The 52,659-nt window shown below is 59.6% G+C and carries 54 protein-coding genes, 1 tRNA gene and 8 pseudogenes; 42 read left to right on the top strand and 21 right to left on the bottom strand.

The window, feature by feature from the left end; all coding sequences use genetic code 11:
- Together ACTJKE_RS33710 and ACTJKE_RS33705 are read right to left on the bottom strand one after the other, a co-directional pair.
- Positions 1-90, bottom strand: a pseudogene (locus ACTJKE_RS33710) (heat-shock protein Hsp20); the annotation flags it as partial.
- 198 nt (positions 91-288) lie between these two features.
- Positions 289-471, bottom strand: a complete 183-nt coding sequence (locus tag ACTJKE_RS33705) for a hypothetical protein (protein WP_156436956.1) — start codon at positions 469-471, stop codon at positions 289-291.
- Here ACTJKE_RS33705 and ACTJKE_RS33700 point away from each other — a divergent pair.
- The 4 genes and pseudogenes from ACTJKE_RS33700 (at position 451) to petA (ending at position 3,721) form a co-directional block, all read left to right on the top strand.
- Positions 451-764 (top strand): annotated as a pseudogene (locus tag ACTJKE_RS33700) (co-chaperone GroES). The gene ACTJKE_RS33705 and the pseudogene ACTJKE_RS33700 sit on opposite strands and share 21 nt — an antisense overlap.
- Positions 765-818: 54 nt before the next feature.
- Positions 819-2,447, top strand: a complete 1,629-nt coding sequence (gene groL, locus ACTJKE_RS33695; RefSeq protein ID WP_113514194.1) for a chaperonin GroEL — start codon at positions 819-821, stop codon at positions 2,445-2,447.
- Between the two features lie 193 nt (positions 2,448-2,640).
- Positions 2,641-3,060, top strand: a pseudogene (locus ACTJKE_RS33690) (hypothetical protein).
- Between the two features lie 97 nt (positions 3,061-3,157).
- Positions 3,158-3,721 carry a ubiquinol-cytochrome c reductase iron-sulfur subunit gene (gene petA / locus ACTJKE_RS33685; protein WP_440639337.1) on the top strand — a complete coding sequence of 188 codons (564 nt, stop codon included), beginning with the start codon at positions 3,158-3,160 and terminating at the stop codon, positions 3,719-3,721.
- A gap of 1,294 nt (positions 3,722-5,015) precedes the next feature.
- Here petA and ACTJKE_RS33680 read toward each other — a convergent pair.
- Positions 5,016-5,174: a hypothetical protein gene (locus ACTJKE_RS33680; protein ID WP_197423542.1), complete on the bottom strand. Its 159-nt coding sequence runs from the start codon at positions 5,172-5,174 to the stop codon at positions 5,016-5,018.
- A gap of 518 nt (positions 5,175-5,692) precedes the next feature.
- Here ACTJKE_RS33680 and ACTJKE_RS33675 point away from each other — a divergent pair.
- Positions 5,693-5,914 (top strand): hypothetical protein, encoded by a 222-nt coding sequence (locus ACTJKE_RS33675; RefSeq protein WP_057252211.1) that lies wholly within the window; start codon positions 5,693-5,695, stop codon positions 5,912-5,914.
- Positions 5,915-6,932: 1,018 nt separating this feature from the next.
- Here ACTJKE_RS33675 and ACTJKE_RS33670 read toward each other — a convergent pair.
- Complete coding sequence (locus tag ACTJKE_RS33670) at positions 6,933-7,427, bottom strand: YciE/YciF ferroxidase family protein (RefSeq protein ID WP_440639342.1); 495 nt, start codon at positions 7,425-7,427, stop codon at positions 6,933-6,935.
- 396 nt (positions 7,428-7,823) lie between these two features.
- Between ACTJKE_RS33670 and ACTJKE_RS33665 the strand changes: the two genes are divergently transcribed.
- Complete coding sequence (locus ACTJKE_RS33665; protein WP_058329640.1) at positions 7,824-8,222, top strand: hypothetical protein; 399 nt, start codon at positions 7,824-7,826, stop codon at positions 8,220-8,222.
- 246 nt (positions 8,223-8,468) lie between these two features.
- On the opposite strand, the pseudogene ACTJKE_RS33660 reads toward ACTJKE_RS33665, so the two are convergent.
- A pseudogene (locus ACTJKE_RS33660) lies at positions 8,469-8,799 on the bottom strand (helix-turn-helix domain-containing protein); the annotation flags it as partial.
- A 237-nt stretch (positions 8,800-9,036) separates the two neighbouring features.
- On the opposite strand from ACTJKE_RS33660, the gene ACTJKE_RS33655 reads away from it, so the two are divergent.
- Entirely contained in the window at positions 9,037-10,050 is a 1,014-nt protein-coding gene (locus ACTJKE_RS33655) for a methyltransferase (protein ID WP_440639334.1), read from the top strand.
- Between the two features lie 38 nt (positions 10,051-10,088).
- Here ACTJKE_RS33655 and ACTJKE_RS33650 read toward each other — a convergent pair whose 3' ends face one another.
- On the bottom strand, positions 10,089-10,427 hold the full coding sequence (locus ACTJKE_RS33650) for a hypothetical protein (RefSeq protein WP_440639332.1): 339 nt from the start codon (positions 10,425-10,427) through the stop codon (positions 10,089-10,091).
- A 436-nt stretch (positions 10,428-10,863) separates the two neighbouring features.
- Between ACTJKE_RS33650 and ACTJKE_RS33645 the strand changes: the two genes are divergently transcribed.
- The 13 genes and pseudogenes from ACTJKE_RS33645 (at position 10,864) to ACTJKE_RS33585 (ending at position 19,361) form a co-directional block, all read left to right on the top strand.
- Positions 10,864-11,235 (top strand): hypothetical protein, encoded by a 372-nt coding sequence (locus ACTJKE_RS33645; RefSeq protein ID WP_156437238.1) that lies wholly within the window; start codon positions 10,864-10,866, stop codon positions 11,233-11,235.
- Between the two features lie 135 nt (positions 11,236-11,370).
- Positions 11,371-12,120 carry a DNA polymerase III subunit epsilon gene (locus ACTJKE_RS33640; protein WP_113515373.1) on the top strand — a complete coding sequence of 250 codons (750 nt, stop codon included), beginning with the start codon at positions 11,371-11,373 and terminating at the stop codon, positions 12,118-12,120.
- Complete coding sequence (locus tag ACTJKE_RS33635) at positions 12,117-12,275, top strand: hypothetical protein (RefSeq protein WP_197423559.1); 159 nt, start codon at positions 12,117-12,119, stop codon at positions 12,273-12,275. The genes ACTJKE_RS33640 and ACTJKE_RS33635 overlap by 4 nt, the downstream gene beginning before the upstream one ends.
- 160 nt (positions 12,276-12,435) lie before the next feature.
- Positions 12,436-12,912, top strand: a complete 477-nt coding sequence (locus tag ACTJKE_RS33630; RefSeq protein ID WP_058330223.1) for a 2'-5' RNA ligase family protein — start codon at positions 12,436-12,438, stop codon at positions 12,910-12,912.
- Positions 12,913-13,175: 263 nt separating this feature from the next.
- On the top strand, positions 13,176-14,684 hold the full coding sequence (locus ACTJKE_RS33625) for a PAS domain S-box protein (protein WP_440693682.1): 1,509 nt from the start codon (positions 13,176-13,178) through the stop codon (positions 14,682-14,684).
- The gene (fixJ, locus tag ACTJKE_RS33620) at positions 14,680-15,291 is read left to right on the top strand and encodes a response regulator FixJ (protein ID WP_058330225.1); all 612 of its coding nucleotides are present in this window, start codon (positions 14,680-14,682) and stop codon (positions 15,289-15,291) included. Before ACTJKE_RS33625 ends, fixJ begins: the two co-directional genes overlap by 5 nt.
- Before the next feature lie 91 nt (positions 15,292-15,382).
- The gene (locus ACTJKE_RS33615; RefSeq protein ID WP_058330221.1) at positions 15,383-15,724 is read left to right on the top strand and encodes a hypothetical protein; all 342 of its coding nucleotides are present in this window, start codon (positions 15,383-15,385) and stop codon (positions 15,722-15,724) included.
- Between the two features lie 68 nt (positions 15,725-15,792).
- Positions 15,793-16,434, top strand: coding sequence for a helix-turn-helix domain-containing protein (locus ACTJKE_RS33610; protein WP_440639329.1), 642 nt, complete (start codon positions 15,793-15,795; stop codon positions 16,432-16,434).
- Positions 16,435-16,862: 428 nt separating this feature from the next.
- Positions 16,863-17,207, top strand: a complete 345-nt coding sequence (locus ACTJKE_RS33605; protein WP_440639327.1) for a hypothetical protein — start codon at positions 16,863-16,865, stop codon at positions 17,205-17,207.
- Between the two features lie 206 nt (positions 17,208-17,413).
- The gene (locus ACTJKE_RS33600; protein ID WP_440639325.1) at positions 17,414-17,596 is read left to right on the top strand and encodes an ATP-binding protein; all 183 of its coding nucleotides are present in this window, start codon (positions 17,414-17,416) and stop codon (positions 17,594-17,596) included.
- Between the two features lie 389 nt (positions 17,597-17,985).
- On the top strand, positions 17,986-18,354 hold the full coding sequence (locus tag ACTJKE_RS33595; protein WP_058330217.1) for a hypothetical protein: 369 nt from the start codon (positions 17,986-17,988) through the stop codon (positions 18,352-18,354).
- A gap of 53 nt (positions 18,355-18,407) precedes the next feature.
- Positions 18,408-18,990: pseudogene (locus ACTJKE_RS33590) on the top strand (alcohol dehydrogenase catalytic domain-containing protein); the annotation flags it as partial.
- Between the two features lie 257 nt (positions 18,991-19,247).
- Complete coding sequence (locus tag ACTJKE_RS33585) at positions 19,248-19,361, top strand: BTAD domain-containing putative transcriptional regulator (RefSeq protein WP_280938130.1); 114 nt, start codon at positions 19,248-19,250, stop codon at positions 19,359-19,361.
- Between the two features lie 120 nt (positions 19,362-19,481).
- On the opposite strand, the gene ACTJKE_RS33580 is transcribed toward ACTJKE_RS33585, so the two are convergent.
- Positions 19,482-19,772: a DUF6894 family protein gene (locus ACTJKE_RS33580; RefSeq protein ID WP_058330216.1), complete on the bottom strand. Its 291-nt coding sequence runs from the start codon at positions 19,770-19,772 to the stop codon at positions 19,482-19,484.
- A gap of 283 nt (positions 19,773-20,055) precedes the next feature.
- The gene (locus ACTJKE_RS33575; RefSeq protein WP_440639322.1) at positions 20,056-20,358 is read right to left on the bottom strand and encodes an alkylphosphonate utilization protein; all 303 of its coding nucleotides are present in this window, start codon (positions 20,356-20,358) and stop codon (positions 20,056-20,058) included.
- Positions 20,359-20,432: 74 nt separating this feature from the next.
- On the opposite strand from ACTJKE_RS33575, the gene ACTJKE_RS33570 reads away from it, so the two are divergent.
- The gene (locus tag ACTJKE_RS33570) at positions 20,433-21,143 is read left to right on the top strand and encodes a nitrilase-related carbon-nitrogen hydrolase (RefSeq protein WP_440639320.1); all 711 of its coding nucleotides are present in this window, start codon (positions 20,433-20,435) and stop codon (positions 21,141-21,143) included.
- 388 nt (positions 21,144-21,531) lie between these two features.
- Here ACTJKE_RS33570 and ACTJKE_RS33565 read toward each other — a convergent pair whose 3' ends face one another.
- The 4 genes from ACTJKE_RS33565 to ACTJKE_RS33550 form a co-directional block, all read right to left on the bottom strand.
- Positions 21,532-22,329 (bottom strand): inositol monophosphatase family protein, encoded by a 798-nt coding sequence (locus ACTJKE_RS33565; RefSeq protein ID WP_058329227.1) that lies wholly within the window; start codon positions 22,327-22,329, stop codon positions 21,532-21,534.
- A 337-nt stretch (positions 22,330-22,666) separates the two neighbouring features.
- Positions 22,667-24,184: a sulfatase gene (locus ACTJKE_RS33560; protein ID WP_058329226.1), complete on the bottom strand. Its 1,518-nt coding sequence runs from the start codon at positions 24,182-24,184 to the stop codon at positions 22,667-22,669.
- A gap of 253 nt (positions 24,185-24,437) precedes the next feature.
- On the bottom strand, positions 24,438-25,262 hold the full coding sequence (locus tag ACTJKE_RS33555; protein WP_440661789.1) for a glycerophosphodiester phosphodiesterase: 825 nt from the start codon (positions 25,260-25,262) through the stop codon (positions 24,438-24,440).
- Between the two features lie 35 nt (positions 25,263-25,297).
- Entirely contained in the window at positions 25,298-26,251 is a 954-nt protein-coding gene (locus ACTJKE_RS33550) for a LacI family DNA-binding transcriptional regulator (protein WP_440693680.1), read from the bottom strand.
- Between the two features lie 183 nt (positions 26,252-26,434).
- Here ACTJKE_RS33550 and ACTJKE_RS33545 point away from each other — a divergent pair, with 183 nt between their 5' ends.
- The 5 genes from ACTJKE_RS33545 (at position 26,435) to ACTJKE_RS33525 (ending at position 31,932) form a co-directional block, all read left to right on the top strand.
- A complete protein-coding gene (locus tag ACTJKE_RS33545) occupies positions 26,435-27,808 on the top strand; it encodes an ABC transporter substrate-binding protein (RefSeq protein WP_065375125.1) in 1,374 nt (457 codons plus the stop codon).
- A 73-nt stretch (positions 27,809-27,881) separates the two neighbouring features.
- On the top strand, positions 27,882-28,835 hold the full coding sequence (locus tag ACTJKE_RS33540; RefSeq protein ID WP_440693678.1) for a carbohydrate ABC transporter permease: 954 nt from the start codon (positions 27,882-27,884) through the stop codon (positions 28,833-28,835).
- Position 28,836: 1 nt separating this feature from the next.
- A complete protein-coding gene (locus ACTJKE_RS33535) occupies positions 28,837-29,937 on the top strand; it encodes a carbohydrate ABC transporter permease (protein ID WP_057251588.1) in 1,101 nt (366 codons plus the stop codon).
- A 4-nt stretch (positions 29,938-29,941) separates the two neighbouring features.
- The gene (locus ACTJKE_RS33530) at positions 29,942-31,006 is read left to right on the top strand and encodes an ABC transporter ATP-binding protein (RefSeq protein ID WP_440693676.1); all 1,065 of its coding nucleotides are present in this window, start codon (positions 29,942-29,944) and stop codon (positions 31,004-31,006) included.
- A gap of 56 nt (positions 31,007-31,062) precedes the next feature.
- Positions 31,063-31,932, top strand: coding sequence for a glycerophosphodiester phosphodiesterase (locus tag ACTJKE_RS33525; protein WP_440693674.1), 870 nt, complete (start codon positions 31,063-31,065; stop codon positions 31,930-31,932).
- Between the two features lie 310 nt (positions 31,933-32,242).
- Here ACTJKE_RS33525 and ACTJKE_RS33520 read toward each other — a convergent pair whose 3' ends face one another.
- A complete protein-coding gene (locus ACTJKE_RS33520; RefSeq protein WP_440639308.1) occupies positions 32,243-32,485 on the bottom strand; it encodes a CopG family ribbon-helix-helix protein in 243 nt (80 codons plus the stop codon).
- A gap of 134 nt (positions 32,486-32,619) precedes the next feature.
- On the opposite strand from ACTJKE_RS33520, the gene ACTJKE_RS33515 reads away from it, so the two are divergent.
- A tRNA-Ile gene (locus ACTJKE_RS33515) sits at positions 32,620-32,694 on the top strand.
- A 341-nt stretch (positions 32,695-33,035) separates the two neighbouring features.
- On the opposite strand, the pseudogene ACTJKE_RS33510 reads toward ACTJKE_RS33515, so the two are convergent.
- Positions 33,036-33,161 (bottom strand): annotated as a pseudogene (locus tag ACTJKE_RS33510) (type II toxin-antitoxin system mRNA interferase toxin, RelE/StbE family); the annotation flags it as partial.
- A gap of 238 nt (positions 33,162-33,399) precedes the next feature.
- Between ACTJKE_RS33510 and ACTJKE_RS33505 the strand changes: the two are divergent.
- From ACTJKE_RS33505 to ACTJKE_RS33475, 7 genes are all read left to right on the top strand, one after another.
- On the top strand, positions 33,400-33,702 hold the full coding sequence (locus ACTJKE_RS33505; RefSeq protein WP_440639306.1) for a DUF982 domain-containing protein: 303 nt from the start codon (positions 33,400-33,402) through the stop codon (positions 33,700-33,702).
- 517 nt (positions 33,703-34,219) lie between these two features.
- Positions 34,220-35,242 (top strand): LacI family DNA-binding transcriptional regulator, encoded by a 1,023-nt coding sequence (locus ACTJKE_RS33500; protein WP_058329217.1) that lies wholly within the window; start codon positions 34,220-34,222, stop codon positions 35,240-35,242.
- A gap of 34 nt (positions 35,243-35,276) precedes the next feature.
- Complete coding sequence (locus ACTJKE_RS33495) at positions 35,277-36,233, top strand: substrate-binding domain-containing protein (protein WP_440639304.1); 957 nt, start codon at positions 35,277-35,279, stop codon at positions 36,231-36,233.
- Positions 36,233-37,036, top strand: coding sequence for an ATP-binding cassette domain-containing protein (locus ACTJKE_RS33490; protein ID WP_058329234.1), 804 nt, complete (start codon positions 36,233-36,235; stop codon positions 37,034-37,036). Before ACTJKE_RS33495 ends, ACTJKE_RS33490 begins: the two co-directional genes overlap by 1 nt.
- On the top strand, positions 37,033-38,034 hold the full coding sequence (locus ACTJKE_RS33485; protein WP_440639302.1) for an ABC transporter permease: 1,002 nt from the start codon (positions 37,033-37,035) through the stop codon (positions 38,032-38,034). The genes ACTJKE_RS33490 and ACTJKE_RS33485 overlap by 4 nt, the downstream gene beginning before the upstream one ends.
- Before the next feature lie 5 nt (positions 38,035-38,039).
- Positions 38,040-39,107 (top strand): phosphotriesterase family protein, encoded by a 1,068-nt coding sequence (locus ACTJKE_RS33480; protein ID WP_440639300.1) that lies wholly within the window; start codon positions 38,040-38,042, stop codon positions 39,105-39,107.
- Positions 39,108-39,147: 40 nt separating this feature from the next.
- Positions 39,148-39,915 (top strand): glutamine amidotransferase, encoded by a 768-nt coding sequence (locus tag ACTJKE_RS33475; RefSeq protein ID WP_440639298.1) that lies wholly within the window; start codon positions 39,148-39,150, stop codon positions 39,913-39,915.
- A gap of 29 nt (positions 39,916-39,944) precedes the next feature.
- Here ACTJKE_RS33475 and ACTJKE_RS33470 read toward each other — a convergent pair whose 3' ends face one another.
- Positions 39,945-40,844, bottom strand: a complete 900-nt coding sequence (locus ACTJKE_RS33470; protein ID WP_440639296.1) for a ribokinase — start codon at positions 40,842-40,844, stop codon at positions 39,945-39,947.
- A 25-nt stretch (positions 40,845-40,869) separates the two neighbouring features.
- Between ACTJKE_RS33470 and ACTJKE_RS33465 the strand changes: the two genes are divergently transcribed.
- Genes ACTJKE_RS33465 through ACTJKE_RS33455 form a run of 3 tightly spaced genes read left to right on the top strand, consistent with a single transcriptional unit; the run spans position 40,870 to position 43,654 of the window.
- Entirely contained in the window at positions 40,870-41,712 is an 843-nt protein-coding gene (locus tag ACTJKE_RS33465) for a BtpA/SgcQ family protein (RefSeq protein ID WP_440639294.1), read from the top strand.
- 2 nt (positions 41,713-41,714) lie between these two features.
- Positions 41,715-42,362, top strand: coding sequence for a TenA family protein (locus ACTJKE_RS33460; protein WP_440693672.1), 648 nt, complete (start codon positions 41,715-41,717; stop codon positions 42,360-42,362).
- Positions 42,363-42,388: 26 nt separating this feature from the next.
- The gene (locus tag ACTJKE_RS33455; RefSeq protein WP_440693670.1) at positions 42,389-43,654 is read left to right on the top strand and encodes a Zn-dependent hydrolase; all 1,266 of its coding nucleotides are present in this window, start codon (positions 42,389-42,391) and stop codon (positions 43,652-43,654) included.
- A gap of 337 nt (positions 43,655-43,991) precedes the next feature.
- On the opposite strand, the gene ACTJKE_RS33450 is transcribed toward ACTJKE_RS33455, so the two are convergent.
- From ACTJKE_RS33450 to ACTJKE_RS33440, 3 genes are all read right to left on the bottom strand, one after another.
- Positions 43,992-44,483 (bottom strand): ion channel, encoded by a 492-nt coding sequence (locus tag ACTJKE_RS33450; RefSeq protein ID WP_440639288.1) that lies wholly within the window; start codon positions 44,481-44,483, stop codon positions 43,992-43,994.
- A 96-nt stretch (positions 44,484-44,579) separates the two neighbouring features.
- Positions 44,580-45,263: a hypothetical protein gene (locus ACTJKE_RS33445; RefSeq protein ID WP_058329231.1), complete on the bottom strand. Its 684-nt coding sequence runs from the start codon at positions 45,261-45,263 to the stop codon at positions 44,580-44,582.
- Positions 45,264-45,734: 471 nt separating this feature from the next.
- Entirely contained in the window at positions 45,735-45,995 is a 261-nt protein-coding gene (locus tag ACTJKE_RS33440) for a hypothetical protein (protein ID WP_113514693.1), read from the bottom strand.
- Positions 45,996-46,944: 949 nt separating this feature from the next.
- On the opposite strand from ACTJKE_RS33440, the gene ACTJKE_RS33435 reads away from it, so the two are divergent.
- Together ACTJKE_RS33435 and ACTJKE_RS33430 are read left to right on the top strand one after the other, a co-directional pair.
- Positions 46,945-47,733 (top strand): hypothetical protein, encoded by a 789-nt coding sequence (locus tag ACTJKE_RS33435; protein WP_058329230.1) that lies wholly within the window; start codon positions 46,945-46,947, stop codon positions 47,731-47,733.
- A 42-nt stretch (positions 47,734-47,775) separates the two neighbouring features.
- Positions 47,776-48,573: a transporter gene (locus ACTJKE_RS33430; protein WP_440639286.1), complete on the top strand. Its 798-nt coding sequence runs from the start codon at positions 47,776-47,778 to the stop codon at positions 48,571-48,573.
- A 302-nt stretch (positions 48,574-48,875) separates the two neighbouring features.
- Here the strand turns inward: ACTJKE_RS33430 and ACTJKE_RS33425 are convergent, their stop codons facing one another.
- A complete protein-coding gene (locus ACTJKE_RS33425; protein ID WP_440639284.1) occupies positions 48,876-49,448 on the bottom strand; it encodes an Rrf2 family transcriptional regulator in 573 nt (190 codons plus the stop codon).
- Positions 49,449-49,497: 49 nt separating this feature from the next.
- On the opposite strand from ACTJKE_RS33425, the gene ACTJKE_RS33420 reads away from it, so the two are divergent.
- Together ACTJKE_RS33420 and hmpA are read left to right on the top strand one after the other, a co-directional pair.
- A complete protein-coding gene (locus ACTJKE_RS33420) occupies positions 49,498-50,082 on the top strand; it encodes a DUF1971 domain-containing protein (RefSeq protein WP_440639282.1) in 585 nt (194 codons plus the stop codon).
- Positions 50,083-50,106: 24 nt separating this feature from the next.
- A complete protein-coding gene (hmpA, locus tag ACTJKE_RS33415; protein ID WP_058329207.1) occupies positions 50,107-51,321 on the top strand; it encodes an NO-inducible flavohemoprotein in 1,215 nt (404 codons plus the stop codon).
- A 69-nt stretch (positions 51,322-51,390) separates the two neighbouring features.
- Here the strand turns inward: hmpA and ACTJKE_RS33410 are convergent.
- Positions 51,391-51,621: pseudogene (locus tag ACTJKE_RS33410) on the bottom strand (head morphogenesis protein); the annotation flags it as partial.
- Between the two features lie 149 nt (positions 51,622-51,770).
- Positions 51,771-52,015, bottom strand: a pseudogene (locus tag ACTJKE_RS33405) (hypothetical protein); the annotation flags it as partial.
- 303 nt (positions 52,016-52,318) lie between these two features.
- On the opposite strand from ACTJKE_RS33405, the gene ACTJKE_RS33400 reads away from it, so the two are divergent.
- The coding region (locus ACTJKE_RS33400; protein ID WP_440693461.1) for an RrF2 family transcriptional regulator at positions 52,319-52,659 on the top strand (341 nt) is incomplete at its 3' end.

Genomic DNA, 52,659 nt, shown 5'->3' with positions numbered 1-52,659 from the left:
GTTGAGGCTGGCGTTTTCGAGCAGGTCGAAGAGGCGATCGAAGCCGACGCTCGACCTGTAGAAGGGGGAAAAGTCGGGGTTTGTTCTCATAGCTATATCCTCCGTAGAGCAACATAGGTACGAGGGAGCGCCAAGAAGCTTGGGCTCCCTGACTGGTGTCAACCCACTTGGGCATCGACAAGAATAAGGTGGGGATCATGATGCCTTGCGTCAAGAGGCAGCCCTACCCTCCAAACCGCCCGCGACGTGAAATACTCTCATGAATTCATGCCGGTAGCACTCAACAGGCTAGAGTGCTAAAAAATTTTTGACCCTCTCTTGAAACTCAAAAAACAGGAACCAGATCGAAATGCGCGCGATGCCGAAAGGCTCGGCGTCCCGCGTCGGTTTCGCTCCGAATGCGGCGCGGAACACTTGTTGAAAAATCTGGTTGTCGATGAGGCGAGCGAAATGACGTTCCGTCCCTTGCATGACCGTATCCTGGTTCGCCGCATCGGGGCCGAGGAAAAAACGGCCGGCGGTATCATCATCCCAGATACGGCAAAGGAAAAGCCAAAGGAAGGTGAGGTCGTTGCCGCTGGCTCTGGTGCGCGCGATGAAAGCGGGCAGCTGCGACCACTCGAAGTGAAAGTGGGTGATTGCGTCCTGTTCGGCAAATGGTCGGGCACCGAGATCAAGCTCAATGGCGAGGATGTCTGATCATGAAGGAATCTGAGGTGATGGGCGTAATGGAGGTCGACGCCGCAGCGAGCAATGCGGCGTAGTGCCAATTCGGACCTATGCCAACAAGGAATGCTGACTGAGGAAGGAGTAGAAAAATGGCTGCCAAGGAAGTGAAATTCCATTCCGACGCCCGCGAAAGGATGCTGCGCGGCGTCGACATCCTCGCCAATGCTGTCAAGGTTACGCTCGGTCCGAAGGGCCGTAACGTGGTGATCGACAAGTCATACGGCGCGCCCCGCATCACCAAGGACGGCGTCACTGTCGCCAAGGAGATCGAGCTTGAGGACAAGTTCGAGAACATGGGTGCACAGATGGTGCGGGAAGTGGCGTCGAAGACCAGCGATATCGCTGGTGACGGCACCACCACCGCAACCGTTCTCGCCCAGGCGATCGTCAAGGAAGGCGCGAAGGCCGTGGCTTCGGGCATGAACCCGATGGACCTCAAGCGCGGTATCGACAAAGCTGTCGAAGCTGTGGTCGAGGAACTGCGGCGGAACGCCCGCAAAGTCACCAGGAACGACGAGATCGCCCAGGTTGGCACCATCTCGGCCAATGGGGACATCGAGATTGGCCGCTTCCTCGCAGAAGCGATGGAAAAGGTCGGTAACGAGGGGGTGATCACCGTCGAGGAAGCCAAGACCGCGGTGACGGAGCTGGAGGTCGTCGAAGGCATGCAATTCGACCGCGGTTATCTCTCGCCATATTTTATCACCAACCCGGACAAGATGCGGGTTGAGCTCGAGGAACCCTACATCCTGATCCACGAGAAGAAGCTCTCGAACCTGCAGACATTACTGCCGGTTCTTGAAGCGGGTGTTCAATCTGGAAAGCCGCTGCTGATTATCGCCGAGGATGTCGAAGGCGAGGCGCTCGCAACCCTCGTCGTCAACAAGCTGCGCGGCGGCCTCAAGATCGCTGCTGTCAAAGCGCCAGGCTTCGGCGACCGCCGCAAGGCCATACTGGAGGACATCGCAATCCTGACCGGCGGCACCGCAGTCTCTGAAGATCTGGGCATCAAGCTCGAAAACGTGACCCTCAATATGCTCGGCCGTGCCAAGAAGGTTGTTGTCGAGAAGGAAAATACGACGATCGTCGACGGCGCTGGCTCGAAGACGGAGATTCAGGGCCGCGTTTCGCAGATCAAGGCGCAGATCGAGGAAACCACATCGGACTACGATCGCGAGAAGTTGCAGGAGCGGCTGGCCAAGCTTGCTGGCGGCGTTGCCGTCATCCGCGTCGGCGGCTCGACCGAGGTCGAGGTGAAGGAACGCAAGGACCGCGTCGACGACGCCATGCATGCCACGCGGGCGGCCGTCGAGGAGGGCGTGTTGCCCGGCGGAGGCGTCGCTTTGCTGAGAGCCGTCAAGGCACTGGACAACACGCAGACCGAGAATGCCGACCAGAGGCACGGCATCGACCTTGTTCGCCGCGCGATCGAGGCGCCGGTGCGCCAGATCGCCGAGAACGCGGGTGCCGAAGGCTCGATCATTGTCGGCAAGCTGCGCGAGAGGACCGAATTTGGCTATGGCTGGAACGCGCAAACGAACGAGTTCGGTGATCTTTACGATCAAGGCGTGATCGACCCGGTCAAGGTCGTTCGCACCGCGCTGCAGGACGCCGCCTCGGTCGCCGGCCTGCTGATCACCACCGAGGCCATGGTCGCCGAGAAGCCGAAGAAGGATGTACCGCTCCCGCCGATGCCGGCAGCCGGCATGGACTTCTGACTGCAATGATAGGTCCGCGCCCCCACGGGGCGTGGGCTTTGGATAGACTTGCGAAGTAAGAGATGCATTGCGCTTGAATCGGCGCGGCGTTTGTCGAACTGGTGCTGGTTTGGCAGGAGCCAAAATCGTGACTCCGGGGGGCTTTACCCAAGCCTCGCCCGTGCACCGAAGGAGGAACAGTTCGGCCCCAAAAATGACCACGCGTTCGTCGAATATGCTGGCGTATTCGCCGCACTCCGTCCTCATACTGGTTCCAGCGCCGCTTCCCGCGGCGCGGCCGCAGTCGGCGATGTCGACCGGCACTCAACCCTCGCTCGCTGATGTCTTGGAGGACGTCACGCCGGCGGTCGTCAACATTGCAGTGAGGTCTCGCGCTTCCGCCGAAACCAATCCTCTTTACAACGATCCCTTCTTCCGTTGCTATTTCGACCTGCCTGAGCAGCAATAGCGGCTGAGCGCGGGCTCCGGCCTCATTGTTGATGCCAACAGAGGCTATATCCTCACCAATCATCACGTCGTCGCGGACGCCGGCGAGATTGCGGTAACCTTGAAGGACCGCCTGGGTCACGAGTTCCGACGTTCCAATACTCACGATGGCGATGTAAAATTGTGAGCCATTCTTACATCTGGGCACCTCGGAGGTTGCCGGGAGAACCGCTTGTCTCCCCCTATCCCCCAGGGCGAGCAAGGCTTGGCAGGGCCGCAGCATGATGACTATGGATGAGACGCGAGAACCCACCCGACGCGATTTTCTCTATCTGGTGACAGCCATGGCAGGGGTAGTGGGTGTTGGGGCCGCCTCCTGGCCATTCATCGATCAGATGCGTCCTGACGCGTCGACGCGCGCGATGGCCTCTATCGAGGTGGACGTATCCTCGCTCGTCGAGGGTATGTCACTGACCGTCAAATGGCGCGGTCGCCCGGTTTTCATTCGCAACCGCACCCAGAGGGAGATCGAGGCGGCAAGGGCGACCGCGCTTGACGATCTCAAGGACCCCTTGGCTCGGAATGCCAACCTTGCCGATGACCAGCACGCGACCGATGTTGCCCGCTCTGCCGGGAAAGGGAAGGAGAAGTGGATCGTGATGATCGGGGTTTGCACGCATCTCGGCTGCGTGCCTCTAGGGCAGGCGGGTGATTTCGGAGGCTGGTTCTGCCCGTGCCACGGATCGCACTATGATACTGCCGGTCGCGTCCGCAAGGGGCCCGCACCGGAGAACCTCGCGATCCCCCGCTTCGAGTTCATATCCGAATCTGTTGTCCGGATCGGATAAGCCGCGCAAGTGCAACAATCGCGAGCACCACGTGCCGTGTCGCCGATCGGGTTATCCGCGACGTCGCGACGGTTCGGTTGCCCCGAAATCGCTGCACATCACGGACAGGTTCGGGAAGGTCACTCAATAAGGGCGGCTAATACGTGATCGAACCACCAAGGGCAACGCCATTTCACGAAGGCTGGTTGGCTGCCCTTTGCGACCGGCCTCACGTCGGTATTCCTTCCTTGTTCACTCGACTTTTTGTTGTGGCCGAAGTTGGCGTCGTTATCGGCATGGTTGCGCCTTCGTTCTGGACTCTGACTATCTTTGTTCCCTCTAATTTTAGGGGTTTCTCATTGATCGACGTTGAAAAACCAAGCGTGGCTTAGGACTGCGAGGTCAACGGCTCGATACAGTCGGCTCTCACCTTGACGGGCAGCAGATGTCCGTCCTTGTCGATTTCCGGGGAGCCCATCCGAGCCTCCGTTCACCACCGATGACGAGCGATATGGCAGATGGACGGCGTACACCGACAATGAGATCTCGCGACGACGGCCAACACTTATTTAGCCATATCCGACCGCCCGTCCAGCGGGCTGAAATCACAAATCTCTCATGTACCGGGGATATGAGTGTTGCACGTCAACACATGGGGTACCGATGCGAGAGACGAAGCTTCGCGAGACCGAAACCATCTCCGAAACGATCAGGGAACTGGCAGTCCCGGGTATGAAGCCAAAGGCCCTGATTGAGGCCGTCAAGGCCAGGCACCCAAGTGCTTCGAAAAAAGACATTGCCCGAGCTGCGTTTCTCACCATCATTCTGTCTGCCGAGTATGCCTCAGAGGAGGCCCAAGCCCTCCACGATCTTGCTAGCGGGACCTCGGATGGAGAAAGCGCTGGATGAGCGGGCGTCACCGGAAGCAAGAGAGCAACTTCCCTAGCTGGTGACTTGACTTGCGTGATCGGCAACATCCGCATTGACCGAAGGGCGCAACCTCGCATCAGGCGATGGTGAAATATCCCTTTTGGACGGCTGTTGTCGCATCCATGCTGGCGCCGCGTTCATCTCCGATGAAACCGCGGACCGCTTTAAGGTCGCGGGCGTTCAGATGGAGCTCATACGTGGTCTCCGGCGCTTTCTTCCGGTGCTGGCAGGAACGAGACGTTCTCACCGTCGCCGAGTAGAACCCCGGAGGTATACTCAGTCCGTCGATGTGAACGTCAGTCTCCGCTATGAGACCTATAATCCTTCCTCGGCTCGGCATTATTTAAGACCCCTGGCGGTTCCTTCAGAACGGAGCGATCCTGCCTTATTCTACGGCGCACCAGTCGCGGATATGGGAGATTGCGAACCGCACCTGAAGCCCGCGGTAGTCTACGACCAACTTGTCCGCTTCCCGACGCATGAACTTGGCGACGTAGTTGCGAACCGCACCCGCTTCGTCGACCACTTCAAACACGTATATCATCGCCTGCCCCCCCTAAAGATTGAGGGGTTATATTCCATTCTGCTTGAGTGAGACTTACGCCTACTGATTTCGCCGCTCATCTGGGCAGTTTGGCTCCGACGACCGCCGTTGCCTCGGATCTCACCACCTTCTCGAGCTCCTCCCGGTTGTCTCTCAACGCGCGTTTCGGCGGACGCCTGATCCACGCGGCTGTCCAGAGTAGCCCCAATTGATTAGTTACTGTTCATAAAATCTTATTGATTTCGGGACGAGCAATTGCAATCATATACTTGAAATTGCGCACCAAAAAAGCACACGTTAAAGATGAGATCGTGCTGGTTTTATTGCCGCGCAATTCCTCCATTTTCATTCGCGCGCATGGCTTGGACCTCCGTACAGGTGCGGAGGTCCAAGCGCATCGAGGACGGTGAGTAGCAGCATCTTCGGGCCGTGGCCCAGCATTAGAAAACTCTTGATTTCACAACTTGTGAGTCCGGCCAGAGTCCGCATAGGGTTCGCTATTCAGAGGGGCGGTGGCAATGTGGAAGACCGATTGGCCAAAATCGGCGGTGACCTCAGAAACGATTGTCGTGCTTCGCCGGATCCTGCGCGACTGGTGCGACGAGCGCGGTCATCGCGCCGATAGTCAGGAAGGTGGTCGAACTGCCAAATCCCTGATCGACTGGTATGAATTCGGCGTGACCGACGAAGACGAGCTGGCGAGGCTGATCCGCGACGACATCATTATTGCTGAAGCCTAGATCGTGGCTGCCATGCGGAGCACTGTTCAGGACCCTGTAATGGAAGTACTTGGCTGGACCGGATGGCATTAAGCCAGCAGGGACGCGAAGTTCCACTGGCGACGCTGGCGCAAAGGTGACTGGGAAATCACGAGACAGCGGACGAGCAGGACGACGCCCTACGCGGCATCCAGCCATGAGATCAAACAACACGTCGGCCCCTACAGAGGAGCCTCTGCCATTCACGAGCAGAGGCTTAGTTAGGACTTCGGATCGCCCTCACGATAGCCGCATTCGACAGTTCTGCGGCTGACGATCCGTTGTCCACCATACGCTCATATGGACCCGAGACAAGGATCAGCGCGAGCGACTAAAGTGCCTGATCGGGAATAGAAGTTACTGGGCGCTAAAAGAAAAGGTCCCAGATCCGAAACGGGTAGAATCCAGGGCCCTCCATCTGAGCGTTCGACTTCACAGACGGCGCCATCTACGGCTGGACCGTCGCCGGTTTCAAGCTCTAACACGTCAGAATTTTGCCGCTGCGAGCCACGGGCTCTCGATCCGAGTCCGATCTCGGATCTTTGGGCGGCCATTGCCAACGCTTCGCAGCTACATCGGGGTGGCGGCCGTTTTTTAGGATCACTCGCCGGCCCCGGACGCGTCTATGTCAATTTCCCTACCAATTCCGCATATTCGGAAAAGGAAAGTTTACGTCCGCTTTGGCTTGCCTGGTTCGCAAGCAGCAAGACGCGAATGGGGAAAATCGTAGGAGATGCTTACGGTCAATACTGTTCTCGATCCTGTTTTCGGCTTCACCGAGTGCCGCCGAAAGGTCGCTATGCGACAAAATACCCTTCTGCACCAGCGTATCGGCAAGACACGCGGACCGCCATGATCAAACCTTGAAGCTGTAGATTTGCGGTGTTCACGCCACGCTCCCGTACGCGCTAAGCACGACATCAAGTTGCCGTGCGAAGTCCCAAAGTTCGCGGTCCATAAGCGGTCCAAAAAAAAGGCGGCCGGAGCCGCCCGCGTTTACTCAGGCTGCCTTAGACCGCGCCGAGGTTTTGTTGATCGACGTTACAGCCAGGTTGGTGAGCTTGTTGTTCGTCGCCTTTTCCTGATCGAGGATTTCGCTCAGAAGCTTGTGAGCCTCTTCGTGCCCGAGGTCCTTGGCCCATTCACGCAGCGAGCCATAGCGGGAGATCTCGTAGTGCTCAACAGCTTGACAAGCGGCCAGAAGACCGGCGTCCAATGCGGTCCCTTTAGCCTCTTTCATCAAACCGTCCGCTTCCTTGATCAACCCTTCGATGGCGTCGCATTTTTCGCCAGAGGCCGTCTTGCCGATTGACCTGAAGACCTGCTCGAGTTTCTTGATCTGGTCCTTCGTTTCCGAGAGGTGTTCCTCGGCCGCCTTCTTCAGTTCAGTGCTATTTGCTGCCTTGGCGACCTTTGGAAGCGCCTTTGTGATGGCGTTTTCAGCGAAATAGAGATCCTGCAGCGTATGCTCGAAAATTTCAGCCAGCGTTTTCATGAATTCTCTCCTCGGCAGATGAAATGCAGGGGAGAAAGCATCCAGCGGCCAAATCGTTCCCGCTCGGATGTTTAAAAGCCGGGCAGTCGGGACAATGGGCGGCGCGGCATGCCCTGGGCACGCGAGCAAAACTGGAGAGTGCGCCATGCGACTGGGGCCACAAGAACGGCGAAGCCGTCAAATGCCAGTTGGCCGAAGATTGGGACCGCTTCATTCGCTGATCCTTGTGGCACGCGATCGGGCCAAACTCGATGCTTTAGCGATGACGCTTGGTGGAAGGCACCGTGCGTGGGCAACCGACATGGGCCACGATCCCGCCATCCAATGCTTTCACACCGGACGCCGACATGAACGAAGCATCGGCGCGCCTGAAACCTACTCAAGCACGGGGAGCAATTGGCGACCCAGTCGCTGCAGATAGCCAACCCAAGCACCGCCAACGTCCTGTTGCTGTTCCGAGCGTTATTGAACAGATCGGTCGGCTTTGACATGAGGATGGTCGCGGAAGCCAACGCTGATGCTGTGTCGTACGGAAGCCCGGAGGTTTCCATGCTTGACGTTGCAGGCCAGCCGCCTTGTCAGCTGAGCCCCGATGACATTGATGTACCTACAACGAACGTTCGACCGCGTGTGCGTTTGGTGCGGAATTCCCCTTACGGAAAACGCGCCGAGCGGCTAGCCCGCTACATCATGGAGCAGTTCTCGAAGGGGCTGGATGACGAAGAAGCGCTGTTTGAGAGCGCCATTTGGCAGGAGCAGCACTTCGACGCTGTTCGGTACCCGCCGGACGCATAGGGAACATTCCGGATCAGTGGCCGTTCTAGCTTTGCCGGTGATCCACGACGCCGGATCATCGGCTGAGCTCCGCGAGCTTTATGCTCTTCTCTAACGGAGCCCATCGAGGCAGACTCGCTTGGCCCCGTTGTCGTCCTTCGGGGCCATTTCTTTTCATGGTGGGAACGCGATGCGCGATGGTCTCATTTGGCGGAAGCTTGTGAACGATCCAGAGTACTCCAATCTTATCGAACGCTGTCAAACCCGTTAGGTGATGTATGCCGACGCGTTGCTGGAAGAGAAGCGCAGATGAATTTTGCTGGGACATTTCATTCCGATAGCCAGGCAAGCCCCTATCTGCACGTCCCAGGCGCGAAATCTCCCCCTCCCCGTCACTCGCGAATACCGAGCTCGCCAACAATCCCCCGCGCTGCCTGTGTCGTGACCTCGAGCGTCTTCAGGACTATACCGGCCTCAACCCCACCTCGGCGGCCCGAGCGGTGGCGAACAGCGGGGTCTTGCGACCTCTCTGCCGGCGTCGATCGACGGGAATGAATTTAAGGCCAAGATTGAAGGCGACGACGTGTGCTGCGGTGCTCCTCCGCTGTCCGACGTGAAGTCGCTTGGAAGTTCGGCGTCGGAATTACCGCTTAGTGGTTGGGCTCTTAGCTAGTGATTCTTGATTAATTGCACCCCATCGCGAAACGCTCTATTTTCCTGGCAGGGTGTCCTCGACGAGACGGAACGTCCTCGGCTTCGCAGCGCCGCGGACCGCTTCGGTTTCCGCACCAATCCCAGGCGCAGTTCGACGACCCGATCCACGAGGAGACGAGCGATGGGCGCAACGACGCCGGACAACATCATGCAGCTCGGTATGGGGTTTTGGGCCTCCAAAGCCTTGCTCAGCGCCGTCGAGCTCGGCGTCTTCACCGAGCTCGCAGCCGGACCGGCCGACCTGCCGGACCTGCAGGCCAGGCTGAAACTGCATCCCCGCTCGGCCCGCGACTTCCTCGACACCCTGGTGGCCCTGAAGCTGCTCGAACGCGAGGATGGCCGCTATCGCAATGCCCCGGATACCGACCTCTTCCTCGACAAGGGGAAGCCGTCCTATATCGGCGGCATCCTCGAAATGGCCAATGCCCGGCTCTACGGTTTCTGGGGCTCGCTGACCGAAGCCCTGCACTCCGGAGAGCCGCAGAACGAAGCCAAGCACAGCGAGGACTTCTTCGCCGCGATCTATGCGGAGCCGGCACGGCTGCGCGGGTTCCTCGAAGCGATGAGCGGGATCAGCGCCGGTGCGGCGCAGGCGATCGCAGCCAGGTTCGACTGGTCGAAGTACACGACCTTCGCCGATGTCGGCGCAGCGCAGGGCATGGTGCCGATGGTCATCGCGCGAGCCCATCCGCATCTCCAGGCTATCGGCTTCGACCTGCCCGCCGTGCAGCCGATATTCGACGAGTTTATCGCCCGGCAGGGCCTCGCTGACCGCGTCCGCTTCCAAAGTGGCAACTTTTTCAATGGCCCGATGCCGCATGCGGATGTGATCGTGATGGGGCACATCCTGCACGACTGGGATCTTGCCGAAAAGAGGATGCTGCTGGAAAAGGCCTTCGCCGCGCTGCCCAAAGGCGGGGCCGTCATCATCTACGACGCTGTCATCGACGACGAGCGCCGCAGTAACGCCTTCGGCCTGCTGATGAGCCTGAACATGCTGATCGAGACTCGCGGAGGTTTCGACTACACCGGCGCCGACTGCCAGGCCTGGATGCGCGACGCCGGTTTCGTGTCCACACGCGTCGAGCCGTTGCTGGGGCCCGACTCAATGGTGGTCGGATTTAAGCCCGACTGAGCGGAAACCGGACCCCGGCTGTTCTGATTGTCTGAAACCTATTTCTGCCTGAACGCCTTGTTGAACGTCATGGTCAACGGGCCGACGAGATATTCGAACGCAGTGCGCTCGACGGTCGGGATGATGACATTCGCCGGCATGCCCGGATATAATTTGACCTGCGGAAGTTCGGAAAGCTGGTTCTGGTCTATTCTGATCTCCGCCACATAGTATGGCGCGTTTGTTCGGTTATCCACCAGCCTGTCGGCCGAAACATTGACGACGCGGCCCTGCACCATAGGCGTTATACGCTGCTTGTAGGCCGTCAGGTGAACCTCGGCCAACATATCAGGATGGACATCGCTGATTTCGTCAACGGCGATCTGGGCGTCGATCACCAGCGAATCCCGGTCCGGTACCAGATCGAGGATCTTCGAGTGGAGCAAGGACGCACGGGGAAATCTTCGAGTATCAACCGTCAGCGATTGGAAGGCCGAAGCCGTCACCGCAGACGGCAGTGGTGACGTCGTCCTGAGGGTCGAATTCAGTGTTGACCCGGAGCGAACGGATGTGTCGTCACTGCAGTTTAGATTGACCGAGCAGCAGGCAAAAAGCATGGGTGCGGCGTTGAGTTCAGCCTCGAACCAACCACCGCAATCGTCGGATCTGATCTACCGTAGCGCCCGACAGCGCGTGCGTACATAGGCGCGGAGCAACAAATGTAGCGCGGCGCCTATGCCAATTGGCATCCCGCGGTTCAATCCGTTCAAACCCATCGCAAACGAGTACCGTTCGCTGTAGCGCCAAGCATCACGAGCCTGCCAGAGGTGCGCAATGAAAACTGACGAAATGTCGCTCAAGTATCCCACTCTCCGGCCTGATGGGGCTGTTGTGGAGATTAAGTTGGATCAGGATATCGCTGCCACGCTCGCGCGGCTTCCGGACGATCCTTCGCTTTACTTCGATCTTGGCGAACCACACCTCCTTATTCCGCTCGAACAGTTGGTCAACGCGCGTGCGCGCGAAAGAGGCATCGTCAATGCCAACCGCCATATGTTGACCGCGGCGAAAGGCAATCAGGAGAAACGCAAACCCCTGACGGTTCAGTCCTTGGACAACGCGCTGCGGCTCGTGGTGGATGGCAATTCGACTTTGCTCAACGCTCGTCATTCGAAGTGGCGGGCGATACCTTGCTGCACTAGATAGTTAGATCCCACTGTCTCGATCACCGGAATCGGCCTCAAGGGACGAAACAAAACCCACGATGAGCAGGCGGAGAGAAACCCGTGGCGGCCGGATCGCACTAGAAACGGGGCGACCGCACTAGGACGAGAGAAAGCAGTGTCGACATCCCGCGTTCGCGTCATCGATCTGGAAACGGCCGGCAATGGACCGAACGACGTTTGCGAGATCGGGTGGCAGGATGTGGTCCTTGAAGACCATGGACGTTGGGCCGTCAACGATGAACGTGGCGCGCTGATGGTCAATCCAGGACGGCCGATTTCGCCCGACACGATGGCCATCCATCACATTCTCGACGAACAAGTCGCCGGCGCGCCCTACTGGAAAGATGTCGCCCCAGGAGTGTTGCGTCCGCCCGGCAGGATCGACGCTCTTGCTGCACATCGTGCGGCCTCCGAGCAGCGGTACTGCACGCCTCGCCTGACCGGCGGCTCACGCTGGATTTGTACCTGGAAGTGCGCCCTACGGGTCTGGCCCGAGCTCCCGCGGTTTTCCAACCAGATGCTCCGCTACCTGCGTATGCCGGAAGGGCTCGTTCACGAGTTAGGGCTGCCGGCCCATCGAGGCATGCCGGATGCCTATGTCACCGCCCATCATCTGCGCGACCTGCTGAACGCGACATCGCTCGATCAGTTGCTGGCGTGGAGCGCCGAACCGGGGCTCCTGCCGCGCGTGCCCTCCGGGCCAGATCGTGGAAAAAGTTGGGATCGCCTTAGTACGGAGACGCTCACGGAATTTCTTCACGATAGAGATAGCGATATCCGTTTCAGCGCCCAGACCGAGTTGGCAAGGCGGGGTGAACTCGAGCCGCCCGCTGTTATCGAGCCAGTGCAGCGAACCTTGCTATGAAAGCGACCGACGCGTCGCGCACGCGCCGGAGGATGGGCGATGCCAAGGCGGCGCTTGGTGAAGATGGCCCTATCTGGTGGGACTACGACGATCCGGATCTTAGCCGGCGTCTGGTGAAGAACACGCAGCCTGCGCTTGCACATCTGCCGTCGTAAGGCACATTGCCCCCACCCAGCATCGACAGGACTTTGGCTTGAAGACCCGCAAACCACTCATCCTCACCGCCCGGATCGCGGAGACAGACCTTGAACCCTTCGATCGCCTTCGAAAGGCGCATTTCCGTCGGATCGAAACTTCCTTCGGGCTCACCTGACGATGTTTCATCGGCTGCCGGGTGAACACCTCGAGCGGATCGTCGGAGAATTGCAGTCTGCTGCCACCAAGCGTGGCCAGATCCGAGCGGAGGTAGCCAGTGTTCGCCATCTCGGCGCGGGTGTCGCATTCAGGATCAAAAGCCTTGCACTTGAGCAGCTTTACGCAGAGCTTAGGTCCGCTTTCATGCCATGGTTGGGTGGCCAGGACATGCAGGGGTGGCAGCCGCATATCACCGTCCAAAACAGAGTTTCGAGGTCAGCCGCAGACACCTTGCACCAACAACTGACACACCATTTCAAACCGCGCTCGGTGATTGTGGAAGGCCTGAACCTCTGGAGATATCTAGGCGGGCCTTGGCAGCCCGAACGGACGGTCAGTTTCGCAGTGGTGCCCGCTCGCCGTCCAGGGCCAAACGCCGGTTCAGCGACCCTCTTTGATGACCGTCGATATCGAACCATCTATTCGACAGATGTCTAAGAAAACGAACGCAAATTATGGAATGATTGAAACCTGGACACTTCCATCTGCGGCCACCCTTGGGTCGTCGGTGCGAGCGAAAGGTATCCTGCTAGAATTGCGTGCTCGCTTGCCCCTGGTTTCCCGCAACAATATGAAGTCCGAGCTCGGAAGCGCAAACTGTCATAAAGTGCCTGGCCGTCAAAACGGCCCGGCTGAGTGGGTGGCAGAGGTGTGACCTTCATGATAAATGTCAATTCTAGGTAGAAGAATGTTTAGACATGATGCCAACTGGTAACCCCGGCTTCACGCGCACCATCTCGAATTTCGTCCTCCGCTGCAACTGGCCCGCCTCTCAAGGTTACGGCTTTGCCGCGACCGCTGTTCTGATTGCCTTTCTCCTTCGTTATTTCCTCATGGGTGTTCTGGATGATCGGGCAATCTACATTCTTTTCGTACCCCCCGTTCTCCTTGCAGCCGTTATCGGGGGTATTGGTCCAGGAATGCTTGCTGTTATCGCCTCCATCGGTTCAGCAGCCTATCTGAGGTCACTTACTCCCGGCGGGATCCAAATACCTGAATTGGTCGTGTTCACCGCCGTGGGGGTTGCAATTTCCTTCTTGGGAGAATCGCTCCGTCGGGCTCAACATGACTTAACAACTGTTGACGAGGCCTTGAGTACAAGAGAGGCGCACCTCCGGTCGATCCTGGACACTGTTCTCGACGCCACCATCGTCAGCGAACAGGACGGAACAATCGTATCATTCAACGCCGCGGCTGTCAGGCAGTTCGGCTATGCCGAAAATGAGGTGATCGGCCAGAACCTGCGGATGCTGATGCCGCAACCCTATCGCAAGGAACACGGCGGCTATCTCGAGCGGTACCTCTCTACGGGCGAGAAGCGAATTATCGGAACCGACCGTGTTGTCGTCGGTCAACGAAAGGACGGATCGACCTTTCCCATGAAACTTGCCGTCGGGGAGATGAGATCGGGTAGTCGAAGGTTTTTCACGGGTTTTATACGCGACCTGACCGAGCGTGAAGAATCGGCCGCTCGCCTGCAAGAGGTTCAGACCGAGCTGGCGCGACTGGCCCGCCTCAACGAAATGGGCGAAATGGCCTCGACGCTCGCCCACGAATTGAACCAGCCGCTCTCCGCTATAGCCAACTATGTCCACGGTTGCGGACGGCTGCTTCAGTCAGCCGAAAGTCCGCGCGACGTCCAGATTCGCGATGCCCTCAAGGAAGCCGGAGAACAGAGCCTACGTGCGGGGCAGATTATCAAACATTTGCGGGAATTCGTCACAAAGGGCGAGACCGAGAAGTCACCTCACAATCTGCGGCAACTGGTCGAAGAGGCCGGCGCGCTTGCACTGGTCGGATCGCGCGAGAAAGGGGTGCGCACTGTATTCGACTTTGAATCCGGCGCCGACCAAGTCATGGTCGACCGAATACAGATACAGCAAGTGCTGACAAACCTCATGCGCAACGCCGTAGAGGCGATGAAAAATTCGCCCAGGAAGGAACTTTTGGTCACCATTCAGCGCTTGGGCCCTGCAGAGGTGATGATAGCTGTCGAAGACTCCGGCCCTGGCATACCTGAGGAAATTGCGGCTGACTTGTTTAAGCCGTTCACAACGACCAAAGCCGGAGGAATGGGCATTGGCTTGTCGATCTCCAAGCGTATTGTCGAGGCGCATGGTGGGGACCTAACCGTGTCCACCGGGGGCTTGGGTGGCGCATGCTTCCGTTTTACCCTGCCGCAATACAACGAGGAAGAAAATGCCGATTGACGACTTCACCGTGCATATTGTCGACGACGAAGAGGCGGTCAGGAAATCGCTTGCCTTTATGCTGACGATGAACGGATTGGGCGTCCGAGTGCACGAGTCCGCCACTGCGTTCCTTTCCGTTGCTCCAAATCTGCGGCAGGCCGTGCTCATTACCGACATGCGCATGCCCGACCTTAGCGGACTGGATCTAATTCGCCGTCTGGCAGCCCTCAAGACAACGATCCCGTCAATCATGATAACTGGGCATGGGGATGTGCCGATGGCCGTGGAAGCGATGAAAGCAGGAGCCGTCGACTTCATTGAAAAGCCCTTCGACGACAACACCATTGTTGATGCAATCCGACGCGCCTCTGAGCGCCTGAGCGATGCATCGTCGCCGATTGAAAGTGGTGAAGACATTCGGGCGCGCATCAGCACTCTAAGCGACCGCGAGCGTCAGGTTCTGACCGCGGTCGTCGCCGGACAGCCGAACAAGGCGATTGCGTTTGCCCTAGACATTAGCCCGCGCACCGTTGAAGTTCACCGGGCTAACGTCATGGCGAAGATGCAGGCCCGCAGCCTCCCAGAACTTGTAAGGATGTCACTCGCAGCAGAAGCCGCAGACTAATCGCGGCATCGTCTTGATCTGGAACAAAGCCCAGCCTGCCCGTCTGTGCGAAGTTTGAGGAACCATCGCGCCTCGAACCCACGGAACCGCAGTGTCCAGCCCGCCCCCTGTCGTCACGATTGTGAAAGACGAAGCCTTGCTCCGATCCCTGGTCTTCGCGATGGAGGCGCATGGATACCAGGTCGAGCAGTTCGGGTCATGGATAGCAGCAAAAGAGCGAAGCTCCGTCGCCGAAATCCTGGTCCTTGACGGATCTCTGCCGGCGATGGACATCGAAGAGTGTTTGGTGTTGGCGGCCGGCAAGAGAGTGGTATTGCTTGCAGATGAAGACATCGACCGGGTGAGGCCGCGCCAGAACATTCTCGTCCTTCACAAGCCTCTCTCCGGTTCTGATGTAATCGCCGCCTTGGCCGCACTACGTAGTAACGCGTAGTGGAACGAACGAATTTCGCACGCGGCCATGCTTCGTCATGATCTGACCGTCAACAAAGGGTCGGTCATATGCACACTTCTACCGCTGCCATCGCCTCCTTCAGCTTCAACGCCGCCGCCGGCCCTGATGGTCGTTCGTTCGCTCGGCCTCGCGCGATCTCATTCTACGAAGCAGAAACCGAAATCTACGCCCAAGGCGAACTGGCCGGCGCGCTCTATCGCATCGAGTATGGAGCTGTTCGGATCTTCCGCCTGCTCGCCGACGGCCGCAGGCAGGTGGTTGCGTTTCACATTGCAGGAGAAACCTTCGGCTTCGAAGCGCGGACCATGCGCAGCTTCTTCGCTGAAAGCATCGTACCTACGGGTCTGACAACCGTCCCCATCGAAGAAAAAGGCCGCAGTTCTTCGGAGTTAATGGCGCTGGCGCTGGAGAGCATGGTGCGGGCGCAGGAACATCTTCTGGTCGTTGGAAAGCAGAGCGCGCTCGAAAAAGTGGCCGTCTTCCTCGTTGACCTTTACGAGCGTCAAGGTGCAGACGGCACACTCGACCTTTCAATGACCAGAACAGATATCGGCGACTATCTTGGCATGACGATCGAAACGGTCTCGCGGAGCTTTTCTAAGCTTCGCTCCATCGGGGTCATTCGACTCAAAAGCGCACGCACGGTCGAGGTGTTGAACGTGACAAAGCTACGGCTGATGAGTGAATAGGCGGTTTGCTGGACGCCCGCGGCCGCGATACAACCGGCTATTGCGGCGAGTTCCGCACGAGACGCTGTTTGGTTGCGGGTTTGACCAACGGCAAGGGGGATCAAGGCCGCCAAAAGACGAGCATCAACACATCGCGGAGCAGATCTGAGTCCCGATGGACGCCGCTTCCTTGATGTCGCGGGTATAGATGGTCAGTTGGGCCCGTCGTGGAGCGTGCCCGTGCGTAGCGGAATCGGCTCGTCTAAATTTCCACTTGGGGACAGCCGAGAGGACTGGGTGCCGCTCGAGCGCGATGAGCGAAGGCGTTAGGGACGCGCAGCGCCCGACCTCGGTGGCGGTTTGAGAGTCTCGTGACCTCTGTTACGGAGATTTAAGATCGTGTTCAGCTACATTAGCTAAGAGACACGAAGGGGAACTGGGGGCGACACATGAGTGAATTTCAAAACAAAGCCGTTCGTTTGACGGCAGCGTGCGATGGTACGGCTGCCGCCGGCGATATCGTGGAGCGTCGAAAAAAATTCTTGGGAGCCGCTCTGGAGCTTAATCAGGCATTAGAAGCCGCGGTGATTGCTGGCAAGAGCTTACCCGTTGGCGAAAATACCATTCGATCCCCAGACCTGATTATTGGCGACCTGATGAAAGAACTGGCAGTCATTGGCCACCTCTTGGATATCGACGTTATGCAAGCCGGTCATAATACCCTTGACCGTCGGATGAGAGAAATTAGGAAGGCTTTCAAGGCGGCGTCGGTGAGAACAAGACAATCCGCGTGAAGGCTACCTGGCAATGAACGTTCGAAACCTTGTCGCCGGAAGGCGATACGCCGTACGGCCGCTCGGCCGATCGATAACAAAACGCATACGTTCCAGGACCTCTCGTGGGTCGGAGTTCTCCGGGTGGATGTCCAGCGGCGAGTGAAAAATGGCGACCGCTCCGTCGATATCGTCGTCGAGGACAAGGGGCCGGGGATCCGGAGGCGATGCACGAGAAAGTCTTCGCTCCCTTCTTTCGCCTTGAGGCTTCGCGAAACCGCGAGACCGGCGGTGTCGGTCTGGGCCTCGCAATCGCAAGAACGATCGTTCGCTACCATGGCCGCGATATCGCGTTCTCGCAGGGCGATCCCGGTTTTAGGGTTACGATCGACCTGCCGAAAAAGGTGTAGGTCTATAGCCGACAACTGGCAACTCCCCGGGCAACGGCATCAGGCTTCCAAAGTCGCGATGGGTATCGAGCACATCTGCCGGCTTATCGGTCGTAGTTCTGATCGAGCAGGCGGCAACACGCAGCCGTCAGAACCAGCGAGTTCATCCAGCCGGAGAAAATCGCATGCGCTAAAGAGGAGGATTCATCTATGGTCCATCGGCTCTTTGACGGCGCATTCATGAGCAGCGCTCATAGCCGCATGCGCTGCTCACTCCTGCATTGCCACGTTTGCAGTCCTCACAAGATGTCTTTAGATCGCCTGGTCTGTCCGTTGCGGCTTTAAGGGAACTCCCGTCTGTCCCGTGAGTTTCATTACGATCGAGTGGCATCGGATGGAGAGAAAGCGCAATGACAAATATCAAAGCCAGGGGGTTTGAGAGCCCATCGCATTTGCGGGAACACCTGGACGAACTTGAGCAGGACAGTCCCGCTGAAGATCCATCGCTGGCAGAAGCCGTTCTTCCCCCTGAGGAAGAGATCGCTGAGCTGCGCCGTGCGGTCGCCGACCTGCAGGCTCGGCTGATGACAATTCGTGAGCAGACGGAGGAGATAGATGCGCCTCCATCGCGAGGGGATCTTCACCCATGGCTTAGGATTGTTGTCACAGCTGCGACCACCTTTGTCCTCGCACGGCTCGTACAGCAGTTTCGTCTCGGCGCGCCGGGAGCCGCGGCTGTACCGATGCTCACCGCTCAACTAGACCGCAGGTTATGGTGAGGCCGTTATCAAGCTAGCCTTCATCATCGACGGCTTCGAGCGTGAGATCATCCATGCGGCGCCGTGGCCTGCACGGCAAAGGCGACATCCGTTGTGAGGAGGTCGCAGGAGCCGAAAATCCTCAAACCCACCGACGCTATCATCAAGCTAGCGGCGTCCTGTGTTTGTGGTTCCGATCTCTGGCCCTACCGCGGGCTCCAGCCGATGGGCGGGCCGGCTCATATGGGTCATGAATATTGCGGCGTGGTCGTCGAAGTCGGCGACCAGGTCAAGACGGTGAAGCCTGGCAAGTTTGTCGTGGGATCATTCTGCATCTCCGACAATAATGCCCCCATTGCCGCTTCGGGTTTCCATCCTCCGCGAACAGCGCGAGTTCATGTCCGGAGCGCAGGCGCCGTTTGCTCGAATTCCACTTGCTGACGGTACTCTGGTCGCAACGCCGGAGATGCCGTCCGAGGATCTTATTCCAAGTCTCTTGGCCGTCTCGGATGTTCTTGGTACCGGCTGGTAGCAGCAGATGCGGCACGCGTCCAGCCGGGTTCGACGGCGGTCGTCGTGGGCGACAGGGCCGTCGGGCTGATGGGTGTGCTTTCCGCCAAGCAGATGGGGGCCGAGAAGATTATCGCCATGAGCAAAAGGATGGCTGGCACGAGGCCGCCACCAAGGGCAGCTATGTTCTGTTGAAGGGGAACGATTTTCGGGAGCTCTCACTTAGGCGGGCGTGCCTGTAAGGCGAACAGGCCACGCCCATCCTCCGAGACTTTTTAACTCGAATATTTGCACCACTCGCAACGCTTCACCCGCCACATCGTGGGAAACGAGCCGGGTGCCTTCGTTCCCACGGCAAAACGCCTGCTCAGCCTCGATCCACTGCGAGAGGACACCGCGCGCTGATGCGCGTCTATGCGACGAAGGGGCAGTTCAACCTCGCCCTCGTACAATACCAGCGTCGCGCCGATACGCTGCGCAAGCAGCTCGGTGTGCAGCCCGAGAACATCGCCTACTAGGTGATAGGCGACGGCCTCTTCGACCTTGTCTACGTGCAAGGCTGGGTTTCTAATCTGGACTACGCCTGGCAGTCGCCGAGACTGTCGCGCGTTCTGCACCGTCTCGGTTCCTTCTGCCGCCTAATCCCCATTGACAAACGCGGCTCCGGTCAGTTCCCGCCAAGCGTGCTCGAACTTCGAGCTTGCAGACTGCCAGGGGGGCATGGCCTTCGTCGCAGTTACGCGCGCCAAAACCGGACCACCTGCCCTTTCAACTGTTACGATCACGCTCCGGTGCCTGTCGTCTTCTGCGATCCCGTCCGCAACCGATCTCCCGCGCGCCACTGCCTGGCTGTCGCTAGCATGAAACGATCCGGTGTGGTCGCGATTGACTGTCCCAAGAAGATGAATGTGAAAGAGGTATCGGCGCATCTTCGTACTCGAACACCGGCATGGCTTTCCACTTCTTAGCAGTTTCTAAAGTTCTTTGCGCGTGACAGTTGCGTGACGCACCCCTTGCCGCCCGGTTGCCCTGTTAGGGCGCGATCATTCTTTCATCCGTCGTGTTGAATTACGAGGCCGCCCTTGCCGTCTGATGCGGCGCCCTCAGGGGCGTGACAGTCAGAGTGGATCGAGGAACGTGTCGCCCACACCATCTACGTCCCCGCGGATCCCCGCCCGTCCGACTTCCCGACAACATCGCTGATGTTCTTGGTTACCGCTTGCGAACGAACTCGGTGCGCAGGACCAAGCCCTTGATCGCGTCGTGGCGGCAATCGATCTCTTCCGGGTTATCGGTGAGCCGAATCGACCTGATGACTGTGCCCTGCTTTAGGGTTTGGCCGGCACCCTTCACCTTTAAGTCTTTGATCAGGACCACGGAGTCTCCGTCGGCAAGAAGATTACCGGAGGCATCGCGAACCTCCGCGACCTTCGCAGCTTCCGCGGCGATTTCCGAGGCCGGCCGCCATTCGCCGGTCGCCTCGTCGTAAGTGTAGTCATCGCTCTGGTCACTCATGTTCACTCCGCTCTAGTACCCAATTTGTCTTATCGGATCACCGAGATGTTTTCGGCATCGGCTGCTAAACTCATATGTGCCTGTATCCCCGTTGCCGCGCGAAATCAAACCGCAGTTCAGCGCCGATCCACAAGCGATGCGCGAGAGCGGCGAGCAGATTCCGGGGGGAGAAATCTACGCGTTTCTCTCACAGACTGGCCGCCAAACACGCCATCACACTTCATGCGGGGTCAATCGTCGAAAAGGATGGGAGCAACTTCTACAACACGACGCTCGTATGTGGGCCGGATGGCCGACAGATTACCCGCTACCGCAAGATACATCTGTTCGATGTCGATACGCCGAACGGAACGAGCTATCGGGAATCCGATTACGTTACGCGCGGCAACGACCTCGTGACCTATAGGATTGGCGTCGCAGTCGTTGGGTGTGCGATTTGCGACGACCTGTGCTTTCCCGAACTTTTTCGGGCGCTCAGAGATCAGGGTGTGAATGTTATCGTCCTGCCTGCAGCATTCACTGAGGCAACCGGCCGGGACCACTGGGAAGTCTTGCTTCGCGCGCGCAACATCGAAACGCAGACTTATCTTCTGGCCGTCGGCCAAACCGGCTCCCACGCTCAGGGAAGAAAGCTCTGCTTGAAACACTCCCTAGCCATCGACCCATGGGGTCGTATTTTTGCTCAAAGCCCCGATAGCGTTGGGTCCAACTCTGCTACTTTGGACCTCGACTACACCAAAACTGTTCGCGCGCCATTCCCGTCGCAAATCACCGTGTCCTTTTGAGATGTGGTGAGGACTCGTTCGATCCGTGTCAGGAAATAGGCGCAACGCTTTCATTCGCGGTGCTGCTGTCGTCGAAACCGTCGATATCCGTCAGCCAGATAGTTGCGCTCACGAGAATCTGCCACTGAAGACGATCAAACGGGCGATGTATAGCAGAGCAGGCCCGGAGGGCCCGAGAGCACGCATGCTGCTGCTCAACAACAATAATCACCACACAAATTGAGGAAGACCCTCGGTCGTGTAATGGCGAGCACTTGCCCCCCTCGCGGCACGCTCCTTTTGAGCGCAAAGCGAACTGAAAAGAACTTTACGGGCTAATGCTCCTCAAAACTGCCAGAAGCTCCTGTTCACCAACAACTTGAGTGTCAGGCAATTAATTGCGACAGGCTCAACGGCCATGGATTGCCAACAGATCGGCAAAGGCCGTCGGATTGCTGGCCAGCACTGGGTGGGCCTCCAACAGAGCCTCGCCCTCGGCCGGGAAGGACAGATAGTCGCCGCCGGCTTCCTTCACCAGGCAGTAACCAGCCATGCAGTCCCAGGCGTGCATATGTGGCTCGTAATAACCGACCAGACGGCCCGCCGCGACATAGGCGAGCATCAGTGCGCCGGAGCCGTTGCGGATGAAGTTGCCGCCCATGCGGAGCAGCGCGGCGATGATCTGCCCAACCCGCTCCGGTTCTACATAGGTATTGCAGCCAATGCCGGTGATGGCGTTCTGGATGGTACGAGACGGATCGAGGTTCAATTTCTTTCCGTTGAGGCTAGCGCCTTTGCCAGCGGCCGACGCATAGAGTTCGCCGTCGCACGGCGCATGGATCATGCCGATCACCGGCATGCCGCCATGCAGAACCGCGATCGAGACACACCACGTCGACATACCGTTGACGAATGGCGCGGTACCGTCAATCGGGTCCACAACCCAGATATAGCCTGAAGCACCCTCCATGTGGCCGAATTCCTCGCCGAGGAACCCATCCTCCGGAAGCTCCGCGGCGACGCGCTCCCGGATCAGTATCTCGACGTTTCGGTCGGCAATCGAGACGACATCCTGCGGGTCGCGCTTGGTCTCGATCACCAGGGTATCGCGCTTGTTGAAGTAGTCGAGCGCGAGCGCCCCCGCCTCCTCGGCGATTGATTTCGCAAGTGCAAATCGCCGGTCGAGACCCGCTTCATGCATGCTCATAGGTCTTTCCTTTTCGTAATGAGAGAAGTGTACTTCGTGATCAATGCAATGCCCACGATTCTTCAAGCCCGGTATGACATCAGCGTTGGCCAATAAACATCGGCCGATATTGAAAGCGTGCCGACTTCGGTCTCCACCCCATGTTCGACATGGTCCCCGAGATCGGCCCTTCCGACGAGACGACCTCCGACGCTCGACCTGCTTTATGGGGGAGGTGCTGGCCCTGATCCGGGCAGTTGGCCGAAACAGACCGTGACCATGAGTAGCTAAACGCGTTTCAAGTTGAATCTGATGACCAAGTCGGTGGGCGAACGGCAGTTCTGAAAAGCGTCTTACGTTACTGAGCTTCGATCCCAATACGTGCGAAAGCTTCGCGCGGAGCATCACTGGCGCGCATGAGATCCCGCATGAGACGCGTCATTGCCTCCTCGATCTCCGGGGAACAAAGGGGCGTATTCTGCCCTGGATCATCAGCGAGGTCGTAGAGTCGGGTTTCACTCTCAAGGAGCGCGCCGGGACCGTAGTTATCGAACATGGGCGACCTCTCGATCACCGGGATCTTGAGAACGGGCGCTCCCTTCGTGAAGGACATCGGCTGTGCCAGCGAGGCTCCCGCGAGTTCCTCCGGCGTGAACGGCTGCCAGATGTGAGTCGGCATCAGCGTGTATTGAAAAAGCTCCTGAGAGCGAGGATCGGGCGGGAAGCGATGATAGGTATAGCGTCCATTCGTCACGTTGATCGCACCGCCGAAATAGCCGAACAGTGCGCCGCGCCGCAGCGAACGATCGGCGCCGAGCAGCGGCAGGAGGGAGTGCCCCTGCACCTCGGCAACAGTGTCCACGTCGAACAGATCGAGGAATGTCGGAGCGAGATCGATGGTCTGGGTCAGAGCGGACCGGCGGGTGCCGGCTCTTCCCGGCCGGCGCGGATCGTGCAGGAAGAGCGGGATGTGCACGATCTCCTCATACATATTCATCCGGTTCTTCGCCCAGAAATCGTGCTCCCCTAGCAGAAAGCCGTGATCGGTGGTGACAACGAGCGCGGTGTCGCGCCAAAGATCGTGCGCATCGAAATAGTCGAGAAGCTGTCCGATGAGGAAGTCGCAAAGCGCGATGACGGCGTAGTAGTTGGCGCGGAGTTCTTCGCATTCCTCCGGCAGCTCGTCGACCCGGCCGTAGCGCGGCCAGTCGCGAACCGGACCGTTCCAGCCCGTTCTGAATGCCTCGCGAAACCGCTCGGGCGCGGTAAAGGGTTCATGCGGGTCGAACGTCTCGATCTGCAGGAACCAGTGGTCGGCGGTTCGGTTCCGCTCGAGGAACTCCAACCCGGCGGCGAAGCAGCGCACCGATGGGAACTCCTTCTCGTCCTTGATGAACTCGCGGTTCACGATGTTGCGCCGAAACTTGTCGCGGGCCGATGGGCTGAATTGGCGCTCATGATACATCTGGCGCAAGCGCTCCCATGGTGGCTTCACCATTGCCTTCCACGGGTCGCCCTCCTGACCGCGGATGAAGTCGTAGCTGTCATATCGAGTGTGATAGGTGGCACCGCCGTCCTCGAAATAATGGAAGTGGTCGGTGACGAGGTGGCTGTAGGAGCCGGCCCGGTGCAGCAGTTCGGGAAAGGAATTGTCGAACGGCTCGAGTGGCCCCCAACTCCTGTGGAGAAAGCCGAGCCGTCCGGTCTGCAGGTCGCGGCGCGCCGGCATGCAAGGCAGGCTGCCGACATAATGGCGGTCGAACATCGCGGTGCGCTCGGCCAAGCGGGTGAAATTGGGCGTCGGCACCCGCTTTCCGCCGTACGGGGCGAGCACGTGTCGGTTGAGCGAATCAAACAGTACGAAGACGGCCTTCATCGACTCTCGGCCCTCATTCAGAGCTGCCCATGCAGCTTCTTGTGTGAGCGTTTCGAACGGTCCCCGCATTCATCGGCTGGCCGTTCCAGGGCACCGGCACCTATTTTCGCCGAAAAGAGCGCGGCCGCAACTGGATTGTACCCAGGTCCGAACACCAGCCTGCCCGCCCCCACGAGACTTCTAATCTGTGGTCCGCCTCGCTCACTATATCCCATGCACGCCTTCGACCATCGCCGAGAGCTGCTGTGTCGTCTCACCTCGGGGAGGCTGAGCCGGAGCGACCGGCGCGGCTGACGAGCATGGCGATGAAGGGCACGTCATCACCCGAGATCGTGTCGATGAGCCCGTCGGCGATCCATTGCATGAGCTCCGGCAACCGATCGCGTCCGCCGCGCCAATACTCGGCGAGAACATCTGGGCGAGGCACGTGTACGCGGTTGCTGAAGCCTTCTGCATGCAGCGCCTTCGCACCGTCGGGGCGGAACATGTCGAGCTCGATCGAGACCGAACTCGCGCTGCACGCCTTCAACACCCCGACTAGGTCGGCGTGGCGAGCATGCGTAATGGCTTCGGTCCGCAGGCCCGGATGGCGCTCGACCGCGCGCTTCAGCACCACATGGTCGAAGCTGATGACAATGACCCGGTCGACAGTTCCCGTCGATCTCAGCAAGGCTGCCACGCAATCAACAGCGATGTCCGGCCGCTCTGCCTCCTTGATCTCGAGCACAAGCCCCATGTCGTCCGCCTTCGCCCAATCGAGCGCCTCCGCCAAGGTCGGTATCTTCGTTCCGGCGAAAGCGGGATGAAACCGAACCCCCGCATCCAATTTGCGGATCTGCTCGAGGCGGAGGTCTGCCGCAAAGCCGTGTCCATCTGTCGTCCTGTCGACGGTCAGGTCGTGCAGAATGATCGGCTCACCGTCTGCGGTCAGCACGACGTCGATCTCGACCGTGGTCGCCCCTGCAGCCTTTGCTGCTTCGAATGCTGGCAGTGTGTTCTCCGGATAATGAAGGCTGTAGCCGCGGTGGCCGCAGACATGAGTACGTCCCGCGTTGCGGGCAAGGAAGCTGAAGGCCATTCGATATGCTCCTCCATGGTAACAGCGCGACTTCTCTACAAGCGCGCTCTGACTGTTTCGCGAACGACGAGTTCGACCGGGAAGTAGACGGAAATCGGCGGCAAATCGGGATCGGCGAGGCGCCGGTCGAGAATTGATACGACCTCCCGGGCAATCCGCCGGGGATCTTGCCGCAGGGTGGTCAGACGGTAGGAGGACCACGCGGCGACTGGCACATCGTCGAAGCCGATAACGGAAACGTCGTCGGGTACACGCAGGCCCGCGCCGCGAATGTGATCGAGTGTTCCGAACGCCATGAGATCATTAACGCAGAAAATCGCGTCGGGCGCCGGTCCGCTCGCCAGCAGCTGTCGCGCCGCCTCTTTTCCGCCACCATAGTCGGCGCGGCCGACCCGAACGATCTTCGTCTCGAATCTGGAAGCGGCGGCAAATTCAACAAAGGCGTGCTCGCGGGCGGAGAGGCTCGGGCTCGGATTCGCCCTGTTGATCACGGCGAAACGGGAGGCTCCAGCCATGCGCAGGGCCTCAAAGGCCTGCTGCGCGCCGTCCCTGTCATCGCAATGGACGCTGTCGAGGCCAGTCTCGGCCCTGTTCACCAATATCAGCGGCTGTCCGTTTCGTCGCGTGAGCTCGACAAGACTTGCCGGCGGCGAGCCAGAGAGGAAGATGGTCGCCTCCGCCCGATAGCGCAGCAACTGCCGGCTGGCATTCGCAACATCCTCCGATGTTGGCCCGATGTTGATGATCGCCGGCACGTTGGAGCGCTCGATCAAGGCGTACGAGAGGGCCGAAATCATCTGGGCCCGGAACGGTGTATCGGCGTCGGAGGTCACGAGTCCCACCAGCCGGCTCCGATTGGCGAGAAGCCCGCGGGCGAGATCGTTGACCTGGTATCCGAGCGCCGCAGCTGCCTCTCGCACCCGCGCCCGCGTTGCAGGTGCGATGCTTGCGCCAGGGGTGAATGCCCGCGAGACCGCCGATCGGGACACACCCGCAAGCTCGGCGACTGCCTGGGCGCTCACGAAGCGGCCCTGGTTGCTGTCTCTGGTATCCGACACTTGCTTTGACCCCGCTGGACATTCTCCGAAGCGCATTCATAATCGGGTTGCACAGCATTGCAACAACAATGACGACACGATGAAAAGCGTGCCGCGGAACGGGAGGAAATCAGGATGAATCACTGGAAAATCGGAACTGCTGCGCTTCTCTGCGCGGCATTAGCGGGCGGCAGTGCGGCGTTCCTTTCCGCGACGCCACTCTTCGCGCAAGAAACTGTGAAGCTCGAGCTCTGGTCGCGTCAGGATCCTTCGGGGCCGCTGCGCCCTGGCAATGTGGTCAAGGCTGCCGAGCGGCTGAACAAGGAACTCGAGGCCGAAGGCTCCCCCAAGCGCGTTGAGGTTGCTGTGCGCGAGAGCCCCGCCAAGGGCTTCGACGACGACGCACTGCAGCTTCTCAAGGTATTCGGCATCGGTGAAGGCCCCGATATATTCATCGCCGCACACGAATGGATCTGCGCTTTCCAGGAAGATGGCTTCGTTCTCAAGCTCGACGACTATATCTCCAAATACCCTCAACACTTCGGCACGATCTTTCCGTCGCTCTGGTCATCAGCGAAGTGTCCCGACGGCACCTACGCAATTCCGCAGGACGCCGAGGCGAGAATGTTCTTCTACAACAAGAAGCTCCTGCGCGAGGCCGGCTACGACTCTGCCTTTGTCGACGCCATGCCGGAGCGTGCGTTGTCGGGCGACCTGACGATGGACGAGGTACTGGAGATCGCCAAGCAGGTCGTCGACAAGACAAAAGCGCAATACGGTGTGCTTCACCGGCCGAACAAGGGTCCGGACTACATCATGGTCTTCCAGGCCTACGGCAGCGGCTTCGTCGATCCCGAAACCGGCAAACTGCTCCTGGAGCGCGACAAGCTCGCTGCCGCCTTCGGCTGGTTTGAACGCGGGGTGAAGGAAGGGGTCATCCCGGCCAATAACACGGCGATGGAATTCGATGCGCTGCGCAAGGAATTCTACACCGGCAACGCCGCATTCTGGATGTACGGCATCTGGGATCTCGGCAGCGTCGGGTTCCCGACCTACGGGCTGCCTCAGGACGAAAAAGCCTTCTTCGCGGATTGGGGCTGGATCGCTGGGCCTGCACCGCAGAAGGGCGGTTCACCGGTCAGTCTGACGCATCCGATCGTCTATGCGATCGCTGCCGACACGAAGGAGCCTGAACTCGCCGCCCGCCTGCTTGGCCACGCTTCGGCGGCCGACCTCAACACCGATCACGCGGTCACAACGACGCATCTCGGCATCAAACCCGAACAACTCGAAGACCCGCGTTATGCCAAGGCCTGGCCGCTCGCCAGGGCAACCGACCTGCTCAAGATCACCAAGTTCCTGCCGAACAACTCGCAGTTCGGCGAACTCAACGGCATCATCTATGCCGGAATTCAAGGCATAGAATCGGGGCGGTTGTCAGCTGAGAAAGCAGCCGATTTCGTCATCGAGGAGGCTTCGTCCACCCTCGAGGACGTGATCGTCAAATAAGTCCGATCGGTCTCGAGTCGTCGACCCGGCCGCCCGGGTCGGCGGCTGCGAGGTCCGCCGTAAGAGCTAATCGATGACGACGATAGCAGATGAACTCACGATCGAGCGGCGCGGCCATGCGGGGTCGGCGGCGCGCAGGCGCACGAACTTCGTGATCTTTCTCGGCCCGGCGATCGTCCTGACGGTCCTCTTCTTCGTCGTCCCCGTGATCATCGATATAGCTGTGTCGTTTACCGACCTCAGCCGCTCGCTCCGCATCAGCGAGTTCACTACCGAGCAGTACGAGAAGGTCCTTCGAACTGATCGCCGGTTGTCGCAGGTCATTGGGCTGACCTTCATCTACGTCTTCGGCACGCTCGCGATCTTCAACGTGACCTTTGGCCTGATCCTCGCCATCACCACCACGGCGATTAGGAATGTATCCGGCAGCTTCTTCCGGGGCGTGTGGCTGCTACCGCGGATGAGCCCGTCAGTCCTCTACATCCTGCTCTGGCTCTGGGCGGTGAGCCCCACCGAAGCTGGCCTCGTAAACCAGGTCCTGATGCAGGCGTTCGGGCTCGACGCGCCGCTTGACCTTTTGACCTCGGCGCCGGTCGCGCTCATCATCATCTCGAACGGGTTCATCGGCGCTTCGATGGGCATGATCATCTTCACCGCCGCGATCCGCGGGATCCCGGAGCACCTGTTCCACGCCGCGGCAGTGGACGGCGCCGGGACCTTCGCAAAGATCCGCTTCATCACCCTGCCGGCGCTGCGCTGGCCGATCAGCTTTGTGACGATCTACCAGACACTTTCGCTGCTGGTCAGCTTCGAATACATCCTGCTCCTCACCAAGGGCGGTCCGTTCTACGACACGACTGTCTATGCACTCTACGTCTACCGCCGCGCCTTCGAAAGCGGCCAATATGGCTACGGAGCCGCGCTGGCACTTTTTCTCATCGTCATCGGCGTAGTCGTCGCGCTCATCGGCTGGCGCTTCTTTGATATGGAGCGCCTGCTGCAGCGCCCGCGCATCGAGGTGCATTGAGATGGCCGCGCAAGCGATCCCCGAGCTGTCCACGGCGGCATCCGAACCGCCAGTCGATTGGGATGCAGTGGCAGCGCGGGCGCGTGGCGTTCGGCGCGCCAAGGCGGTCGTCCTCTACGCGTTCCTGATCGCCGTGTCGCTGCCGATCATCCTCCCCTATTTCTGGCTCGTCACGATCGCCTTCTCGGCCAGGACCGGCGTTGCCGAGACGGCGGTTCTGTGGCGCTCGATGGCCGTGGTCGTTCCGGCCGTCGTCGCTTTCTGGCTCACTGCCGCGCTCGCGCAAAGCCGGCGCCAGTTATGGATCGGCCTCACCGCAGTCGCCGCGATCGCCATCTTCGCCTTTGCCGTGCTGGTCGGCCCCGACCTGCACCTCGGCAATTTCATCTTCCTGTGGGAGCCGGACTTCGCCTCGGTGGTGAGGTCGCGGATCGGCGAAGTCAAAGGCGCGGTCCAGTTTCCCAATGTCTGGCATGCCTTCGGCAACTCGATCCTGATCGCCGGCACACAGACTGCCATCGTCGTCACCGTCGCCTCATTGGCAGCCTATTACCTGTCGCGCTTCCAGTTCCCCGGCCGCTCCTCGATGCTGCGCTCGCTTCTGGTGCTCCATGCTTTCCCGGTGCTGACGCTAATCGTGCCCATGTTCCTGATGCTCTACTGGATCGGGCTGCTCGACACGCTTTCCGGCGTGATACTTGTGCTTGTCGCCTTCGAACTGCCGTTTGCGATTTTCATCATGAAGGGCTTCTTCGACGCAGTCCCATGGGACATCGAGATGAGCGCGCTGACCGACGGCGCGTCGCGACGGCAGGCATTCGTGAGCGTGGTGCTGCCTCAGGTCAGGAACGGCATCCTCGCCATCGCAGTGTTCACCTTCATCCGCGGCTGGGAAGAATACATCTTCGTGTTCACGTTCCTGATCAGGAACAGCAATTGGACAATGAGCCTCTACATGTACTGGGTGCGCGATGATGTCATGGGAGTGGACTACGGCGTCGTCTCTGCGGTCGGAGTTTTCTACCTTGTCCCGAGTCTCATCCTCTACATGGCCGCGCAGCGGTATCTCATGCAGATGTCGATCGGCGGCGTGAAAGGCTGAGAAGATGGCGAAGATCGAGTTCCGTAACGTGGTGAAGCGCTTCGGCGCCGTCGAGGTGATCCCCGATATGAACCTCGTCATTGAGGACGGCGAGTTCGTCGCACTTCTCGGCCCCTCCGGCTGCGGCAAGTCGACGAGCCTGTTCATGCTCGCCGGTATCTATCTTCCGAGCGGCGGCGAGCTCCTCTTTGACGGCCATATCGTCAACGAAGTAGAGGCACGCGACCGGAATGTCGGCATCGTCTTTCAATCCTACGCGCTCTACCCGCACATGAGCGTGCGCGACAACATCCTGTTTCCATTGCGCTTCAAGAAAACGCCACGCGACGAAGCTCTCGCGAAGGTGAAGACCGCCGCGGACCTTGTCCGTGTTGCGGAACTGATGGACCGTCGTCCCAGCGAGCTTTCCGGTGGCCAGCAGCAGCGCGTCGCCCTTGCACGCGCCCTCGTGAAGGAGCCGCAGTTGCTGCTCCTCGACGAGCCGCTCTCCAATCTAGACGCTTCGCTTCGCCTTTCGATGCGCACCGAGATCAAGTCGCTGCACGCGCAACTCGGCGTGACGACCGTCCTCGTCACGCATGATCAGATCGAGGCGACGACAATGGCCGACCGTATCATCTGCATGCGCGCCGGCCGGATCGAGCAGGTCGGGACGCCGGACGACCTCTATCTCAGGCCATCGAGCCTGTTCGTTGCCGGCTTCATCGGCTCGCCGCCCATCAACCTCATTGCCGGCGAAGCCGAGGCCGGAACGATCACCGTGAATGGCGCCAGATTTCCGGTCGAGGGCGCGTCCGGGGCGCTGACAGTCGGGCTGAGGGCGGAGCACCTCAGAATCGGCGATACCGGCTTCGCCGGCCGTATCGTGCAGATCGAGCCGATGGGCCGGGAGATCCTCTATGTCGTCGAAACCGGCATGGGCGCCGTGCGCGTGCTTGAACAGGGTTCGTCCGCCGGGCACTCGACTGGCGAGCAGGTAAAGATCGGTTTCCTGCCCGAGAACTCGCTTGTGTTCGAGACGGCGCGACAGAAGCTCATTGGGGGCGCGCATGTTCGTGCACCGGCGTGACATGATCGAGCGACAGCCGCCCCATTTCTCGGTGGGGAGAGGAGAAGGGCGCGCCAGTGGCAGCGTTTGAGACGAGCAACCAGACGTCGAACGCGCCGGTGGCCGTCGAGGGCCCATATGGCCCTGTCCGGCTCAAGTGGCACAAACTGCGCACGCACCTCGCCGACGCGCCCTTCAAGCGGTCGAACCTCGCCCTCGGCTGGCAGCTCGGCGCGAGCCTCGAGGTAGACATACTCGGCACCGCCGATGGCCGCTTCGCCGTTCTCCACGATGCGACGCTCGGTCCATCGACGACCGGCCGCGGCCGCGTTCCGCGCACGCCGATCGCATCGATGGCGGGGCTTTTTCACCGGGACGCAGCAGGCGCCCCCGATCCCGATGCGCCGGTCGTGTCGCTCGCCGACCTCGTGGCCCCGCTTCCAAGACTACCGAGAGCGCCATCGGCCAACCTTCAGCTCGATCTCAAGCTGCTCGAAGGACACAGGCTTCCGGATTCGGCGGTCACCGATGCCGCAGCGGCCGTCGCCGGGCTAGCGGACGCAATCGTCGTCGGTTCACATCATCTGGATGATGCACGCCGTCTCGCCGCGGCCATTCCCGGAGCCCGGCTCGGCTACGATCCGATGCTGGCGGTTTCCCGCCAGCGAGACCTGCGCGACCCAGAGCGGTTGCTGCGCCACATCGAGCGGCGCAGCACCGGCGTGAGTCTTGCCTACCTCCGGTTCGACGCCATTGTTGCCGCAGAAAACCAGGGCTTTCCCCTCGTTGCGCGCCTGCTCGACCTCGGCATTGAGACGGACGCCTGGACGGTCAATCCAGGTCGGGACATCAATGACCCCATCCTGCGTACGATCGTGGGGGCGAAAGTGCGCCAGATCACGACCGATGTTCCGAGTGAGATCTTCCGCCTGATCCGTTCGCTTTGAGCACGGCTCACCGGAGCGGGTTGGATGCTCCACAGGTTCTAGCCACCTGAAAGAGCCGGCTCAAAATCCCTCGCCTCGAGCCCGTTCGCGAGCGCTTGACCGGCTAAAAGGCTCACCGCAGGAGGGCTTCTAGCCCCGCCTTCGCCGACCGGAAAGGAGGTGCTGCGCTCCAAGCTGATGATAGTACGTGGTCTGTGTAAAAATCCGACGTTTTCGCGGGTATCGAGTTCCCACTGATACCGCTGCTGATTGCCTTCAAGAAGTCGCCGCAACGCCCGGAGCGTCCAACGAATACACTTCCGGCTCATGATTAGCGGGCAGACTTGACGTACTTCCTGACGGCTTTCGCCACATCTTCATCGGTGGCGAACTCACCCCGGTCGGCCTCGGTCAACCCGGCCTCAATCTCGGCAAGCTGCCATTCCTGCTGCTCAACGAAAGCTTCGATGGCCGCTGCAGCCATATAAGAGCGGGACCGATCCAGCTTCTCAGCGAGCTGATCTAGCTTACTCGCGGTTTCATCTTTTACACGCACGGTAAACGCAGCGGTCATGGGATCTAACCTTCCTTGGTCACTTTGATTATCGATGAACCGCACTGGTGCGTCAATTTTCAAGAATCTTCTTCAAAGCATCCGCTACGCGACTGATTCATCGGTTTTTTCTGTGCTTAGAAACGTCCTGGTGAAGCCTGTAGCTCAATGGTTTGAGCCGTCGGCTCATGACCGACTGGTTGCAGGTTCGCGTCCTGCCGGGCCCACCATACAACCTCGCCTTTTGTTCTAAGGCGCTCCGCGCATGCCCTCGCCTTTCAGCGCCGTCATCGCGACAATGACGGACCAGCAAACAACCCTGCCCAAAAAAGCCTTCGCTAGCTAATGTTTCCGTCAAGACCTTGATATTTTGGGTATGTCAGCCACAGATGAAATGTCTGTGAAGTCGAACGCTCAGACGCCCGGCCCTTCCTCTTGTCGTCTAAGAGGAAGGGCTTTTTGCGTTCTTATCTTCCAGGCGAGATTGTGGCTTTGGGCCCGAAAAAACTTCCTAACCTCTCGCCTTGAAGGGGTACGAACCGCCGAACGCCAAAGAAATGGCTCGCCGTATTCACTCGGCGCCGAACTCGAAGGGCCAGATCTGGGCGCCATGCAGGATGCGCAGAATGCGAATCCTGTCCGCTGTCACCATGTAAGCGGCGATGTAGGGAGTGCGCGGAATTACCAGCTCCAGGGTCAACTCGACCGGGACGGTTTAGACACCATCCGGTGGCGCAAAGAAGCAGTTCGCGTCGTACTCGTTGAAGACAGATGTGATACTTGCCTCCTCAGAGGACAGTCCCCGCACCGGTGCTCGGCCCCTGGTAAGAGATTTTTTTGCCGCTGTCGTGGTCCCAGCTTGACGCCGAAATCGGAGCACCCAATATTTTTTCCTGTCTTCTTTTCATCCCCATGTGTATGTGAAGGAGGAACCAATGTTCATTGCGGAAATGCCATGGTCCGTGCCGCTCACCGTTCGATTCCAGAACGGCACGAGCCACATCTTCTCATCTGTCTCCGATGCTCTTGATTTCCTCGAAAACGAGTGGCCACTTCGTCGTGGACAGCGCTACGAGCGCGCGGTCAAGACCTGTCGAGGCGCCCTTCATCGGACGACTCCAGTCGCCGTCGCGCGGGAGGCGTTCATCGCTGCTTGCCTTGAAGCCGACCTGCCAGTCACGCTCGAGCACGTGACGGCGCCTCAAGAGAACCGCGGCAACGGCCCAAGGGCCGCTTGATAGTCACCAAGGATTGCGGCGAACGATACTGNCCGCGCGTTTGCATGAAATTCGCCGCCTGACTGTCATCTCCGCAATTCAGATCGCGAAATCATGGATGAGTTCAGGATGGGCAATGCTGAGGAGTTAGGTTTGGTCGAATGCGGACGCTGACCATACGCCCCGGTTGATGGCCCTATGCAGGTGAAAGGACCGTAGATGTGCCGCTAGGGTATTTCCGGGGATAGAGAACGGGAACACGGCGCTCAGCGCCAGCTTTGGAAACAGGAGCGACGCTCCAGCGGGCCTCGAACAAAGGATGCGGACGCGCAGGCCGCCAATGCATCAGACGATCGATGGTCGGTAGGGCCGAGCTGCTTCCATAACAGGCGGTCCGCTCGCATCCTTTGTCTGGGATCGTTCACAACGACACCGTGCCTCGCCGGAGTAGAAATTATCTTGACAGAACACGAAAGTCGAAATCTTATTGTAAAGCGCTTTAGTAAATCGGTTTACAACGGCAAGGGATGGAGCCAAGGTGACCACACAACGCGTCACAAGCCTCAAGGATGTAGCCCGGGCGGCCGGCGTTTCAGTGACGACGGTGTCGCGGCTGCTAAACGGATCGCTCGACCTGCCCTTCGAAACAAAGAAGCGGATCTCGGATGCGATCCGCGACCTCAATTACCAGCCCAATCCGCATGCCCGCCGGCTCAGCCGCGGTCGTTCCGATACGATCGGCCTTGTCGTTCCGGATATCGCCAACCCGTTCTTCGCGACGCTCGTGGCGGCGGTCGAAGAAGAAGCGGATACCCGGGGGCTTGCCGTCTCCCTTTACGCGACACTGAACCGGGCCGGTCGCGAGGTCGCCTATCTCCAGCTGATCGAGCGCAATCACGTCGATGGCCTGATCTTCGTCACCAACCACCCGGATGACGGTCAACTCGCCACGCTGATAAACAGAACCGGCAAAGTGATAATCGCCGACGAAGACGTTCCGGGTGCGCAGGCGCCGAAGCTGTTCTGCGATAACGAGCTGGGCGGCTATCTGGCAGGCCGGCATCTGGCCGAATTCGGGCACAGGGATGTGCTGTTCGTCGGCGGCCCGGAAGCGATGATCAGTTCGCGTCGGCGCCTCAACGGCCTTGTACGGGCGCTGTGCGGCGCGTTTGGCGAGGATTTCCGGCTTTCAAAATACGCCGGCGACTACACCGTGGCTTTCGGACGGCAGGCGGCAAAGCGCTTCATCGAGGAAGGTCGCCCGGCAACGGCGATCTTCGCCAGCTCGGACGAGATCGCCATCGGGATGATCGAGGTCTTCCATGACCAGGGGGTGTCGATCCCGGACGATGTCTCGGTCATCGGCTTCGACGATGTCGGCCCGCTCCACCTTTTTGGTCCGCCTATGACCGCCATTCGCCAGCCGGTCCGCGCGATCGGCGAGCGCGCCGTTTCCCTTCTTCTCGAAACAAACTGGCAGGGCAAGCAAGCTCCCGTCGAAGAGCTGCTGCCAGTCGAAATCGTCGTGCGGAAATCCGTTGCTCCGCCTGCGAAACGATAAATCACGCAATGGAGAACCAACAGAGGATGAGAACATGAACTGGACTTTGAAACGCAGGACTTTTGTCGCCACGCTTGGGCTCACGGCATTGACGACCCTCGGCGCGGCTCTCTCGCCGGCCCTGGCCGCCGAAAAGACCTTTGCACTCGTGCAAATCAACCAGCAGGCGCTTTTCTTCAATCAGATGAACGAAGGTGCGCAGAAGGCAGCCGATGCTGCCGGCGCGAAGCTCGTCATCTTCAATGCCAACAACGATCCGGCCGCACAGAACAGCGCGATCGAGACCTATATCCAGCAGAAGGTTGACGGCATCGCGGTCGTCGCTATCGACGTCAATGGCATCATGCCGGCCGTCAATCAGGCGGCCGAAGCCGGGATCCCCGTCGTTGCCATCGACGCGATCCTTCCGAATGGCCCGCAAAAGGCGCAGATCGGCGTCGACAATGCCAAGGCGGGCGCCGACATGGGCAAGTTCTTCCTCGACTACATCAAGGCCAATGCCGACGGCAAAGCCAAAGTTGGTGTCGTCGGCGCGCTCAACTCCTTCATTCAGAACGTTCGCCAGGAGGGGTTTGAAAAGACGATCAAGGGTGTCGACGGCATCAGCTCGGCCGGCGTCGTTGATGGACAGAACGTGCAGGACAACGCGCTCGCCGCCGCAGAGAACCTGATTACCGGCAATCCTGACCTGACCGCGATCTATGCGACGGGCGAGCCGGCCCTGATGGGTGCCATCGCGGCGGTTGAAAGCCAGAGCAAGCAGGATAGCGTCAAGGTCTTCGGTTGGGACCTGACGGCCCAGGCGATCGCGGGCATCGACGCCGGCTACGTCACCGCCGTGATCCAGCAGGATCCGGCCGCCATGGGTGCCGCTGCCATCGACGCGTTGAAGAAGGTATCCGACGGCGGTAGCGTCGAGAAGACCATCTCCGTGCCGGTAACGATCGTCACCAAGGACAACGTCGAGCCATATCGGGCGATCTTCAAATGATGACGAGTGAAAGACAGCATCCTCCCGCTGTCGCTGGTGTCGGGGGGGCTCTGCCCTCCCGCACCGGTGCCAGTCCCCGCGTGTCCCTCAAGGGGATCGTCAAGACGTTCGGATCGCACCAGGCACTGCGTGGCGTTGACCTCGACATCTATCCCGGCGAATGCCTTGGCCTCGTCGGCGACAATGCCGCCGGCAAATCGACGCTGACCAAGGTGATCTCGGGAACCTACATCCCCGATGGCGGGACCATTACTCTGGAAGGCGAGGAGGTTCGGTTTTCGGGGCCTGCTGATGCCCGCAACCGCAATATTGAAATGGTCTTTCAGGATTTGAGCCTTTGCGACCACATCGATGTGGTCGGCAATCTCTTTCTCGGTCGGGAAATCAGCAAAGGGCCATTTCTCGACACGAAGACCATGCTCGCAGAAGCCCGCAAGATGCTCGACGCTCTGGAAATCCGCATTCCGCGGCTGACCGGCAAGGTCGCTCAACTCTCGGGCGGACAGCGCCAGGCGATCGCGATTGCGCGTGCCGCTTCGTTCAATCCGAAGGTTCTGATCATGGATGAGCCCACCTCGGCGCTTGCCGTTGCGGAGGTCGAAGCGGTGCTCGCGCTCATCAACCGCGTCAAGGCGAAGGGCGTGTCCGTCATCCTGATCACCCATCGCCTCCAGGACCTGTTCCGCGTCTGCGACCGCATTGCCGTCATGTACGAAGGCACCAAGGTGGCCGAGCGCGAAATCGGCAAGACCAACCTGGAAGACCTCGTCAAGCTGATCGTCGGGGAAGGAGCCAAGCAATGACGGCCTACACCGAACGCGCAAAGGGCTCACCGGCGGCAGACTTCCTTTCGGAGAATGCCCAGGTCCTGTCGATCGCCTTCTTTTTCCTGGCCTGCGTGGTCTTCTTCGCGGCCACAACCGACACCTTCATGACGCTCGGTAATATTCTGAACGTCATCCGCCAGGCAGCGCCGATCCTCATCGTCGCGGTCGCCATGACACTGGTGATCATCACCGGCGGCATCGACCTTTCTGTCGGTTCGCAGGTCGCCCTGGTCAATGCCGTCGCGGCGATCGTCTTGGCGATGGGCTATCCCTGGCCTCTCGTCGTCGTCGCGATGCTCTTCTTCGGCGCCTTTCTCGGCTTCGTGCAGGGATGGTTCACCGCCTATCAGGGTATTCCGGCCTTCATTGTCACACTTGCCGGCCTGTCGATCCTGCGCGGATTGGCGCTCTATCTGACGCAGGGCTACTCGATCCCGATCAAGGATGCCCCGGGCTTCTTCATGCTCGGCCGAGGCGAATTGCTGGGCATTCCGATGCCTGCCCTGATCGCGGTTGCGGTCGCGGTCGCCGGCTATGTCGTCATATCCTCGACCAAATACGGCCGCCAGGTCGTCGCCGTCGGGTCCAACATGGAGGCGGCTCGCCGCGTCGGCATGCCGGCAAAATGGGTGATCGCCTCGGTCTATATGATCGCCGGGGTTGCCTGCGCCCTTGCCGGTCTGCTGATCGCAGCGCGCCTCGGCTCCGGCTCGTCGAATGCGGCCGTCGGCTTCGAACTGCAGGTCATCGCCGCGGTGGTGCTGGGCGGAACGTCGCTGATGGGTGGCCGCGGCACGATCCTCGGGACCGTCCTCGGCACCATGACGATCGCGGTCATCGGCAACGGCCTGATCCTCATGCACATCTCGCCGTTCTTCACGCAGATCGTTACCGGCGCGATCATTCTCGTCGCGATCTGGCTCAACACGCGGATCTTCACCGCCAACTTTCGCTTCGGCGGCAAGAAGAGATGACCGTAATGAGCAAGGAACTGTCAGAAGGACACGTGCAGTCCGGCAAGGTGATGACGGTGACCGGCGCGATCGATGCGAGCGAACTCGGCGTTACGCTGATGCACGAGCATATCCTCAACGATTGCCGCTGCTGGTGGCACGCGCCGAAAACCAAGGAGCGTCAGTATCTCGCCGAAGGCTTCGTCTGCATGGAGATTCTCGGCGAGCTTCGCCAGGATCCCTTCGTCAACAAGCACAACATCACGCTCGACGACGAACCCTTGGCGATCGCCGAATTGCGGGCTTTCGCTACCGAAGGGGGCCGCACGGTCGTGGAACCCACCTGCAATGGCATTGGCCGAAACCCGGTCGCCTTGCAGCGGATCTCCAAGGCGACCGGCCTCAACATCGTCATGGGGGCCGGATACTATCTTGCCTCCTCGCATCCGGCCGAGGTCGCCGACATGAGTATCGACCAGATCGCCGACGGGATCGTCCGCGAGGCAATCGACGGTGTCGACGGCACGGGCGTGAAAATCGGGCTGATCGGCGAGATCGGCGTATCCGCCGATTTCACTCCGGCGGAAGAAAAGTCGTTGCGCGGAGCCGCTCGGGCGCAGGTTCGCACCGGCCTGCCGCTGATGGTGCACCTGCCTGGCTGGTTCCGGCTCGGACACCGGGTCCTCGACGTCGTCGCCGAGGAAGGGGCAGATCTCCGCCACACCGTACTCTGCCACATGAACCCGTCGCACGACGACCACGCCTACCAGAGCGAACTCGCCGAACGCGGGGCCTTCATCGAGTACGACATGATCGGCATGGACTTCTTCTATGCCGATCAACAGGTGCAATGCCCGAGCGACGAAGAGGCCGCGCGGGCGATCGTAAGGCTGGTGGAGGCCGGTCATATGGACCGCCTCCTGCTTTCGCACGACGTGTTCCTGAAGATGATGCTCAGCCACTACGGAGGCAATGGCTATGCCTATGTGCTCCGCCACTTCCTGCCGCGTCTCAAACGACACGGGCTGGACGACGGCGCGCTCGACAGAATGATGCGGGACAATCCCCGCTCGGTGTTCCAAACCGGGGCCTGACATCCGGCTCTCAACGCAATTCAAGACATACGGATAGACCATGACAAAGAAAGTGCTTCTCGTCGGCGAGAGCTGGGTAAGCTCCGCCACCCACTACAAGGGTTTCGACCAGTTCGGCAGCGTCACCTTCCATCTGGGCGCGGAGCCGCTCGTCAAGGTGCTGAAAGACAGCGAATTCGAGCTGACCTACATGACCGCGCACGACGCCGTGGACCAGTTCCCCTATGAAATGGCGGGCCTCGACCAATATAATGCGATCATTCTTTCGGATATCGGCGCCAACTCGCTGTTGTTGCCGCCGGCAGTGTGGCTGCACTCGCGCACCGTTCCGAACCGGCTGAAGCTGATCAAGGCCTGGGTAGAAAAGGGCGGCGCGCTGCTGATGGTCGGCGGCTACTTCTCCTTCCAGGGCATCGACGGCAAGGCGCGCTGGCGCCGCACAGCCGTTGAAGACACGCTTCCGGTCACATGCCTTCCCTATGACGACCGTGTCGAAATCCCTGAGGGTGCGGTCGCCGACGTCGTCAAGCCGGATCATCCGACCATGGCGGGTCTTTCCGGCAACTGGCCGCTGCTTCTCGGTGTCAACGAAGTGGAGGTGCGCCCGGGCTCCGAGGTCATCGCCCGCCTTCCGGCAGACCAGGGCGGACACCCGCTGCTCGTTCTCGGCAGCTTCGGCAAGGGCCGCACCGCCGCCTGGACGTCCGATATCGGCCCGCACTGGCTGTCGCCGGCATTCTGCGAATGGGAAGGCTACGGCCGGCTCTGGAAGAACATCCTTGGCTGGATGACGGAGACGGCGCGCTGAGCAGCCGACGTTGCGCGCTGGGCAGAAGCTCAGCGCGCGGCGAGGATCGCGTTCAGTTGCCCGATCGACGGAAACGCCGAGCGGGTACCGGGACGACTGACGGTGATGGCGGCGGCCCGTGTCGCGTGTTCGATTGCGGTGCGGTCGAGACGGTTGCCGCGAAGAGCCGCCGATGCGAGCGCCACGGCCATGAACGTGTCGCCGGCGCCCGTCGTGTCGACGACCTCGCATTCGACGGCGGCAATCCGAACACAGCTCTTGGCTGTGACAAGCATGGCTCCGTCGCCGCCGAAAGTCAGAACGACTTCTCGAACGCCGGCCGCAAGCAACTTGCGGGCAGCCTCTTCACCGCTGGTCCCGGTCAATGCCTGCGCCTCGCCCTGGTTGAGGAAAGCGACATCGATCAAGGGCCACAGGGTGCTGAAATAGGGACGCAGGGGAGACGGATTGAAGGCGGTGATCATTCGGCGGGCGCGCGCAGCTTCAAGGACGCCTCGCGTCGTTTCGTCCGAGAGGTTTCCCTGGAGCACCGCAATGTCTCCTGGAGCAGCGTCGGCCAGAGGCGCGATAGCGTCGACAAGAGCGAGGTTCCGGGCGGAGTCGGTGGTCGTGATGTTGACGTTTTCGCCATCCGGCGTGGTCAGCACGATCGAGAAGTCGGTGGATTTGCCGGGGACCGGCACAAGCTGGCTCACCACCGGTTCGTCTGCCAGATGCTGGCGGATCATGTCGGCGCGAAAACCGTCGCCGAAGGCTGCGATGAGGCTCGTCGGCAGCCCGGTGCGGGCCATGACGACCGCCTGGTTCGCGCCCTTGCCACCGAGGTCGCGCGAACGCTGGCTGCCATGGATCGAGGCGCCCGCGGCCGGCATTTCCGACACGGCGATGGTCTCGTCCACCGTCACATTACCGATTACGTAAGCGTGCATGAACATACCTTCGAAAGGGAGAGAAATGCAGGAAATTTCTGACAAGTCCTCAAGCGCCATAAGGGAAATATTCGGGACTGACAAGGTTCTGATCGGCATGATCCATTGCCCCCCCTTCCCCGGAGCGCCGCGCTATCGTGGCGCTGATATGTCGACCATCTACGATGCCTGCATGCGCGACGCAGAGGCGCTAGTCGAGGGTGGCCTGCATGGCCTGATGATTGAAAACCATGGCGACGTGCCCTTCTCCAAGCCGGAGGATATCGGCCATGAGACGGCGGCCTTCATGTCCGTGGTCACCGACCGGATCGCGCGTGCGACGGGCGTGCCGCTTGGCATCAATGTGCTTGCCAATGCGCCGATCCCGGCCTTTGCCATCGCCATGGCCGGTGGCGCCAAATTCATTCGCGTCAACCAGTGGGCCAATGCCTATGTCGCCAATGAAGGCTTCATGGAGGGCCGGGCCGCCGAAGCAATGCGCTACCGTTCGCTGCTGCGCGCCGAGCACATCAAGGTCTTCGCCGACAGTCACGTGAAGCATGGCGCCCACGCGATCGTCGCCGACCGCTCGATCCAGGAACTGACGCGTGACCTCGCCTTCTTCGATGCCGATGGCGTCATCGCCACCGGCCAGCGTACCGGCAACACGGCAACCATCGAGGAGATCGAGGAGGTCGGCTCGGCCACCCACCTGCCGCTTCTGGTCGGCTCCGGCGTGACTAAGGACAACATCGTCGAAATCCTCAAGCGGACGAACGGCGTGATCGTTGCGTCATCGCTGAAGGAAGGCGGGGTTTGGTGGAACCCGGTCGATATCGAGCGGGTCAAGGCCTTCCGCGCTGCCGCAGCGCCCGCCCTGGAGGCGTGACGATGCCGACTGAAACGCTGTCGGATCAGATCCTGCGGGAAAACGCTGCCGTCTTCGAAGCGATGGTGAACCATCGCTTCGTCGAGGATATCGTTCTCGAGCGCCTGTCCAACCAGGTTTTCGAGCGCTATCTCGTCTATGAGAGCGCTTTTGTCGAAACCGCGATTTCGATCTTTGCCTTTGCGACGGCGAAGGCCAGGACAATCGAGCAGAAGCGCTGGCTGATCGTCGTTCTCGATGCGCTCGCCAACCAGCAGATCGCCTATTTCGAGAGAATTTTTGCCGAACGCGGCATCGATGCCAGCGCCTACGATGTCAGTCGTCCCGAGGTCGAAGCCTTCCGATGCGGCATGCTGGACATCGCAAGCAACGGCGGATTCCTCGATACGGTCGCCACCATGTTCGCCGCCGAATGGATGTACTGGACCTGGTCGAAAAGGGCCGTTCACGTAGCCTTTGTCGATCCGCATCTGAAGGAATGGGTGGAAATGCACGCGGACGACGATTTCGCAGCCCAGGCGAAATGGCTCAAGCAGCAGCTCGACGAAGCGGGCATCGCGCTCGACGCTTCCGAGCGCCGCCGCCTCAGCGCCATTTTCGGGCGTACGCAACAACTCGAAATCGCCTTCCACGACGCAGCCTACGGCTGATCGGGACGACCTGTCTGGAGCCGACCATGACCACTCCCATCGCGATTGACAGCAAGCGTCTGCTGCAGCGCCTCGACGATTTTGCAAGGATCGGGGCAACGCCCGCCGGTGGCGTCAACCGCCAGGCCCTGTCGCCCGAGGATCGCGCTTCACGGCGGCTCCTGGCCGAGCTCGCGCTCGCGCGGGGTTTTCGGGCCTTCCAGGACCCGATGGCAAACCTGTTCATCCGACGGGAAGGCCGCTTTCCCGAAATGCCCCCTTTTGTGATCGGCAGTCATCTCGACAGCCAGCCAACCGGCGGGCGCTTCGACGGAGCGCTCGGCACCCTTACCGCCTTCGAAGTCCTGGAGAGCATCGAGGACGCCGGCATCGAGACCGATCTGCCGATCGAGGTCGTCGCCTGGACCAACGAGGAGGGAAGCCGTTTTGCTCCGGGGACCATGGGATCCATGGCCTTCGCCGCCGGTGCGATCCCGGATGCCTGGTCCGGTCTTCGCGGTCGCGACGGCGCATTGTTCGTCGATGAGCTGAAGGCAACGCTCGACGCTCTTCCGGAAGCGGCCATGCGCCCGCTTGGCTTGCAGATATCCGGCTACATCGAGCTTCATATCGAGCAGGGACCGACCCTCGAACGGGAAAACACGCCGATCGGCATTGTCCATGGTATCCAGGGGACCCGGTGGCTGGAGGTGACGATCACGGGCCAGGCGGCGCATGCCGGCACGACGGCGCTCGAGTTCCGTCGCGACCCCATGAAAGCGGCCATCGCCGCGCTCGAACCGCTCTACAACAGCGTGATGCCGAACGATCCCCGCGCGCGCTTCACCGTCGGCCGGTTTGCGGTCGAGCCGGGTTCGGTGAACGCCATCCCGGGTTCGGTGACCTTCACCGTCGATCTGCGCCACCCGGAGACAGCAGTCATCAACGCCTTGGAAGATCGCATCCGCCAGGCCTGTGACGCGGCGGCGGCTGACGCCGGCTGCGGGAGCGAATTGAGACAGATCTTTGACATGCCGCCGGCTATCTTTTCGGAAGACCTGCTGGCCTGCCTCGACCGGGCTGCCGCTTCTCTCGGCTTGAAACCCAAACGCATGCTCTCCGGCGCCTTCCACGATGCCCTGTTCGTCAATCGCGTCGCGCCCGCGGCCATGATCTTCGTGCCTTGCCGCGATGGGCTTAGCCACAACGAGGCCGAATATGTCGAGCCTGAGCACTCCGTAAAAGGTGCACGCATGCTGCTTGCAGCCACCATGGAAGCGATTGTCCTAAGCGCATCGGGGAGAGATCAGTGACGCGGGTGATGGTGAGGCAGCCGAGCCGCGCCTCCATTCGCCACGCAGCCCTTTCTGACTGACCAAAAGCGCGCCTCGCGCCGCCAGTTCCCAACGATACATTATGCAATCTTGTTGGCCCAGAGCTGCACGAGCGTGCTGTGGGCACGATTCAAGCAGCGTTATCGACGAGATAATGGCCCATACATGCCGATCGATGGCGTCTTCGCAGCTGCGGTTAATTTGAGAATTCCGGTCGCTCGGATTCTCATCTTTAAATGCCATTCCTCGTTGAAACAGGCCGCATTCTCGCATTTAAGTGCCAAGCGACACGAGTGGTTATGGAAATCCGGACAAACTAGGACTTGTCGTCGTTTTCATTTTCATGTGCCTTCCTGGCCCGCAGCATGTCGTATCTTCCAAAGTCCGTCATGATGCTCACGAGGATGCTTCCCGTCCAACCGAAGGTGAATAGTCCGGACATCGCAATAATCGGACCAAGCAGACGCCACCGATCTGGAAGGGTCACGTTTCCCTCCCCGAGCGTCGTATAGCTCTCCAGGACGTAATAATAGCTGTCGCGCATGGAGGGAATAATCGCCCTTACATACAGTGGCAGCGCCCAGATCAGCGTTTCTGCAAAGTGCAGGAGCGCCAAGGCGGCGATTGTCACGGCAAGCATAACATTTAGCCGCCAATGCGCCGTAGTGCTGTCTACGCGAGTCCAGGATTTGTTAAACTGTCGGCTGATGCATCTGATACCCAAGCCGTGCACAAACATGACGATGGTCAGAAACACAGTGCCTACGAGAATTTCCAAGACCGGCTTCGGCGAAGATAAATCGTCCACCCTCTGTGTCCCTCGGTTTGGGCATCTGCGAGGAAGGCTCGTCTGCAGCCTTCCTCCGAGCCGAAAACAGCACGAGTTGTTGCTCAGATCGTAATTTTAGTAGCAGGGAGGATAAGGGTAATAGCCGCATGCAGGAGGCGGATAGTAGCGACGATCGTTGGCAACTGCCGCACCGACTGCGGCGCCGGCGACCACGCCCGCTCCGTAGTATGCGCCTGGATGCGCATACCAGCCGCCACGCCAGACCGGCGCACGCCCACCAACGGCGACGCCGCCATAAGGGCCGCGAGCGGCAAACCAGTCGATGAACAGTGACGCGGGTCCATCGGCGCCAGCGAGATCGCCTTCGAGGACGGCGACCTCAAACGTCAGGTTTCCGCCTTCAAGCTTCGGTGACTTAAGGACGATCACCGCATCGGCGACAGAATCTCCTTTGCTCCTCAGGACCGATATCGTCGCATTTGGAGGGTCCTTTGCGAAACTATCGGTCCCATCGCCCCATTGCTTGATGAACTCGGAGGTCAGGACATGCCCCGCCGATCGCACCGGCCGATCGGCGAATACAATCGAATTTGCGGTGATTCCGCTCATGGTGAGTTTGCCATTTTCAAGTTTTGCTCCCGCAGAATTGAGGACAGCAAGCGACGGCACCATCTGCGCCTTAGCTGCGCCGATGGTCTTCTGTGCGGGCGCTGAAATTGCGTCCTGCGCTATTGCCGGAGATGTGAGTATTAGGCTTGCTGCGACTGCGACCAAGCATATGCCGGGAGATCTAGTCATCAGTTTCACTCCGTTGGTTTCACCGAGTTTATCTATTTCATCAGTCCCAATAGGTCAGTCGACACGCTTTGCCACGATGAGGCAGAACGGGTTTCAATCGCCCATCACGGCGTTACCGTGCTGGCAGACCTTGTGCGCCGGCGCCTTCGCGGCATGACGCTGATCGATTGACGTCACGACACTGTTGTGAGTGGACATGCAGGTCGTTGAGACCTCCGCCGCGTTTCTCAGGCAAGGCGTGGTTGCGGCCGTTTCCGAGACTCCTCTCGGCAGACTTGATGTTGCAACCGCATTCCTTGGCAAAGGTTGCTACCGCGTCAGAGTAGCTGCTCGTGTCTGCCCGACCGGCCCCTGTTATGACTGGAGCACGGCGAGTGCGGCTCCTGCGAATATACCTTCTTTCTCTGCGATGATTGTTCCTCTCCTGCACCTATTGGCCTGAAGCCGTCTGTTCGACATTGCGTAGCGGATTTATCGCCAGGGTGTTTTGATCGCGGCCCTTTCCAGTTCCTGCTCGATCTCGAGCCACATGCCGTCTATAAGGTCCCGGTACTCAGCGATACGTTCATCCCGCTCCGGTGCGGATGATTGCTCCCATCGCAGTTTCTCGCCCTTTGCCATTGCGAAGTCGTCGCACAGGTCGCGGAATCCCTCACTGCGAGCGGCGAGTTCCTCTATCGCCTTAAAGTGCTCTTCGAAGTATGTGGCTACGAATTTAACACCGTTTCCCATCCGGTTTATCCGTCCGTATTTGCCTGATCGCGATCTCAGGACATGGTGACATCGATCTCGATCCTTGGAGTTGCGACTCCTCTCAATGTATTCCCATCCCAGCCTCGGCAGGCCACGCGGGCCGCCGTTTAACTGTCGACCACTCGCATCACCATGCGCATCCAGTCCACTCCGCTTCCAGGACGGCAGCGGTAGGATGAAGACCGGCACGACCGATCCGACGATTGAAGGCAGACCGTCGCCAGCAGCAGCGTACGCGGAACCGTATTTGTAACCTTCAGAAAACGCGCTGAGGAGCAGCGCGAACAACCCCGCGTACACCACAGTGGCTTTCGAATATCGGCGGCCACCAGTCCTCCCTAGATTAGCAATAGCCGATTTCGGCCTAGCGGACCGAGCAGCGTTCCGAGAAGACCGAGTACCACCAAAACGTATGATCCAGTTTGCCCTTGCACATCGCTCGCCCTCGATTGCGGTTGTCGTTTGGGATGAAAGCTTCGCGTCAAGCTGTGAACGTCGAGGGCGTGAGCGCAAGGTATCTAACGGTATCATACGTCCGGCACATGCAGTTTCGGCATGAAGAATCCCGCTATTTGACAGTAGTGGGTCGCTATGGGGCCTCGGGACAATTCATCAACGTATGTTTAGGGAGATGCGTGGTTTTGCATTCGTGACGGCGCGCGATTTGCTTTAAGGACGCCCCTCAAGAGTGAGTGGGGGGTGCAGGCCGTGCAGAACGAATTGCCGCCACATTCGTCGCTGTGTCGATCAGGATATCCTCTACCGACGTCAAGAATTGCTGTAAAATCAGAGCGTCACTGAACCGCAAGCGCTGAGTTTTCCTATACCGATACGGTAACATACAGCCATACCCCCTTTAAATCATTCCCCCCCCATTGAAAGGATGACCTTGTTTGGGCGATTCAATTTAATACAAATGAGGGATTACATGCGGTCTTTATTGCTACTGGCCACCGTACTTGGGGCCGGCCTTGGTGTCGCATCTTCAGCATATACGGCCGACATTACACTTGGCATTCCAGATGCGAAGGTGGTCGAGAACGAAGGCGGCTGGACGTACACGGTCGCGCCATACTTCTGGGCGGCTGGGTTGTCCGGAGACGTGGCGCAGTTCAGTCTGCCTGAAGTTCACATCAACTCCAACTTCGGCGACATACTGCAGAACCTTGACTTCGCTTTCATGGCGGCTGGAGAAGCCCGATACGACCGCGTCAGCATCTTTGCGGACGTCATGTACACCAAGCTCGGTGCCGAGGCGGGCACAAGAAACGGCATCCTTGCCGATAGCGTTGATGTCACCTCAAAGACCTTCGCCGGACTTCTCGGTGCTGGATACTCCGTGCTGGAGAACCAGTCTGGCCATCTCGACATTGTCGGCGGCGTGCGCGTGTGGTCAGTCGATACGACCATAGGATTCAACGGTGGCCTTCTCGGTGGCCGTCAAAGGGATGACGGCGCAACCTGGGTCGACGCTCTGGCTGGTGTACGGGGCAATTACTTCGTAACACCAGAATTCTACGTGACCGGATGGGGCCTGGTCGGCGGCGGCGGCGCTGATCTCGACTGGGATGTCTCGCTGGCCTTGGGTTACAAATTCACCGAAACGATTTCGGCCGTCGCTGGCTACCGAGCGGTGGGTGTGAACTACAATAATGACGGGTTTGTCTTTGATGTTGTTGAGCAGGGGCCGATTATCGGCGTGACGTTTCACTTCTAGACTGAGGCTTGCGTGAGCGTGGTTCATTGGAGACGGCATCAAATGAAGAGGATGGCTCACACAGCGACCCTGCTGGCCTTCGCACTTGGTCCAGGGATTGCAAACGCCCAGTCGAACGAAGAGCTGGCGAAAAAGCTCTCTAATCCAATCGCCTCGCTGATCAGCGTCCCCTTCCAGGCCAATTACGATCACGGTTATGGCCCGGACGATGGCGACAAGGCGACGGTGAACATCCAGCCTGTCATTCCGTTCGCAATCAACAAGGAGTGGAACGTCATTTCCCGCACCATTCTTCCCGTCACTTGGCAGAATGACATCGCCGGGCCATCGGGAACGCAATTCGGTCTGGGGGACATCACGCAGAGCTTCTTCTTTTCGCCTTCAGAGCCGACCGAGAGCGGCATCGTGTGGGGTGCAGGACCGGTGTTCCTCATTCCAACGGCGACGGACGAGTTGCTCGGCAGCGGCAAATGGGGTGCAGGACCGACAGCGGTCGCCCTCAAGCAGGAAGGACCGTGGACCTTCGGAATGCTCGGTAACCATATCTGGTCATTTGCGGGGCAAAGCGATCGGGCCGACGTAAGTTCGACATTTCTGCAGCCGTTCATCTCCTATACGACCAAAGATGCCTGGACATTCTCATTCAATACGGAATCCACCTACGACTGGGAGACGAAGGACTGGTCCGTTCCGATTAATTTTACCGTTGCTAAACTGATCACCATCGACAAGCAGCCGATCAGCCTCACGGCCGGCATTCGCTACTGGGCGGACGCGCCGGAAAACGGCCCTGAGGGTCTAGGCTTCCGGATGGCTTTGACTTTTCTGTTTCCGAAGTAATTGTAGAAAACTATTTTGGGGAGAAAGGCGCCGTCGTCGACTTGGCACACGGTCTAAGCTGATAGCATCTTGGAAGATGGCAGTCGTCTGGGACGTCGATTCCTATCCCTCGCCTTGATGGGATCAGAACTATTGATCCCAGTTATTATTCCCTCTGTCAAAGGTTCATTCCGCAAGACATGAACTTGGCGTGTTTGGCGCTCTCCCTCGCCATCCGGGAGTTTCGAACGCATCCCGCCCGCGATCACCTGCGAAGGGAGGCAAGGAGAATGGCCGCGTCTTCGAAGGGCCACGACATAACCTCACCGTGACGAATGCGCCCCGAAGCCCAAAAGCTCGCCGAGCGCCGAACGCTTGTCCACGAGATCGGCGAGCGTGTATTTGTCGAAAACCGCCACAAAGGCGGCCGTGGCTTCCGAAAGCACACTCGGCAAGGCGCAGGCGGGCGCGATACGACAGCCATGGCAATCTATCAGATCCGTCAGCCCTTCAGTATGCCGAAGCAGGGCGCCGAGATTGATCTCGTTCGTCGGCCTCGCGAGGCGTATGCCGCCATTGCGACCGCGCACGGACTCCAGAAACTCAGCGTTCGCAAGGTCCTGAACAACCTTCATCATATGATTTTGCGAGACCGAGAACGTGTCCGATATCTCCCGGATCGAGCTAAGCCCCGATGGCCGTGATCCCAAATAGATCATTAATCGCATTGCGTAGTCGGTATATTTGGTGAGCCTCATCGGGGTCTGCGTCAAATAGTCCAATCCAAAAACATGCATTTGATTAGCATCTTTGTCCTCGGATAAATAGATGCATCTAAGGTACATGTTTAAGGGCGAATTTGCGATGATCTCGCAAGCGATAACCGAAACAGACATCCGAACGATCGTTGAACGTTTCTACGCCGAAGTGCGAGCAGACCAAGTCTTGAACGCTGGCTTCGCGGCCGTAACGGATTGGGACGACCATCTCGAGCGCATGATGGCATTCTGGGGGGCGATGATGATGTCGACCGGCCGTTACAAGGGCAATCCGGTGGCAATGCACTTGATCCACCTTGAACGCATCGACCCGGGCATGTTCGAGCGCTGGTTGACGCTTTGGAGGAAGGTTACTTCAGACGCTCTGTCGCCGGAGATTGCTGCTGAGATCCAGTCAAGGGCCGTCAGAATTGCTTCGCGTTTGTCGTCCGCCCTGTTTGGATCGGACCACGCAGTCCCGCCGGCCAGACCGCTTGAGCTTGCCTCACGGCCCTATAGGAGCACGCCGGTTTTCGACAAAGAAACGGTCCCCAAGCCGCTCCTGCAATCCTATCGACTTCGACCGCAGACCTGGGCAAAGCTCACCGTCCTCGAGGGAAGCCTCCACTACCACCTTCGCTCTCAGCCGACGATCGAAGTGGACGCCTGCTCGCCGGTCATCATCCCCCCGGATGTGCCCCATCACCTCCAGATCGTAGGCCCGGTGAAACTTCAATTGCACTTCTACGATCACCAACCTGCCCCCTACTGATGCACCGCATCGAAAGGAAAGTTCATGCCGAAACCACTCTCACCCGAGACTGTTCAGATCGTAAAGGCAAGCATCCCGGCGCTCGGGGCACACGCAGCGGACATCACGAAGAGCATGTATGTCCGCCTATTCCGCGACGATCATATCCGCGAGCTGTTCAACCATGCCAATCAGGGCGAAGGCGGCTCACAGGTTAACGCGCTTGCAGCCGCCATTGTGGCCTACGCGCAAAACGTTGATAACCTTGGCGTGCTCGGCCCTGTGGTCGAGCGGATCGCGCACAAGCACATCGGGTATCATATTCTGCCCGAGCACTATCCCTTTGTGGCCACGGCCCTTCTCGCCGCCATCGAGGATGTGCTCGGAAGTGCTGCGACACCTGAACTCTTGAATGCATGGGGCGAGGCTTACTGGTTCCTGGCCGATATTCTCAAGGAGCGCGAAGCCGAGATACGCGGCGAACTGCTGAAGCGCTCGGGCGGCTGGGATGGCTGGAGAGACTTCGTCATCGACGCGAAGGTTCGCGAAAGCGATGTCGTCACCTCGTTTGTCTTGAAGCCCAAGGATGGCGGTCGCGTTGCGCGCCACAAGCCCGGCCAATATCTGACGCTTCGCTTCAAGTTGGAGAATGGCCAGGAGATCAAGCGCAACTACTCGATCTCAAGCGGCCCCAGCGATGGTTTCTACCGCATTTCGGTCAAGCGGGAAGCGCAGGGACAGGGCGGATCGCGATACCTCCACGATCAGGCGAGCGTGGGCATGGTGTTGAGTGCGACCCCGCCGGCCGGCGACTTCTTCCTTCCCGAAGCGCCGGAGAAACCGGTCGTGTTGCTTTCGGGCGGCGTTGGCCTGACGCCGATGGTCAGCATCCTGGAGACAATCGCCGAGGAGCATCCGAACCTCGAAGCACATTTCGTCCACGGCGCGCTGAACAGCGGGACGCATGCCATGGACCGGCATGTTCGCCAGCTCGCCGATGCGCATGGCAAGATCAAGATCAGCAGCTTCTACAGCGCGCCAACAGCCGAGGACGCGGTCGGACTGTCTCACGATTTCGACGGCTTCATCACCGCAGAGTGGCTTCGCAAGAATACACCCATTGAAAATGCCGAATTCTATCTCTGTGGACCGAAGCCGTTCCTTCGCGCCCTCGTTCCGGCGCTGGCCAGAGAAGGCGTTTCAAGCGAGCGGGTTCACTTCGAGTTCTTTGGCCCGTCCGACGAACTGATTGCCGCCTGAAGGCGGCGAACAACGAAACGTGGCATCGTCACTCCAATCCTGCCGCCGGCGCTTTCGGTGCCGGCCGCAGGACAGTGCCTGCGCTCCGCCCGCGTTGAAGGCCTCCTGCAAGGCGATTTCGAGAGCCGAGAAAGCCTCGGGCTCGATCTGCATGGCCTCAACGGCGCCGTTGATGTCGCCACGCTCAAGCCGCTCAATGACGCGTGCCAGGACGATGCTCGACTTGATCTGATCAATTGCCTCACTGAAGGCAGTCGCAAGCCGCGGCTCGTATGTGGCAAGCAGGTCGTCGAAGGTCATCCGGTTGCCTTTCCTACAACCCAACCTAGGTAGCTAAGGTTGACAACATGAAGGAATTCGAAGTCGTGTCGCGAACATCCATGAATACTGGAACAATGCACGGATCCTCCTGACAACCTCGAAGGCGGAATTAGCGCCGCATGCGTCGAGACCTCCCCGCCGATGTCCAGGCAGATGACGTTCCATTGGACGATTGTGGCTCTTTCGTCGCGCATAGCGGGAGCTCGCGTCTCGACCTACCGATACTCGCCATCAAAGCGCCGCAGCAGGTGCTTGCGATCGTACGGCCCCCCAACTCGCGAAGCTGCTGGCTTCGGTAAACGGGTTCGCCATTCGGCTCTGTACAGTCGGTCATCGTCGGCAGTGACTCGACGAGCTGCCAGAGAGAACCTTCTGATCCTGTGCATTCACCTTGGCAACTGGATGAAAAACGTCGACCGACGCTTCAGCCAATTGAAAAGCCAACCAATGCGCAGATGGTCGCATCGCCATGACTCATTAAGTTAGAAAGTGGGACCCGTACGCAAAGACCAATCGCAAAGAGTGAAATTTGACCGAATAGAAAAGCCGTTGAAGGCCGCAAACATCCCTCCCCTCCTATCAAGTTTGGTTGCGCAGCGGCTTTCCTGGCAGATGACTAAATCGCCCTTCCACTCGTCGACCAAGCACAGTAAAGTGGCACACAAAATACCACTTTATGGAATTCACTGCGACGATGCGAATGACACTCCACACCGACTATGCCCTGCGCATGCTGATCTTCGCCGCGACGCGACGGAACGGCACATGCACGGTCAATGACGTGGCGCAAGCCTATGGGCTTTCACGCAACCACCTCCTTAAGGTGGCGCAGACTTTGCGCGACCTCGGAATCGTCGAAACGACGCGCGGGCGTGCGGGCGGCATCCGGCTCGCGAGGGCATCGGAGGAGATCGCTGTTGGCGCGCTGGTGCGAGCGACCGAGGAGGAGTTCGCGCTGGCCGAATGCATGCAAGCAGGAGGGCACAGCTGCGTGATTTCGCCAGCCTGTCAGCTCAA

This window comes from Ensifer sp. 22521 (genome assembly GCF_052044795.1).
Taxonomy (GTDB): Bacteria; Pseudomonadota; Alphaproteobacteria; order Rhizobiales; family Rhizobiaceae; genus Ensifer.
The sequence above is the reverse complement of the archived record's forward strand: the minus strand, read 5'-3'. Positions and strand labels throughout refer to the sequence as shown.

Bases quoted from the DNA above. Each gene is read 5' to 3' on its own strand.
- ACTJKE_RS33595 (WP_058330217.1), top strand. From the start codon at position 17,986: ATGACAAATATCAAAGCCAGGGGGTTTGAGAGCCCATCGCATTTGCGG.
- ACTJKE_RS33645 (WP_156437238.1), top strand. From the start codon at position 10,864: ATGAAAACTGACGAAATGTCGCTCAAGTATCCCACTCTCCGGCCTGAT.
- ACTJKE_RS33540 (WP_440693678.1), top strand. From the start codon at position 27,882: ATGACGACGATAGCAGATGAACTCACGATCGAGCGGCGCGGCCATGCG.
- ACTJKE_RS33560 (WP_058329226.1), bottom strand. From the start codon at position 24,184: ATGAAGGCCGTCTTCGTACTGTTTGATTCGCTCAACCGACACGTGCTC.
- ACTJKE_RS33575 (WP_440639322.1), bottom strand. From the start codon at position 20,358: ATGAGTGACCAGAGCGATGACTACACTTACGACGAGGCGACCGGCGAA.
- ACTJKE_RS33520 (WP_440639308.1), bottom strand. From the start codon at position 32,485: ATGACCGCTGCGTTTACCGTGCGTGTAAAAGATGAAACCGCGAGTAAG.
- ACTJKE_RS33435 (WP_058329230.1), top strand. From the start codon at position 46,945: ATGCGGTCTTTATTGCTACTGGCCACCGTACTTGGGGCCGGCCTTGGT.
- ACTJKE_RS33585 (WP_280938130.1), top strand. From the start codon at position 19,248: ATGCGCGTCTATGCGACGAAGGGGCAGTTCAACCTCGCCCTCGTACAA.
- ACTJKE_RS33680 (WP_197423542.1), bottom strand. From the start codon at position 5,174: ATGATATACGTGTTTGAAGTGGTCGACGAAGCGGGTGCGGTTCGCAAC.
- ACTJKE_RS33495 (WP_440639304.1), top strand. From the start codon at position 35,277: ATGAACTGGACTTTGAAACGCAGGACTTTTGTCGCCACGCTTGGGCTC.
- ACTJKE_RS33635 (WP_197423559.1), top strand. From the start codon at position 12,117: ATGAAAGCGACCGACGCGTCGCGCACGCGCCGGAGGATGGGCGATGCC.
- ACTJKE_RS33480 (WP_440639300.1), top strand. From the start codon at position 38,040: ATGAGCAAGGAACTGTCAGAAGGACACGTGCAGTCCGGCAAGGTGATG.
- ACTJKE_RS33705 (WP_156436956.1), bottom strand. From the start codon at position 471: ATGCAAGGGACGGAACGTCATTTCGCTCGCCTCATCGACAACCAGATT.
- ACTJKE_RS33605 (WP_440639327.1), top strand. From the start codon at position 16,863: ATGAGTGAATTTCAAAACAAAGCCGTTCGTTTGACGGCAGCGTGCGAT.
- groL (WP_113514194.1), top strand. From the start codon at position 819: ATGGCTGCCAAGGAAGTGAAATTCCATTCCGACGCCCGCGAAAGGATG.
- ACTJKE_RS33545 (WP_065375125.1), top strand. From the start codon at position 26,435: ATGAATCACTGGAAAATCGGAACTGCTGCGCTTCTCTGCGCGGCATTA.
- hmpA (WP_058329207.1), top strand. From the start codon at position 50,107: ATGCCGAAACCACTCTCACCCGAGACTGTTCAGATCGTAAAGGCAAGC.
- ACTJKE_RS33430 (WP_440639286.1), top strand. From the start codon at position 47,776: ATGAAGAGGATGGCTCACACAGCGACCCTGCTGGCCTTCGCACTTGGT.
- ACTJKE_RS33485 (WP_440639302.1), top strand. From the start codon at position 37,033: ATGACGGCCTACACCGAACGCGCAAAGGGCTCACCGGCGGCAGACTTC.
- ACTJKE_RS33455 (WP_440693670.1), top strand. From the start codon at position 42,389: ATGACCACTCCCATCGCGATTGACAGCAAGCGTCTGCTGCAGCGCCTC.
- ACTJKE_RS33460 (WP_440693672.1), top strand. From the start codon at position 41,715: ATGCCGACTGAAACGCTGTCGGATCAGATCCTGCGGGAAAACGCTGCC.
- ACTJKE_RS33440 (WP_113514693.1), bottom strand. From the start codon at position 45,995: ATGGGAAACGGTGTTAAATTCGTAGCCACATACTTCGAAGAGCACTTT.
- ACTJKE_RS33505 (WP_440639306.1), top strand. From the start codon at position 33,400: ATGTTCATTGCGGAAATGCCATGGTCCGTGCCGCTCACCGTTCGATTC.
- ACTJKE_RS33470 (WP_440639296.1), bottom strand. From the start codon at position 40,844: ATGCACGCTTACGTAATCGGTAATGTGACGGTGGACGAGACCATCGCC.
- ACTJKE_RS33535 (WP_057251588.1), top strand. From the start codon at position 28,837: ATGGCCGCGCAAGCGATCCCCGAGCTGTCCACGGCGGCATCCGAACCG.
- ACTJKE_RS33655 (WP_440639334.1), top strand. From the start codon at position 9,037: ATGGGCGCAACGACGCCGGACAACATCATGCAGCTCGGTATGGGGTTT.
- ACTJKE_RS33475 (WP_440639298.1), top strand. From the start codon at position 39,148: ATGACAAAGAAAGTGCTTCTCGTCGGCGAGAGCTGGGTAAGCTCCGCC.
- ACTJKE_RS33425 (WP_440639284.1), bottom strand. From the start codon at position 49,448: ATGTCTGTTTCGGTTATCGCTTGCGAGATCATCGCAAATTCGCCCTTA.
- ACTJKE_RS33600 (WP_440639325.1), top strand. From the start codon at position 17,414: ATGCACGAGAAAGTCTTCGCTCCCTTCTTTCGCCTTGAGGCTTCGCGA.
- ACTJKE_RS33625 (WP_440693682.1), top strand. From the start codon at position 13,176: ATGCCAACTGGTAACCCCGGCTTCACGCGCACCATCTCGAATTTCGTC.
- ACTJKE_RS33530 (WP_440693676.1), top strand. From the start codon at position 29,942: ATGGCGAAGATCGAGTTCCGTAACGTGGTGAAGCGCTTCGGCGCCGTC.
- ACTJKE_RS33570 (WP_440639320.1), top strand. From the start codon at position 20,433: ATGTGCCTGTATCCCCGTTGCCGCGCGAAATCAAACCGCAGTTCAGCG.
- petA (WP_440639337.1), top strand. From the start codon at position 3,158: ATGACTATGGATGAGACGCGAGAACCCACCCGACGCGATTTTCTCTAT.
- ACTJKE_RS33675 (WP_057252211.1), top strand. From the start codon at position 5,693: ATGTGGAAGACCGATTGGCCAAAATCGGCGGTGACCTCAGAAACGATT.
- ACTJKE_RS33630 (WP_058330223.1), top strand. From the start codon at position 12,436: ATGTTTCATCGGCTGCCGGGTGAACACCTCGAGCGGATCGTCGGAGAA.
- ACTJKE_RS33490 (WP_058329234.1), top strand. From the start codon at position 36,233: ATGACGAGTGAAAGACAGCATCCTCCCGCTGTCGCTGGTGTCGGGGGG.
- ACTJKE_RS33610 (WP_440639329.1), top strand. From the start codon at position 15,793: ATGCACACTTCTACCGCTGCCATCGCCTCCTTCAGCTTCAACGCCGCC.
- ACTJKE_RS33465 (WP_440639294.1), top strand. From the start codon at position 40,870: ATGCAGGAAATTTCTGACAAGTCCTCAAGCGCCATAAGGGAAATATTC.
- ACTJKE_RS33555 (WP_440661789.1), bottom strand. From the start codon at position 25,262: ATGGCCTTCAGCTTCCTTGCCCGCAACGCGGGACGTACTCATGTCTGC.
- ACTJKE_RS33565 (WP_058329227.1), bottom strand. From the start codon at position 22,329: ATGAGCATGCATGAAGCGGGTCTCGACCGGCGATTTGCACTTGCGAAA.
- ACTJKE_RS33670 (WP_440639342.1), bottom strand. From the start codon at position 7,427: ATGAAAACGCTGGCTGAAATTTTCGAGCATACGCTGCAGGATCTCTAT.
- ACTJKE_RS33580 (WP_058330216.1), bottom strand. From the start codon at position 19,772: ATGCGCCGATACCTCTTTCACATTCATCTTCTTGGGACAGTCAATCGC.
- ACTJKE_RS33445 (WP_058329231.1), bottom strand. From the start codon at position 45,263: ATGACTAGATCTCCCGGCATATGCTTGGTCGCAGTCGCAGCAAGCCTA.